47 protein-coding genes are annotated in these 57127 nt (G+C 68.4%); 25 read left to right on the top strand and 22 right to left on the bottom strand.

What is annotated here, in order from left to right:
• Window positions 1-111 precede the first annotated feature (111 nt).
• Genes lptA through rpoN form a run of 3 tightly spaced genes read left to right on the top strand, consistent with a single transcriptional unit; the run spans window position 112 to window position 3235 of the window.
• The gene (lptA, locus tag V9L20_RS09915; RefSeq protein ID WP_258503718.1) at window positions 112-831 is read left to right on the top strand and encodes a lipopolysaccharide transport periplasmic protein LptA; all 720 of its coding nucleotides are present in this window, start codon (window positions 112-114) and stop codon (window positions 829-831) included.
• Entirely contained in the window at window positions 828-1622 is a 795-nt protein-coding gene (gene lptB, locus V9L20_RS09910; protein ID WP_258503720.1) for an LPS export ABC transporter ATP-binding protein, read from the top strand. Before lptA ends, lptB begins: the two co-directional genes overlap by 4 nt.
• Before the next feature lie 17 nt (window positions 1623-1639).
• Window positions 1640-3235, top strand: a complete 1596-nt coding sequence (rpoN, locus tag V9L20_RS09905; RefSeq protein WP_337296457.1) for an RNA polymerase factor sigma-54 — start codon at window positions 1640-1642, stop codon at window positions 3233-3235.
• 27 nt (window positions 3236-3262) lie between these two features.
• On the opposite strand, the gene V9L20_RS09900 is transcribed toward rpoN, so the two are convergent.
• Window positions 3263-3904 (bottom strand): LysE family translocator, encoded by a 642-nt coding sequence (locus tag V9L20_RS09900; RefSeq protein WP_337296456.1) that lies wholly within the window; start codon window positions 3902-3904, stop codon window positions 3263-3265.
• Window positions 3905-4008: 104 nt separating this feature from the next.
• Between V9L20_RS09900 and V9L20_RS09895 the strand changes: the two genes are divergently transcribed.
• On the top strand, window positions 4009-5259 hold the full coding sequence (locus V9L20_RS09895) for a THUMP domain-containing class I SAM-dependent RNA methyltransferase (RefSeq protein ID WP_337296455.1): 1251 nt from the start codon (window positions 4009-4011) through the stop codon (window positions 5257-5259).
• Between the two features lie 23 nt (window positions 5260-5282).
• On the opposite strand, the gene V9L20_RS09890 is transcribed toward V9L20_RS09895, so the two are convergent.
• Window positions 5283-5873, bottom strand: a complete 591-nt coding sequence (locus V9L20_RS09890; RefSeq protein WP_337296454.1) for a surface-adhesin E family protein — start codon at window positions 5871-5873, stop codon at window positions 5283-5285.
• Between V9L20_RS09890 and V9L20_RS09885 the strand changes: the two genes are divergently transcribed.
• Entirely contained in the window at window positions 5866-6270 is a 405-nt protein-coding gene (locus tag V9L20_RS09885; protein WP_258503728.1) for a putative toxin-antitoxin system toxin component, PIN family, read from the top strand. The two genes, V9L20_RS09890 and V9L20_RS09885, sit on opposite strands and share 8 nt — an antisense overlap.
• Window positions 6271-6280: 10 nt before the next feature.
• Here the strand turns inward: V9L20_RS09885 and V9L20_RS09880 are convergent, their stop codons facing one another.
• Together V9L20_RS09880 and V9L20_RS09875 are read right to left on the bottom strand one after the other, a co-directional pair.
• Entirely contained in the window at window positions 6281-7198 is a 918-nt protein-coding gene (locus V9L20_RS09880; protein ID WP_258503729.1) for a hypothetical protein, read from the bottom strand.
• On the bottom strand, window positions 7195-8892 hold the full coding sequence (locus V9L20_RS09875) for an FMN-binding glutamate synthase family protein (RefSeq protein WP_258503730.1): 1698 nt from the start codon (window positions 8890-8892) through the stop codon (window positions 7195-7197). Before V9L20_RS09875 ends, V9L20_RS09880 begins: the two co-directional genes overlap by 4 nt.
• Window positions 8893-8948: 56 nt before the next feature.
• Here V9L20_RS09875 and V9L20_RS09870 point away from each other — a divergent pair, with 56 nt between their 5' ends.
• A complete protein-coding gene (locus V9L20_RS09870) occupies window positions 8949-9731 on the top strand; it encodes a UPF0149 family protein (RefSeq protein WP_337296453.1) in 783 nt (260 codons plus the stop codon).
• Between the two features lie 24 nt (window positions 9732-9755).
• Here the strand turns inward: V9L20_RS09870 and V9L20_RS09865 are convergent, their stop codons facing one another.
• The 4 genes from V9L20_RS09865 to V9L20_RS09850 form a co-directional block, all read right to left on the bottom strand.
• Window positions 9756-10067 (bottom strand): GNAT family N-acetyltransferase, encoded by a 312-nt coding sequence (locus V9L20_RS09865; RefSeq protein ID WP_337296452.1) that lies wholly within the window; start codon window positions 10065-10067, stop codon window positions 9756-9758.
• The gene (locus tag V9L20_RS09860) at window positions 10064-10558 is read right to left on the bottom strand and encodes a nuclear transport factor 2 family protein (protein ID WP_337296451.1); all 495 of its coding nucleotides are present in this window, start codon (window positions 10556-10558) and stop codon (window positions 10064-10066) included. The genes V9L20_RS09865 and V9L20_RS09860 overlap by 4 nt, the downstream gene beginning before the upstream one ends.
• 100 nt (window positions 10559-10658) lie before the next feature.
• Window positions 10659-11186 (bottom strand): CinA family protein, encoded by a 528-nt coding sequence (locus V9L20_RS09855; protein ID WP_337296450.1) that lies wholly within the window; start codon window positions 11184-11186, stop codon window positions 10659-10661.
• Window positions 11180-11764: a phosphatidylglycerophosphatase A family protein gene (locus tag V9L20_RS09850; RefSeq protein ID WP_337296449.1), complete on the bottom strand. Its 585-nt coding sequence runs from the start codon at window positions 11762-11764 to the stop codon at window positions 11180-11182. Before V9L20_RS09850 ends, V9L20_RS09855 begins: the two co-directional genes overlap by 7 nt.
• A 136-nt stretch (window positions 11765-11900) precedes the next feature.
• Between V9L20_RS09850 and V9L20_RS09845 the strand changes: the two genes are divergently transcribed.
• A complete protein-coding gene (locus tag V9L20_RS09845; protein ID WP_337296448.1) occupies window positions 11901-13379 on the top strand; it encodes an MFS transporter in 1479 nt (492 codons plus the stop codon).
• Between the two features lie 18 nt (window positions 13380-13397).
• Here the strand turns inward: V9L20_RS09845 and V9L20_RS09840 are convergent, their stop codons facing one another.
• Together V9L20_RS09840 and V9L20_RS09835 are read right to left on the bottom strand one after the other, a co-directional pair.
• Window positions 13398-15101: an FAD-dependent oxidoreductase gene (locus V9L20_RS09840; protein WP_337296447.1), complete on the bottom strand. Its 1704-nt coding sequence runs from the start codon at window positions 15099-15101 to the stop codon at window positions 13398-13400.
• Between the two features lie 16 nt (window positions 15102-15117).
• Window positions 15118-16137, bottom strand: coding sequence for a Bug family tripartite tricarboxylate transporter substrate binding protein (locus tag V9L20_RS09835; protein WP_337296446.1), 1020 nt, complete (start codon window positions 16135-16137; stop codon window positions 15118-15120).
• Between the two features lie 100 nt (window positions 16138-16237).
• Between V9L20_RS09835 and V9L20_RS09830 the strand changes: the two genes are divergently transcribed.
• Window positions 16238-17134: a LysR family transcriptional regulator gene (locus tag V9L20_RS09830; protein ID WP_258503739.1), complete on the top strand. Its 897-nt coding sequence runs from the start codon at window positions 16238-16240 to the stop codon at window positions 17132-17134.
• A 74-nt stretch (window positions 17135-17208) separates the two neighbouring features.
• The gene (locus tag V9L20_RS09825; RefSeq protein ID WP_337296445.1) at window positions 17209-17919 is read left to right on the top strand and encodes a DUF3053 domain-containing protein; all 711 of its coding nucleotides are present in this window, start codon (window positions 17209-17211) and stop codon (window positions 17917-17919) included.
• On the opposite strand, the gene thiL is transcribed toward V9L20_RS09825, so the two are convergent.
• Together thiL and V9L20_RS09815 are read right to left on the bottom strand one after the other, a co-directional pair.
• Window positions 17920-18879: a thiamine-phosphate kinase gene (thiL, locus tag V9L20_RS09820; protein WP_337296444.1), complete on the bottom strand. Its 960-nt coding sequence runs from the start codon at window positions 18877-18879 to the stop codon at window positions 17920-17922.
• Between the two features lie 45 nt (window positions 18880-18924).
• Window positions 18925-19551, bottom strand: a complete 627-nt coding sequence (locus tag V9L20_RS09815) for an isochorismatase family protein (RefSeq protein WP_337296443.1) — start codon at window positions 19549-19551, stop codon at window positions 18925-18927.
• A 104-nt stretch (window positions 19552-19655) separates the two neighbouring features.
• Between V9L20_RS09815 and V9L20_RS09810 the strand changes: the two genes are divergently transcribed.
• Window positions 19656-20633, top strand: a complete 978-nt coding sequence (locus V9L20_RS09810) for a GlxA family transcriptional regulator (RefSeq protein ID WP_337296442.1) — start codon at window positions 19656-19658, stop codon at window positions 20631-20633.
• 21 nt (window positions 20634-20654) lie between these two features.
• Here V9L20_RS09810 and V9L20_RS09805 read toward each other — a convergent pair whose 3' ends face one another.
• The 4 genes from V9L20_RS09805 to apaG form a co-directional block, all read right to left on the bottom strand.
• Window positions 20655-21890: a YbdK family carboxylate-amine ligase gene (locus V9L20_RS09805; RefSeq protein ID WP_258503748.1), complete on the bottom strand. Its 1236-nt coding sequence runs from the start codon at window positions 21888-21890 to the stop codon at window positions 20655-20657.
• Complete coding sequence (locus V9L20_RS09800; RefSeq protein WP_258503750.1) at window positions 21887-23158, bottom strand: cation:proton antiporter; 1272 nt, start codon at window positions 23156-23158, stop codon at window positions 21887-21889. Before V9L20_RS09800 ends, V9L20_RS09805 begins: the two co-directional genes overlap by 4 nt.
• Window positions 23155-25146: a site-specific recombinase gene (locus V9L20_RS09795; protein WP_337296441.1), complete on the bottom strand. Its 1992-nt coding sequence runs from the start codon at window positions 25144-25146 to the stop codon at window positions 23155-23157. Before V9L20_RS09795 ends, V9L20_RS09800 begins: the two co-directional genes overlap by 4 nt.
• 126 nt (window positions 25147-25272) lie before the next feature.
• On the bottom strand, window positions 25273-25668 hold the full coding sequence (apaG, locus tag V9L20_RS09790) for a Co2+/Mg2+ efflux protein ApaG (RefSeq protein ID WP_258503754.1): 396 nt from the start codon (window positions 25666-25668) through the stop codon (window positions 25273-25275).
• 71 nt (window positions 25669-25739) lie between these two features.
• On the opposite strand from apaG, the gene rpe reads away from it, so the two are divergent.
• On the top strand, window positions 25740-26438 hold the full coding sequence (gene rpe, locus V9L20_RS09785; RefSeq protein ID WP_337296440.1) for a ribulose-phosphate 3-epimerase: 699 nt from the start codon (window positions 25740-25742) through the stop codon (window positions 26436-26438).
• A 7-nt stretch (window positions 26439-26445) separates the two neighbouring features.
• On the opposite strand, the gene V9L20_RS09780 is transcribed toward rpe, so the two are convergent.
• Window positions 26446-26718: a hypothetical protein gene (locus V9L20_RS09780; protein ID WP_337296439.1), complete on the bottom strand. Its 273-nt coding sequence runs from the start codon at window positions 26716-26718 to the stop codon at window positions 26446-26448.
• Between the two features lie 173 nt (window positions 26719-26891).
• On the opposite strand from V9L20_RS09780, the gene V9L20_RS09775 reads away from it, so the two are divergent.
• The 3 genes from V9L20_RS09775 (at window position 26892) to ligD (ending at window position 30057) form a co-directional block, all read left to right on the top strand.
• Complete coding sequence (locus V9L20_RS09775; RefSeq protein ID WP_337296438.1) at window positions 26892-27887, top strand: succinylglutamate desuccinylase/aspartoacylase family protein; 996 nt, start codon at window positions 26892-26894, stop codon at window positions 27885-27887.
• A gap of 203 nt (window positions 27888-28090) precedes the next feature.
• Window positions 28091-29137, top strand: a complete 1047-nt coding sequence (gene ku / locus V9L20_RS09770) for a non-homologous end joining protein Ku (protein WP_337296437.1) — start codon at window positions 28091-28093, stop codon at window positions 29135-29137.
• Window positions 29134-30057 carry a non-homologous end-joining DNA ligase gene (gene ligD / locus V9L20_RS09765; RefSeq protein ID WP_443098562.1) on the top strand — a complete coding sequence of 308 codons (924 nt, stop codon included), beginning with the start codon at window positions 29134-29136 and terminating at the stop codon, window positions 30055-30057. Before ku ends, ligD begins: the two co-directional genes overlap by 4 nt.
• 28 nt (window positions 30058-30085) lie before the next feature.
• Here the strand turns inward: ligD and V9L20_RS09760 are convergent, their stop codons facing one another.
• Entirely contained in the window at window positions 30086-30904 is an 819-nt protein-coding gene (locus V9L20_RS09760) for a transglutaminase-like domain-containing protein (protein ID WP_258503758.1), read from the bottom strand.
• A gap of 331 nt (window positions 30905-31235) precedes the next feature.
• On the opposite strand from V9L20_RS09760, the gene V9L20_RS09755 reads away from it, so the two are divergent.
• The 5 genes from V9L20_RS09755 (at window position 31236) to V9L20_RS09735 (ending at window position 41560) form a co-directional block, all read left to right on the top strand.
• Window positions 31236-31403: a hypothetical protein gene (locus V9L20_RS09755; protein WP_258503759.1), complete on the top strand. Its 168-nt coding sequence runs from the start codon at window positions 31236-31238 to the stop codon at window positions 31401-31403.
• Window positions 31400-33586, top strand: coding sequence for a catalase HPII (katE, locus tag V9L20_RS09750; protein WP_258503760.1), 2187 nt, complete (start codon window positions 31400-31402; stop codon window positions 33584-33586). Before V9L20_RS09755 ends, katE begins: the two co-directional genes overlap by 4 nt.
• Window positions 33587-33844: 258 nt before the next feature.
• A complete protein-coding gene (locus tag V9L20_RS09745) occupies window positions 33845-35887 on the top strand; it encodes a CHAT domain-containing protein (RefSeq protein ID WP_337296436.1) in 2043 nt (680 codons plus the stop codon).
• A gap of 227 nt (window positions 35888-36114) precedes the next feature.
• Window positions 36115-37764, top strand: coding sequence for a ShlB/FhaC/HecB family hemolysin secretion/activation protein (locus V9L20_RS09740; protein ID WP_337296435.1), 1650 nt, complete (start codon window positions 36115-36117; stop codon window positions 37762-37764).
• A gap of 1 nt (window position 37765) precedes the next feature.
• Window positions 37766-41560 (top strand): beta strand repeat-containing protein, encoded by a 3795-nt coding sequence (locus V9L20_RS09735; RefSeq protein ID WP_337296434.1) that lies wholly within the window; start codon window positions 37766-37768, stop codon window positions 41558-41560.
• On the opposite strand, the gene V9L20_RS09730 is transcribed toward V9L20_RS09735, so the two are convergent.
• The 4 genes from V9L20_RS09730 to V9L20_RS09715 all read right to left on the bottom strand — a co-directional run bounded on the left by V9L20_RS09730 (window position 41557) and on the right by V9L20_RS09715 (window position 47497).
• A complete protein-coding gene (locus tag V9L20_RS09730) occupies window positions 41557-42345 on the bottom strand; it encodes a hypothetical protein (RefSeq protein WP_337296433.1) in 789 nt (262 codons plus the stop codon). The genes V9L20_RS09735 and V9L20_RS09730 overlap by 4 nt on opposite strands.
• 52 nt (window positions 42346-42397) lie before the next feature.
• A complete protein-coding gene (locus tag V9L20_RS09725) occupies window positions 42398-44398 on the bottom strand; it encodes an ATP-binding response regulator (protein WP_337296432.1) in 2001 nt (666 codons plus the stop codon).
• A complete protein-coding gene (locus tag V9L20_RS09720; RefSeq protein ID WP_337296431.1) occupies window positions 44395-45438 on the bottom strand; it encodes an ABC transporter substrate-binding protein in 1044 nt (347 codons plus the stop codon). Before V9L20_RS09720 ends, V9L20_RS09725 begins: the two co-directional genes overlap by 4 nt.
• Window positions 45439-45607: 169 nt before the next feature.
• A complete protein-coding gene (locus V9L20_RS09715) occupies window positions 45608-47497 on the bottom strand; it encodes an ATP-binding response regulator (protein ID WP_258503772.1) in 1890 nt (629 codons plus the stop codon).
• A gap of 257 nt (window positions 47498-47754) precedes the next feature.
• On the opposite strand from V9L20_RS09715, the gene phnD reads away from it, so the two are divergent.
• From phnD to tagF, 6 genes are all read left to right on the top strand, one after another.
• Window positions 47755-48762 (top strand): phosphate/phosphite/phosphonate ABC transporter substrate-binding protein, encoded by a 1008-nt coding sequence (gene phnD / locus V9L20_RS09710; RefSeq protein WP_258503774.1) that lies wholly within the window; start codon window positions 47755-47757, stop codon window positions 48760-48762.
• Window positions 48763-48808: 46 nt separating this feature from the next.
• Entirely contained in the window at window positions 48809-49825 is a 1017-nt protein-coding gene (locus tag V9L20_RS09705; RefSeq protein ID WP_443098561.1) for a phosphate/phosphite/phosphonate ABC transporter substrate-binding protein, read from the top strand.
• Between the two features lie 143 nt (window positions 49826-49968).
• Window positions 49969-51300 (top strand): type VI secretion system baseplate subunit TssK, encoded by a 1332-nt coding sequence (gene tssK, locus V9L20_RS09700; protein WP_337296430.1) that lies wholly within the window; start codon window positions 49969-49971, stop codon window positions 51298-51300.
• Between the two features lie 32 nt (window positions 51301-51332).
• On the top strand, window positions 51333-52664 hold the full coding sequence (locus V9L20_RS09695; RefSeq protein WP_337296429.1) for a DotU family type VI secretion system protein: 1332 nt from the start codon (window positions 51333-51335) through the stop codon (window positions 52662-52664).
• Window positions 52661-56260 carry a type VI secretion system membrane subunit TssM gene (tssM, locus tag V9L20_RS09690; RefSeq protein ID WP_337296428.1) on the top strand — a complete coding sequence of 1200 codons (3600 nt, stop codon included), beginning with the start codon at window positions 52661-52663 and terminating at the stop codon, window positions 56258-56260. Before V9L20_RS09695 ends, tssM begins: the two co-directional genes overlap by 4 nt.
• Window positions 56257-56889, top strand: coding sequence for a type VI secretion system-associated protein TagF (gene tagF, locus V9L20_RS09685; protein ID WP_337296427.1), 633 nt, complete (start codon window positions 56257-56259; stop codon window positions 56887-56889). The genes tssM and tagF overlap by 4 nt, the downstream gene beginning before the upstream one ends.
• The last annotated feature ends 238 nt before the right edge of the window (window positions 56890-57127 follow it).

The raw sequence follows: 57127 nt of genomic DNA, 5'->3' as shown, positions 1-57127 counted from the left end.
CCGCAGTGTTCCCGGATCGGATGTCAAGCCCGCTTTGGCGGGCTTTTTCATCTCTGCGCGCTGGGCTGGCGCGATCCGCCGCATACAATGCAGAGCAAGTTTCGTGCCTCTATGACATCGCACTCCTACTCCAACACCACTCCTCTTCTGGGTCGCATCGGCCGCCTGGCCCGCCTTGGCATTGGCGCGCTGTGCCTGGCCGGCGCCGCTTCGGGCGCGCTGGCCGAGACGGCCGACCGCACCAAGCCGATGAACATCGAGTCGGACGCCATGCGGTACGACGACCTCAAGCAGACCAGCGTGTTCACCGGGAACGTGCTGGTCACCAAGGGCACCATCATCATCCGCGGCGCGCGGATCGACGTGCGCCAGGACGCCGAGGGCTACCAGTACGGCGTGGTCACGGCGGCGCCCGGCAAGCGGGCCTACTACAAGCAGAAGCGCAACGCCCCCGACGAGTGGATCGAGGGCGAGTCGGAAGTCATCGAATACGACAGCCGCGCCGACAACGTCAAGTTCATCCGCAATGCCGTCATGCGCCGCCTGATCGGCGCCACGCCCAACGACGAAAGCAGCGGCGCGCTCATCGTCTACGACCAGAGCAACGACACCTATACGGTCAACGGCTCCACCGTGCCGCCGAATGCGGGCGTGAATGCGCCGTCGGGCGGACGCGTCAGGACCATCCTCACGCCCAAATCGGCCACCGCGCCCGGTGCTGCCGCGCCTGCCGCGGGTGCACAGCCGGCGCCCGCGGCAACCCAGCCGGCACCCGGAACGGGCCTGCGCTCGACCACCACCCTGGGTGGCGAAGGGGAAGGGCGCAAGTGATCGAAAACGCCGGAAACCAGAACGCCGATGGCACGCCGGGCAGCCGCCTGGTGGTGCGCGGCCTGCAAAAAAGCTACGGCAGCCGCAAGGTCGTCAAGGACGTCTCGCTCGACGTGCAAAAGGGCGAGGTCGTGGGATTGCTCGGCCCCAACGGCGCGGGCAAGACCACCTCGTTCTACATGATCGTGGGCCTGGTGCGGGCCGACGCCGGCGAGATCACCATCGACGGCGAGCCCATCGCGCACATGCCGATTCACCGCCGCGCCCGCATGGGCCTGAGCTACCTGCCGCAGGAAGCGTCGATCTTCCGCAAGCTCAGCGTCGAGGAAAACGTGCGCGCCGTGCTCGAGCTCCAGCGCGAGCCCGACGGCAACGGCAAGCCCGCGCCACTCACCAAGCAGCGCATCGAAGAACGCCTTTCCGCGCTGCTGGCCGACCTGCGGGTGGACCACCTCCGCGATTCCCCCGCACTCGCGCTTTCGGGCGGCGAACGGCGCCGGGTCGAGATTGCCCGCGCGCTGGCCACGCAGCCGCGCTTCATCCTGCTGGACGAGCCCTTTGCCGGCATCGACCCCATCGCGGTGATCGAAATCCAGCGGATCATCAGCTTTCTCAAGGAGCGCGGCATCGGCGTGCTCATTACCGACCACAACGTGCGTGAAACGCTGGGCATCTGCGATCACGCGTTCATCATCAGCGACGGGCATGTGCTGGCACAAGGCACACCCTCGGAGATCGTCGACAACGCCGAAGTACGCAGGGTGTACCTCGGCGAGCACTTCCGGATGTAAGGGAGGAGTCGGTCTCCATGAAGCAAGGGCTGTCCCTTCGCGTCTCGCAGCACCTGGCGCTCACGCCCCAGCTGCAGCAGTCGATCCGGCTGCTGCAGCTCTCCACGCTCGAACTGAGCCAGGAAGTGGAGCAGATGCTCGACGAAAACCCGTTCCTCGAACGCACCGCGGAAGAGGCGGCGCGCGAGGAATTCGGGCTCGACGCCGTCGACACCCCCGCTCCGCGCGATGAAGCGGCGGAGGCCGGCGAGGGCGACTTCGCTTCGCTGCCGGCCAGCAGCGCGACCGCCTCCACCGCCGAAACCAGCACCTCCGCCACCGACGCCGACACCCCCGCTGCCGACATTGCCGAGCGCGAGCCCGACTGGGAAGGCGACGGCACCGTCGACATGGCGCCCGACGACAGCGAGTGGGGCGGCGATGCGCCCGCGCGGCAGAACAACCTCGGCGACGACGAGCGTGCCGACGCCACCGAGCTCGCGCGCAGCCAGGAGTCGCTGCAATCCTTTCTGCACCGTCAGGCGCTCAGTCTCCGGCTCAACGAAAACGACAGCGCCGCGCTGCGCTTTCTGATCGAATCGCTCAACGACGACGGCTACCTCGAAGATTCGCTGCCCGCCCTGGCCTCGGGCCTTGCGGGCGACGACAACGACCAGTTCGACGAACTGGTCCACCACTTTCAGGTGGCGCTCGGCCTGCTGCAAAGCCTGGAGCCCGCCGGTGTTGGTGCGCGCGACCTGGGCGAATGCCTGAGCATTCAACTGCGTGCGCTGGCCGGCAAGGACGAGACCGAGGAACAGGCGCTGGTCCGCAAGACCGCCATAGCCATCTGCAAGCAGCCGATGGAGCTGCTCGCGCGGCGCGACTTCAAGCGCCTGGCCACGCTCACCCGCACCAACGAAGACCTGGTGCGCTCGGCGCTGCAGATCATTTCGCGCCTGGAGCCCAAGCCGGGCCGCCGTTTTGTCGACGTCGAGCGCAACATCGTGATTCCCGACGTCATCGTCACCAAGATCGGCCGCGGCACCAACGTCAAGTTCCGCGTCATGCTCAACCCCGAGGTGATGCCGCGCCTGCGCGTGCACGACATCTACGCCGGCGCGCTCAAGTCGCACAAGGGCGAGGGCAGCCAGGCGCTGTCGCAGCGGCTGCAGGAAGCGCGCTGGTTCATCAAGAACATCCAGCAGCGCTTCGACACCATCCTGCGCGTGAGCAATGCCATCGTCGAGCGGCAAAAGAGCTACTTCGTGCACGGCGAACTCGCCATGCGGCCGCTGGTGCTGCGCGAGATTGCCGACGAACTCGGCCTGCATGAATCGACCATCTCGCGCGTGACCACGGCCAAGTACATGGCGACGCCGTTCGGCACGGTCGAGCTCAAGTATTTCTTCGGTTCGGCGCTCGGCACCGAGACCGGCGGCAACGCGTCGAGCACCGCCGTGCGCGCGCTGATCAAGCAGTTCGTGAGCTCCGAGAGCATCAAGAAGCCGCTGTCGGACAGCCAGATTTCCGAGATGCTGAAAGAGCAAGGCATCGAGTGCGCACGCCGCACGGTAGCCAAGTACCGCGAAGCGCTGCGCATCGCGCCGGCCAACCTGCGCAAGGCCTTGTAGGCCGAAGCTTGCCGGCCGGAGGGCCGCTCAGCCGCCCCGCGCGCCGGACAGCAGCTTGACGCCCAGCAGCACCATCACACCGCCCGCCGCACGGTCGATCCAGGCCTTGTAGCGCAGGTAGGCCGAACGCGGTGCCGCCGACGAGAGCGCCAGCGCGACGATCGAATACCAGCCCGTCTCGATGCAGAAGATCACGGCCGGCACCGCGAGCGCCAGCGCCAGTGGCACTTCACGCGGCAGAAACGCCGCGAAGATGCTGGCGTAGACCACTGCGGTCTTCGGGTTGCTGATTTGCGTGCCCATGCCGAGCAGGAACGCGCGCCATCCGTTGCCCCGGGTGCCGGGCGAACCCTCTTCCTGCGAAACGGCCAGCGGCTCGCGTGCGCCGCGCCAGATGCGGATGCCCAGGTACACGAGGTACGCCCCGCCGAGCAGCTTCACCCCCAGGTAGAGCGCGGGAACCGCGAGGAACGTAGCCTGCAGGCCCACGAGCGCGGCAACGGCGAACACGATGCCCCCGGCGCCCATGCCGAGCGCGGCGGCCAAACCGTCGCCGCGCGACGCCGACACGGCGGTGCGCGCGACCATGACGAAGCTCGGGCCGGGGCTCATGGCCCCGACGATCATCGCGCCCGCAATGCCCAGGAGGGGAACCGTGATGTCGTTCATGATTTCGGTGGCTGTACGTTGATTCGGGCCACTATATAGAGAAGCGCCGCGAGGGCGGCGACAATGGCATTCCCCCTGCAGCCGATGACGATGGCGAACCCCTTGTGAACGATCTTTCCCTTTTCCTGCCTTGCGCCGCCGGCGTCGAGGAACTCCTGGCGCAGGAAGTCCATGCGCTCACCGGCCGTGTGGGGCAAGACCTGCTCACGCTGCGCGGCGGCGTGCGGGTACGCGCCGAGTGGCGCGACATGCTCAAGCTCAACCTGCACAGCCGGCTGGCCCAGCGGGTGCTGGTGGAGCTGGCCCATGCGCCCTACCGCAGCGAAAACGACCTATACGCCATCGCGAGCGGCGTGGCGTGGGAGATCTGGTTCACGCCCAAGCAGACCTTCAAGATCGAGACCACGGCGCAGCACAGCCCGCTGCAGAGCCTGAATTTCGCCACGCTGCGCATCAAGGACGCCATTGCCGACCGCTTCCGCGCCAAGGCCAACGGCGTGCGCCCGAGCATCGAAACGCAGTGGCCCGACTGCCGCGTGTTCGCCCACCTGACCACCGACCACTGCACGCTCTACATGGACACCTCGGGCGAGCCGCTCTTCAAGCGCGGCTGGCGGCAGGACAAGGGCGATGCCCCGCTGAAGGAAACCCTGGCCGCCGCCATGCTGGCCGCCAGCGGCTGGTGGAACCCCGAAACCGGCGCGGTGGCCGGCGAGCCGCTGTACGACCCCTGCTGCGGCAGCGGCACCATCGCCATCGAGGCAGCGCAGATCGCGCGCGGCATTCCGGCCGGGTGGCTGCGGCGCTTCGGCTTCGAGAAGCTGCTGCCGTTCCAGCCGCACGTGTGGGACGCAATCAAGAAAGAAGCCGAATCGGCGGCCACCCCCAAGGAAGTCGCCATCTTCGGCTCCGACGTTTCGCACCGCATGGTCGACTTTGCCGAGCGCAACGCGGAGCGCGCCGGTGTTGCCGATGCCATCGAGTTTCGCGGCGGCGACGCACTGCAGCGCATGCCGCCGGCCGAGGGCGGGGTGATCATGCTCAACCCGCCTTACGGCGAGCGGATCGAGGTGGGCGGCGTGGCGCGCTTCGGTGCCCGTGAGGCCGCGCAGACCTCCGGCCAGCGGGAGGGGGACGAGGGCGGCCAAGGTGGCGATGGCGGCGAGTTCTTTCCGCAGCTCGCCACGCACTGGAAGAAGAACTACGCCGGCTGGACCGCCTGGGTGCTCACGCCCGACCTGAAGCTGCCCAAGCAGATGCGGCTCAAGGAATCGCGCCGCGTGCCGATGTGGAACGGGCCCATCGAGTGCCGGCTGTTCCGCTTCGACATGGTGGCCGGCTCGGCCCGCAAGTAGCCTGGGGTCAGGCGGCGGGCAGGCTACTTCGTCGCGCCCACGCCGCACGCGGCGTTCACCGTCCGCACGGCCAGGTCGCCCGGCAGGCCGGCAAAGTTCATCGGACGGACGTCGGCTTCATCGAACTCGCGCACCGACAGCGGCGGCCCGACGAAGTTCGGCTGCCCGAAATAGGTGGCGCTCACATAGCGCGCCTTGCGCGCCTCGCAGTCCACGCTCGCCTTCGCCGCGACGGACCGGAACTTCAGGCCGTCGTCGCCGGTGCGCGGCTCGGCCAGGCTGATCCGCACCGCCACCAGGCGCTTGCTTCCTTCCACCACCACGCTGGTGGGGTCGACCTGCACATAGGTGTTGCCCGCTTCCCCGGCCGAACCGGTCAGGGTGAGCCATTCCGCATGGGCGAGCGGACCGGCGCAGAGGGCGAGCAGCAGGAAAAGTCGTTTCATGGTCAGGGGTTGAATGACGCGGCGCACGGGGTCGGGGAGCAGATTGTGAATGGACTGCGTCGTTTGCGTTTGCGATAGCGCATGGTGCAACATCGGGGTTATTCCAAACGCACAAATTTCCATTTCTCCGGCAGCAGCAAACGCCGCGCCCGGCGCCTTCGTGGTCATCGACACCAACATCGCGCTCGACCTGCTGGTGTTCGACAACCCCGATTGCCTGCCGCTGGCCGCCGCGCTTGCCGCAAGCGAGTTGCGCTGGCTGGCCACCGCCTCCATGCGCGACGAGCTCGAGCGGGTGCTCGGCTACCCCCTCATCGCAGCCCGCCTGGCGCGCGGCAACCTGGCACCGCAAGGCGTTCTGGCGGCGTTCGATGCCCGCGTGCAGCTGGTTGCCGAAACGCCGCCGCGCGCCCCCTGCGTCTGCAAGGACCCGGACGACCAGGTCTTCATCGACCTGGCGGTCGCCCGGCGCGCACGGCTGCTCAGCAAGGACCAGGCCGTGCTGACGATGCGCAAGCGGCTCGCCGCGCAAGGCGTGGTGGTGCAAGCGGTGCTGGCGTTCTAGCCGGCCAAGGCTAGCGGTTGGTCGAAGCCGCCCCGGCCCCGTGCCATCGCCCCAGGAGTCGTGCCACCGCGCGCACGCGCTGCGTGTCGCGGCCCCATCGGCGGCTGGCGGGCAGGCGCTGCGCCCATTTCATGCGCCGGGCCGCCTCGGCGATGCGCCCGCGGACTTCATCGCTCACCTCGGCCAGCGCGGCGTGCCAGTGCACGCCCGCGGCTTCGGGCGCCGCGGCCTCGAGCATCATGGCCGTGGAGTGCAGGTAGCTCAGCCAGTCGCGCGCCTGGCACTCGGCCAGCGTCATGACTTCGGAGGGGTCGTCCTCGAAGTCGATGTAGCCGATGACTCCGTCGGGGCACTGCACCAGGTTGCGGTCGAAAGCCTGGCTCAGGTGTTGGCCGTGCACATGCACCCTGGCAATGGCGGCCAGCCCCTCGCGCCACACGGCCAGCAGCGCCGCCGGCCCCGCCGCCGCGGCCTGGTCCAGCTTTTCCTGCAGCACCACGGTGTTGCGGCCGCTCTCACCCAGGTCGGAAATCAGCAGGCCGTCCGGTTGCTGCGCCAGCACCGCGGGCACGCGCAGGCCCGCCGCCGCCAACTGCCGCAGGCGCCGGGCCTCGGTGGCAATGGCCGCTTCGCCGCCCGGATTGGGCACCGGCTTGATGATGTCCAGCCGCGCCATGCGCGCGACCGCCGCCATCACGCGGTAGCCCCACTTGCCGTGGCGCGGGCCGGCCTTCTTGAGCCACACGCGCTCGCTGCCCAGGCGGTGGCTGGCGACGTTCTTCTGCTGTTTGGGCAAGGCGGCGCGCAGAAACTCGGCGTAGTCGCCCGGCCCCGGCACGAATGGCTGGGCATCCAGCGGCGCCGGCGCCGAGGCCGCACCCTTGGCGCTTTGCAATCGCGCCGACCCGCCGCGTCGCAACGGGTTCATGCGGCGAGCGCGAGACTCGACACCAGGCCGTGCGGCCCCTGTGTCACGGGCTGGAAGCTCTCGGCGCTGGCCAGAGGCCAGTAGGTTCGGAACACGTTGTGCTGCTTGTCGAGCGGGCCGAGCAGGGCGCCCGGCTGCACCTGCATGACCAGGTTGCTCAAGAGCCGCACCTCGGTGTCGGAGATGCGCCGCACGATGTGGTGCGCGGTGATCTGCTGTGGATGGTCCAGGCCCGCGGCCTGCACCAGCTCCTGCAGCGCATGCAGGGTGCTGCGGTGGAAGTTGCGAACCCGCTCGGCCTTGGTGGGCACCACCAGCGCCTGCTGGCGCACCGGGTCTTGCGTGGTCACGCCGGTGGGGCAGTGGCCGGTGTGGCAGCTCTGCGCCTGGATGCAGCCCAGCGCCATCATGAAGCCGCGCGCCGCATTGCACCAGTCGGCACCCAGCGCCATCATGCGCGCCACGTCGAAGGCCGTGATCACCTTGCCGGCGCAGCCCAGCTTGATGCGGTGGCGCAGGTTCACGCCGATGAGCGTGTTGTGCACCAGCAGCAGGCCTTCCTGCAGCGGCGCGCCCACGTGGTCGCTGAACTCCACCGGCGCGGCGCCCGTGCCGCCCTCGGCGCCGTCCACCACGATGAAGTCGGGCGTGATGCCGGTCGCCTGCATGGCCTTGACGATGGCGAACCACTCCCACGGATGGCCCAGGCAGAACTTGAAGCCCGTGGGCTTGCCGCCCGAAAGCTCGCGCAGCCTGGCGATGAAATGCATCATCTCGATGGGCGTGCCGAACGCGCTGTGCGACGAGGGCGAGATGCAGTCCACGCCCACCCGCACGCCGCGCGCGGCCGCGATCTCGGGCGTGACCTTGGGGGCGGGAAGCACACCGCCATGGCCGGGCTTGGCGCCCTGGCTCAGCTTGATCTCGATCATCTTCACCTGCGGATCGCGCGCATTGGCGCTGAAGCGCTCGGCGTTGAAGGTGCCGTCGTCGTTGCGGCAGCCAAAGTAGCCCGAGCCGATTTCCCAGATCAGGTCGCCGCCGTGCACGCGGTGGTGCTGCGAAATGGAGCCCTCGCCCGTGTCATGCGCAAAGCCGCCCATCTTGGCGCCCTGGTTAAGGGCGAGGATGGCATTGGCCGACAGCGCGCCGAAGCTCATCGCAGAAATATTGAACACGCTGGCGCTGTAGGGCTGTGTGCAGACCTGGGCGGGATTGGCCTCCGTCGGCTGCGGCGTGCCGCCGATCACGATGCGGAAATCGTGGTTGTCAAGCCTGGTCGGCTGCATCGAGTGGTTGATCCACTCGTAGCCCGCAATGGTCACGTTCAGCTGCGTGCCGAAGGGCCGGTTGTCGGGGTCGCCCTTGGCGCGCTGGTACACCAGCGAGCGCTGGGCGCGCGAGAACGGCGCGGCCTCGGAGTCACTCTCGATGAAGTACTGCCGCATTTCCGGCCGGATGAATTCGAGCAGAAAGCGCAAATGGCCGATGACCGGGTAGTTGCGCAGGATCGCGTGGCGCGTCTGCCGCAAGTCGTGCACGCCGGTGGCGCTGAGCGCGCCGAAAACCACCAGCGCCACCCAGGCGAACCACAGGTGCGGGGACACCAGCACGGCGGCCAGGCTGGCGACAAGGCCCGCCACGCACAGTGCAAAGGCGCTGTAACGCGTCGGAAACGGAATAATCGTGGACATGGGGTGAAATGACTGCCGGAGCCTGCTGCATCATAGAGGGGTGCCCGGAACTTGCCATGACCAACACCAACGACACTCCCCAGGCCGCAGCGCCCGCTTCCGCCCCCCTCGGCCCCGACGATTTCGACGCCCTCGACCAGGCGCTGGACGCCATGCGCGAGCACGACGAGGAAATTCCCCAGTGGGAGTTCTGCGAAGGCTTCATGGCCGCGCTGATCTGCACCCGCCGCCCCATCGAACCTTCCGAGTACTGGCCCGTGCTGCTGGGCGACGGCTTCGTGCCCGCGCAGCACATGGAATTCGTCTGGAACTGGAAGCGCCGCTGGCTCGAAATCGAGCAAGGCCTGGATGCCGACGTGGAGTCGCTCGAGGACGAGCGCAGCTGGCAGCCCGAGGTGCTCGACACCCGCGGCGCCATCGCCTCGCTGCCCGAGGAAGAGCGCGCCGAGATCGAGGGCGAGGAAATCCCCTCGTTCGCCCAGGTGTGGGCGCTGGGCTTCATGTACGCGGTAGAAAACTGGCCCGAAGACTGGGCCGCGCCGCGCGACAAGGAAGCCGCGCAGATGCTGAACGACGCGCTCGACAACATCGTTGCGCTCACCGAGGACGACAAGGCCAAGCCCACGCTCTCGATGTACAGCGACGATGCCCCGCCCAGCGTGAGCCAGCAGCGGCTGGACGACTTCGGCGCCGCCATCTGGGCCGTGTACGACCTGCGCCAGCTCTGGAAGAGCCTGGGGCCGAAGGTCGAGACCATCCGCAAGGAAGCGGAGCCCGGCCGCAACGACCCGTGCCCTTGCGGCAGCGGCAAGAAGTACAAGAAGTGCCACGGCGCCTGACCCAGGCGCCGCCGCACGCCGCCTTCAGATCTTGAAGGCGCGCTGGACGTCCGCCCGCACCAGGTCCGCGTATTCGCGGTGCTTGCGGATGTAGCCGGCAATGAACTGGCACACCGGAATCACGTGCAGGCCCTTGGCGCGCGCCTCGTCGAGCACATGCCGCGCAATGCCCGAGCCCACGCCTTTGCCCTCGTGCTCGGGCAGCACCTCGGTGTGGGTGAACATGATGGCGTCGGTCAGCAGGTTGTATTCGGCGTAGGCCGCAAGCTGGCCCTCAAGCGCGGCTTCGTAGCGGTGCTGGGCTTCGTTGTTGGTGATGGCGAGGTTGTTGCTCATGGTTGGCGTGCGAGATAGGTGGCGAGATTGGTGGCCGCGGTGGCGCGGACTTTCTTGCGCAGCATCGGCGTCCAGCCGAGAAGGAGCCCGGGTGCGCCCAGCGCCTGGCGCGACCAGGCCCAGAAATCGAAGCTGTCGCGGTGCGTGGCAATCAGCCCGTCGGGCGTGAAGCCGAAGCGCGCGTCGATGCTGTTGTCGACCAGCCGGCCGGTGGCGCTGAAGCGGTAGTGCGCGTCCCAGTGCGCCTGGCCGCTGGTGTCGTCGGCATGCACGTCGCGCCACGTCAGCTTCCACACGTCGGCGCCGCCGGCCTTGGTTGCGCTGCAAAGCATGCGCCACATGCCGCCCACCTGCTGGCGCCCGCGCAATGAAAAGGCTTCGTCGTCGAATTGCGCATCGCTTGCATAGCAGGCGGCCATGGTGGCGGCGTCCAGCCGCGAGAACGCCTCGTAGAAGCGCTCGATGGTCTGGGCATTGGCTGCTGCTGTCATTGAGTGTCTTTCTTATGGATGACGTGCGATGGCTGCGTGGCCGAAATGCGGCGCAGCGCGAAATCATAGACGGCGCGGCATTCGCGGCGCGCGTTCTGGTCTACGGGCCGAGCAGCCCGGCCAACGTCTGCAGCGCGTAGTGCACCGTGGCCGCGCGCACCGCGGCGCGGTCGCCGTCGAAGCGGCGCCGCTCGATGCGCACCTGCCCGTCGACCGACCAGCCGAACCACACGGTGCCCACCGGCTTGTCGGGGCTGCCGCCGGTCGGGCCGGCCACGCCGGTCACGGCCACCGCCACGCGTGCGGCCGAATGCGCGATGGCGCCCATGGCCATCGCGCGCGCCACGGGTTCGCTGACTGCGCCGTGGGCTTCGATCAGCGCCGCATCGACGCCCAGCAACTCGGTCTTGGCGGCGTTCGAATAGGTGACGAAGCCGCGCTCGAACCAGGCGCTCGAGCCCGCCAGTTCGGTGCAGGCGCCGGCGATGAGCCCACCGGTGCAGCTTTCGGCCGTGGCGAGCATCCAGCCTTTTTTCAGCAGCAGCCCGGCCGTGGCGGCGACGAGGGCGGGCGTGTCCAGGTCGGCAAGAAAGTTGAAGGGGGCCGAGGGTTCCATCGAGTTCACCATGCGCGCCAGAGCGCAATGACCAGCAGCGTGCAGAACGCCGCCACCAGGTCGTCGAGGATGATGCCGAAGCCCGCGCGCCACCAGCGCACCTCGGCGGCATCGCGCTGCTTGAACAGCCCGTCCGCCCAGGCCACAGGCCCTGGCTTGGCGGCATCGAAGAAGCGGAACAGCCCGAACGCCACCGCCTGCGCCAACAGGCTGGCCGGCGTGACGAGCCAAAGCACGATCCAGAACGCGACCACTTCGTCCCACACGATGCTGCCCGGGTCCGCCACGCCCATGTGGCGCGCCGTCACGCTGCAGGCCCACCAGCCGATGGGCAGCGAAGCGAGGATCACCCAGCCGATGGTGGCCGGCGTGAACCACAGCTGCATGACCACGAAGGCCGCCCAGGCCCAGAGCGTGCCGACCGTGCCCGGTGCCACGCGCGGCAGCCCGGAGCCGAAACCCAGGGCAATGAAGTGCGCAGGGTGCGAGAGCAGGAAGGCCTTGGTCGGCCGGCCCGGCGCGCCCACCGGAATGGGGCCGGACGATGAAGGAGACGAGGAAGAAGAAGGAGGCGGAGGAACGGCTTGCATCACGGCGAAGTGTCGCGCATCCGCGGGCCGGCTGAAGCCCTCTATTTATCAAAGCTTTATCTTGTTTAATTGATCGGCGCGGCCTAGTATCGGGCCCTCTTTCGACATTCGCCTCCTTTGCCGGGGCGCCGCCCCCATGCCTGCCGCACCCGCCGCACCCAGCTCCGCCGCCGATTCCGCTTCGCCGGTTTCCGATCCCTCCACTGCCGCGTGGGGCGACCTGTTCCGGGGCCGCAACGGCTGGCGCGCCGTTGCGCTGACGGGCGGCGTGGCGCTGCACGCGGTCAACGTGCACATCGTCACGACGGTGCTGCCCTCGGTGGTGAGTGAAATCGGCGGGCTCGACTGGTATGCCTGGAGCACCACGCTCTTCGTGGTCGGGTCGATCGTCGGCGCCACGCTCTCGGTGCGCCTGCTCGCCGCGTTGGGGCCGCGCGGTGCATGCCTTGCGGCGCTGGCGGCATTCACCGCCGGGTCGATCGGCTGCGCGCTGGCGCCGGCCATGCCGTGGCTGCTCGCGGGCCGCACGGTGCAGGGGGTCGGCGGCGGCTTGCTGGCCGCGCTGAGCTACGGGCTGATCCAGCTGGTGTTCGCGCCGCGGCTGTGGTCTCGCGCGGTGGCGCTGGTGTCGGGCATGTGGGGCGTGGCCACGCTCTGCGGCCCGGCGGTCGGCGGCCTGTTCGCACAGGCGGGGCACTGGCGCTGGGCGTTCTGGTCGCTGTTGCCGCTGGCGGCGCTGCAAGCGCTTTTGGTCGCGGTGCAGTTGCGGCCCGCTGCGGGCGTGCGGCATGTGCGCCCCGCCGGCATGCCGCGCATCCCCGCATTGCAGATCGGCTTGCTGGCGGCGTCGGTGCTGCTGATCGCGGCGAGCGAGTTCGCGCCCGTGCTGGCTTGGCAGGCCGTCGGCGTGGCGGCGGGGCTCGGGCTCGGCGTCGCCGCCACCCGGGTGGACGGGCGCGCCGCGGTGCGGTTGCTGCCGACCGGCGCCTATGCGGTGCGCGCGCCGATGGGCGCCATCTACGCCGGCGTGGTGCTGCTGATGATCGGCACCACCACCGAAATCTTCGTGCCGTACTTCCTGCAGTTGCTGCACGGGCATTCGCCGTTGCTGGCGGGCTACCTCACCGCGGCCATGGCAGGCGGCTGGAGCGCGGGTTCGCTGCTGTCGTCGGGGCGCAGCGGCGCTGGCGCCGACCGCATGCTGCGCGCGGGGCCGGTGGCCTGCACGCTGGGCCTGGCTGCGCTGGCCGTGCTGATGCCTGCGCATGGCCGCCTTGCCGCGGGTGCCGAAACACTGCTGGTCGCCATCGCCTTGGGCGCTGTCGGGCTGGGCGTAGGCATCGGCTGGCCGCACCTGGTCACGCGCGTGATGTCGCTCGCGCCGGCGGGGCAGGAAGGCCTGGCCTCCGCCTCCATCACGACCGTGCAGCTCTACGGCATGGCCGTGGGCGCGGCGGTTGCGGGGCTGGTGGCAAACGCGGCCGGCCTCACCGCTCCGGGCGGCGTGGCGGGTGCGCGCTCGGCTGCCTTCTGGCTGTTCGCGAGCTTCGCGCTCGCACCGGCGCTCGCGGCATGGCTCGTCGCCCGCTTCGCGACCGCCGCACGCAATCGATGAGAGCGCGCGCGGCGCGGCTCAGGCAATCACGCCTTCCCACCTCAGCAGCCGCCTGCGGCCCTGAAGATGCCGCCTCTCGCCGCGCAGCTGCGCCACCAGTTCATAGGCGTCGGGCGGCACATAGGCACCGCGCCAGGCCACGTGCTGGTCGGCGCGGCACAGCACCAGCCGGTGCATGTACGCGGCCGGCACCTCGGCCGCCTCGATGTCGACCACGGTGAGCGGCATGTCATAGGCGCGCGCCGCGCGCTCGAGCGCCGATACATCCGCGCTGCGATCGAAGCGCAGCAGCGTGTAGCCGGGCCCGAAGGCGTCGTAGAGCGAGCGCCCATCGCCAAGCCAGAAGTGCGGCGCGCGGCAGCCCGGCACGGTGGAGGGCGTGAAGCCGCCCATCGAATAGGCCGGCGCGGTGTGCTCGCCATCGGCCACGATGATCGGCGAGCCGGTGTAGAAGTAGCCGAAGTTCAGGCCCGCGCAGCAGAACTGCTGCACATTAAGTTCGTACGCCTCGCGGCCGATCTCGGCGCGCAGCGCATCGCCCTCGGGGCCCGGTGCCTCGATGTCGTGCGGCACGGCGCGGCGTGCGCGAATCATCTTCTGCGCATGTTCCATCGCAAAGTTCGACACCTGCTCGGTGATCGGCAGGCGCTCGGCTTCGTAGGCATCGAGAATGCCTTCGTCGCCCCAGCCGCGCACGCAGGCCGCGAGCAGCCACGAGAGGTTGAGCGCATCGGCAATGCCCGCGTTCATTCCGTATCCCGCATAGGGCACCCACAAATGCGCCGCGTCGCCCGCAAGGAACACGCGGCCTTCGCGAAAGCGGTTGGCCACAAGTCGGCGCCCCACCCAGTCTTCCTTGCTGATGATCTCGTACGAAAAATCAGGCCCCACACCCAGGATTTCACGCAGCGACCTGTCGCGGTCGACCGAATCGAACTCGGGCTCGTCGGCGTTCAGGTGGTTGTGCACCAGCCAGGTTTCCTGCCCGTCGATGGCAAACATCGTGCCGCAGCGGCGCGGGTTCATTGCGTAATAAGACCACGCGGGCTTGCCCGGCATGAGCGCGCGCAACTGCGGCGCGCGAATGAAGGTCGACTGCACGCGCTGGATCACGGCCGTGCCTTCCAGTTGCGCGCCGATCTGCTTGCGCACGGCGGAGCTGCCGCCGTCGCAGCCCACCATGTAGCGGCATCGAATGGTGTGCGTCGCGTGGCTGTCCAGATTGAGGGCGGTGGCGCTCACACCGCCGCTGTCTTGCGTGAGCGCCGTGAACTGCGTGCGGTTCAGCAACCGCACGCCGGGCAGCGCCGCCGTGTGCCTGAGCAGGATCGGCTCCAGGTAGATCTGGTTGATGCGGTGCGGCGGCTCGGGCGTGGGCCAGCGCGCATCCGGTCCTTCGGTTTCGGTATACCGGTCGCGCCGGCACGGAATGGGAATGCGCGCGAGCTCCACGCCCGTGGCGCTGGTGCGAAACACCACGTCGTTGGGATAGTCGGCCGGCAGCCCTGCGCCCCGCAGCTTCTGCGCCACGCCCAGGCGGCGAAACTGCTCCATGGTGCGCGAGGACACGTGGTTGCACTTCACGCTCGGCACCTCGGCGAACCGGCGGGTTTCGCAAATGATGACCGAGAGGCCGTGCGAGACCAGGTCCATGGCCAGCGTAAGGCCCACCGGGCCCGCACCGACGATCAGCACGTCGGCTTCGAGATTCTTGTCTGTCATGGTCTGTTGAACCCCTTCAGTCAAGCTTGATGCGGGCGTCCTGGATGACCTTGGCCCACTTCTTCGTTTCGGTGCGGATGTAGGCGGCAAAGGCCTCCGGCGTGCCCGGCGAGGGCTCCACGCCAAGGTTGCGCATCGCGGCCTTGTTCTGCTCGTCGGTCAGTGCGGCATTGATCTCGACATTGAGCCTTGCCACCACATGTGGAGGCGTACCGGTTGGCGCCACCACGCCGAACCAGCCGGTCGAGTCGTAGCCGGGCAGTCCGCCCTCGGCCACGGTCGGCACGTCGGGCAGCATGGGAAGCCGCTCTGGGCTTGTCACGGCGAATGCCACCAGCTTGCCGGCCTTGATCTGCTGCAGCGACGAAGGCAGGTCGACCACCGCAAGCGGTATCTGGCCCGCCAGTGCATCGAGTGCCGCCGGCCCCGAGCCGCGATAGGGCACCTCCACCAGCTTGATGCCCGCCATTTGCGAGAACAGCGCGGCCGAGAGATGCATGGCCGTGCCGTTGCCACCATGGCCGATGGAGAGCGAGCCCGGCTTTTCTTTTGCAAGTGCAATCAATTCGCGCTGCGTCTTTGCAGCCACGGAAGGGTGTCCGACGATCACGAACGGAATGGCCGCAAGCATGCCCACCGGCCTGAAGTCCTTCAGCGGATCGAAGGGCATCTGCGGATACAGGCTCGTGTTGGCCGACAGCGCGCCGGCCGCGCCCACACCCAGCGTGTAGCCGTCGGCGGGCGCCTTGGCCACCAGCGCAAGGCCCACGTTGCCTCCGGCACCGGGCCGGTTGTCCACCACCACCTGCTGGCCGAGCTTCTCGTTCATGCGCGGCACCAGCATGCGCACCACGCCGTCGGCGCTGCCGCCAGGCGGAAAGGTCACCACCATGCGAATGGGCTTGTCGGGAAAGTCGCCGGCGGCGGGCGCCTGTGCCTGCGCGTGGGCGGTAACGGTCAGCAGTGCGCAGGCCGTGCCCAGCAGCAGTAGCTGCCGGCGAAGCGCATGTGCCTGGCAGGCCATGGTTGCAGTCATCGAATCACTCCTTGAATATTGGTCTTGTTTGATGCCGATTGGACGATGCCAGCATTCATCCGTAAATCAAGGAATTCCGCATCAAATATCATCTTTTCTAATGAACGCGAACTTCAGTCCTACGCTGCGCCAGTTGCGTGCATTTCTTGCCGTGTACCAGATGCGACAGCTCAGCGCGGCGGCGCAAAAGCTCTTCGTCACGCAATCGGCGGTGAGCATGCTGATCCGCCAGCTGGAGGAAGGGCTGGGCACGCGGCTGTTCGACCGCACCACGCGTTCGCTCAAACCCACCGCCGCCGCGGAAGAAATGCTCTCCACGGTCGAGCGCGTGCTGCGCGATGTCGATTCGCTCTCGGCCGATTTCCGCGAACTCAGCACGCTCGAGCGCGGGCGCGTGACGCTGGCCATCACGCCTACCCTTGCGGCGCTGCTCCTGCCCGATGCGATGCGCGTGTTTGCCGAGCAGCATCCCAAGGTGCGCGTGCTGGTGAACGACTGCGCGCCCGACCAGTTCATTTCGCGCATCCTCGGCGAGCATGTGGATTTCGGCATCGGCACGCCCGAGCGGCCCGGCGCCGAGGTCGAGACGCAGCGGCTCATGCGCGACCATCTCGCGCTGGTGTGCCGCAGCGACCATCCGCTGGCCAATGCACGCGTGGTCCGCTGGAGCGATCTCGGGCGCCACCCCGTCATTACCGTGCGGCCGGGCTACGGCGTGCGGCCGCTCATCGACGGCACCGCGGCCGATGCCGGCGTGGCGCTCGACGTGGTGAACGAAGTCTCGTTTCTTTCAACGGCCCTGTGGATGACCGCCAGCGGCATGGGACCGTCGATCATGCCCTCGGCCTTTGCCCGCGCCGCGAACGATCCGACGCTGGTGATCAAGGTGCTCAGCGCGCCGCGCGTGGCGCGCGACATCTCGGTGGTCACCAAGCGCGGGCATTCGCTGTCGGCGGCGGCGCGCAGTTTCATCGACGTGCTGAAGCAGTCGTTGTAGTTCTTTTCCATTCCTTCCGCAGCGCGCGCGGCCCGTATGCTTGGCGCCTCATTCAAGCGCGAAAGCCACTCATCATGAAAACAACCCTGGTCCGTTTCAACGCGTTGTGCCTGTGCCTCGCATTCAGTCTGTTGCTTGCAGCCTGCGGCAACAAGGAGGCCGAGCAGCGCGCCGCATTCATCGGCTTCTTGCAGACCCGCGTGCTCGACAAGCCGGGCCTTCGCGTGCCCGCGCCCAACGCCGACGAGAAGGCCTCCTTCGGCGACTATGCGCAGCACTACGCGGTGATTGCAGACTTCAACGAAGGCATGAACAAGTCCGTCAGCCAGCCCATGACCCAGGTCATGGCCAAGGGCTCGTTGCGGTCCGTTGCCGACCTGGCATCGCGGCGCGACGACCTCAAGGCTGCGAAAGACGGCCTCGGCGGCTTGCGCACCGCGCTCGACCAGGAGCTTGCCAAGGCCGACGCCGCACGCGCCAAGCTCAAGCAGCCCGACGACCTGAAGCAGGTGTACGACAAGGCCTATGAAAAGACGGTAACGGCGCCGGCCGCCACCTTCAAGGAAGTGTTTCCCGCACTCGATGCGGTGTTCGATGGCGCGCTGGCCGTGGGCAACTACATCGAGCAGAACAAGTCGAAGATCCAGGTCTCCGGCTCGACCGTGGCCGTGACCGACCCCGTGGTGCAGGCGCAGCTCAACAAGATGCTGCAGGACCTCAATGGCCATTCGAAGGCCATCAATGCCGCCCAGGCAAAGATGCAGACAATGGTCCGCGGATCCTGATCAGACGAAGTGGTCGAACGAGCCGAATCGCTGCGCAACCGGTGAGCCGCTCGCGTCCACGATGCGCAGGCCCGCTTCGGCATCGATGCGGCCGATGCGCGTCACGCGCGTGAAGCTCTCCTTGCCGGCTTGTTCGACCGCAGCGCGCGCGGAGGGCGCGGCGGTAAAAACCAGTTCGTAGTCGTCCCCGCCCGAAAGCGCGCAGGTGCGCAGTGCTTCAATGTCCAGTCCCGGCGCCGATGCGGCGGCCACCGTGCTCGTGGCCGCATCGGCATCGAGCGTTGCGCCCACCCGGCTCGACGCGAGAATGTGGCCCAGGTCGCCGACGAGCCCATCGCTCACGTCCACCGCCGCCGAGGCGATACCGCGCAAGGCCTGCCCCAATGCGACACGCGGCATGGGCTGCTCCATGCGCATGCGTGCCTGCGCGAAGACATCGGCCGGCAATGCGAGCGTGCCGCGAAAAACTTCAAGCGCCAGCCGCGCATCGCCCAGCGTGCCGCTGACCCATATGTCGTCTCCCGCGCGCGCGCCAGAGCGCAGCAGCGCCGCACCGGCCGGCACTTCGCCGAACACGGTAATGCAGATGTTGAGCGGGCCGCGCGTGGTGTCGCCGCCCACAAGCTCGCAGCCGTGCGCATCGGCCAGCGCGAAGAGCCCGCGCGAAAAGCCTTCGAGCCAGGGCTCGTCGATGCCGGGCAGCGCGAGGGCAAGCGTGAAGGCCAAGGGCTTTGCGCCGCAGGCCGCAAGGTCGCTGAGGTTCACCGCCAGCGCCTTGTGCCCGAGCCGGGCCGCATCGACCGTCGAAAGAAAGTGCCGGCCTTCGACCAGCATGTCGGAAGACACCGCCAGCTGCATGCCCGGCGCGGGCGCGAGCAATGCGCAGTCGTCGCCCACGCCGAGCGGGGAGCGCTTGGCGGGGCGCTTGAAGTAGCGTGTGATCAGGTCGAATTCACCCATGGGGCGAGCATAAGCGCTGCGGCGTCCGCGAACGCCGGGCGGTGCTCACCCCCGCGCGCGGCGGTTCGACATCACCACGTTGTCCTTCTCGATCGGCTGGCCGGCCTGCAGGGCGGCAATCCACGCGTCGGTGCTTGCCACGGCCGCGAAATTGCTGTGGAAAACGACGCTGAAGACGCGGTGGATTTCTTCGGCGCTGACCTTGCCGGCCGCGTTCTCGTACGGTAGCGCGCCGGTAGCGTCCGAAAGAAACTCCACGTTCAGCCCCCGGTGCATGGCCTCGAACACTGTCGACGCGTCGCAGTTGTGGGTCATGTAGCCAGTCACAGCCAGCGTGTCGATCTCATGGCGCACGAGCCAGTCGGCAAAGTCGGTGCCGGTGAACACGCTGGGGAATGCCTTGGTGATCAGGTGGTCGCGCGGGCGCTTGGCAATTTCGGGATGCAGTTCGCCGTTGTGGGTATCGGCCTGGAACACCGGCGCTCCCTTGGGTGCGTGATGGCGAACCACCACCACGGGCGTGCCGGCCGCGCGGGCTGCGTCCATGGCCTTGGCGATGTTCGGCAGCGATTGTTCGACGGGCGGATATTCGATCGGCAGGCCGCCGCCTTCGAAATACTCGTTCTGCACGTCGATCACGACGAGGGCGCGACGCGGTGTGGGGTTGCTCATGGTGTGTGGCTCCTGGCTATGGTTGTGTTGCGATGGCTTGATTCTTCCCGCTTGGGCGCGCCGGAGAAAGTGGCCCGAAAGCCATTGATCGATAAAATCGGGCCATGGCTCAAAAATCTGCGGAAACCATCGCCGTCGTCGCCTTCGACGGCATCAGCCCCTTTCACCTGTCGGTGCCGTGCATGGTCTTCGGCGAAGACCGCACCGAAGCGGGCGACCCGCGCTTTCGCCTGCTGGTGTGCGGCGTCGAGCCCGGGCCGCTGCGCACCAATGCCGGCTTCACGCTGACGGTGCCGCACGGCCTGGAGGCGATCCGCAAGGCACAGATCGTGGTGGTTCCTTCATGGCGCGACGACATGCGGGCCGCGCCGCCTGCGCTGATCCGCGCACTGCAGGCGGCGCACCGGCGCGGTGCCGTCGTGGTGGGGCTGTGCCTGGGCGCGTTCGTGCTGGCCGAGGCGGGCCTGCTCGACGGCCGCCCGGCCACCACGCACTGGAATCTGGCCGAGGCCTTTGCCAGGCAATACCCCAAGGTCACGCTGCAGCCTGAAGTGCTGTATGTCGACGACGGCGATGTGCTCACTTCAGCCGGCACGGCCGCGGGCATCGACTGCTGTCTTCATCTGCTGCGGGTGCGCTACGGCGCAGAGGCGGCGAACCGCGCCGCGCGGCGCATGGTCGTTGCGCCGCACCGCGAGGGCGGGCAGGCGCAGTACATCGAGCGGCCGGTGCCCGCCGCCGCGGAAAGCGACCGCCTTGCGCCGCTGCTCGAATGGCTGGGCCGCCATTTGCACAGCCCGCATGAGCTGGACGAGCTTGCCAGTCGCGCGCTGATGAGCCGGCGCACCTTCACGCGGCGCTTTCGCGAAGCCACTGGCACCACGGTCGGCCAGTGGCTGCAGAACCAGCGCCTGGCGCTCGCGCAGCGGCTGTTGGAGACCACCGGCAAGCCGGTCGAGCGCGTGGCGACGGACGCCGGCTTCGGCTCGGCGGTGTCGCTGCGAAAGCACTTCGTCGCGGCCTTCAAGATTTCTCCCACGGCGTACCGCAGGCAGTTCTCGCAGGAGGCGGTGGCCGCCTGAACAGCGCTCCCTGCGGCGCGCTCAGGCCGCGCCGCGAAAGCGCAGCGCCGCCTGCCGCACCACCTCGGCCAGCAGGCGCTCCTTGCCTTGCTTCTCGCGCAGCCACCGTGCATCGTTGCGGTTGGCTTCCACGCTGGTGCGCAGTTCGCCGAGCGCCTGCGTGGCGTTGAGCGCCTCGCTGTGCCATTCGAGCTGCGTCATGGTCATGAGGATGTGGTCGCGCAGCGGCATGTGCTGGCCGCTGGCGGGGTCGACATACACCGCGTCGAGCCCGAAGCGGCAGGCCTGGAAGCGGTTGTAGGTGTACACCAGGTAGTCGTCTTCCGTCGGCTCGAAGGGCTGCTCCTGCAGGAACCACGCGGCCAGCGACTGCACGTAGCCCGCCAGCGCCGCGGCGCGCTCCACCGTGAGCGGCGTGTCGAACACGCGGATCTCGATGGTGCCGAACTCGGGCTTGGGCCGGATGTCCCAGTAGAAGTCTTTCATGCTGCGCACGACGCCGGTGCGGGTCATGCGCTCGAAATACGCTTCGAATTCTTTCCAGCTCAAGGTGAAGGGCGCGCGTCCCGAGAGCGGAAACGCGAACACCGAGTTGAGCCGGGCCGAGTCGAACTGCGTGTCCTGCCCCTGCACGAACGGCGACGAGGCCGACAGCGCAATGAAGTGCGGGATGTAGCGCGACATGCGGTGCAGCATCAGCAAGGCCGCGTCGGCATCGGGGCAGCCGATGTGCACGTGCTGGCCGAAGATGGTGAACTGCTTGCTCAGGTAGCCGTACAGCTCCGACAGCTCGCGAAAGCGCGGCTTGTCGTAGATGCGCCGCTCATGCCATTGCTGGAACGCATGCGTGCCGCCGCCCACCACCGCGATGTTGAGCTTGTCGGCGTTCTTGATCAGCGCCTCTCGAATGGGCGAGAGCTGCTTGATGACGTCCTGCGCCGAATGGCAGATGTCGGTCGAGATCTCGATCATGCTCGAGGTCATCTCGGGCACCACGCTGCCGGGCAGGGGCGTTTGCGCCATCAGCCGCAGCATGTCCTCGGCATACGGCGCCAGGTCGTAGTCGTGCGTGTTGACGAGTTGGAGCTCCAGCTCCACGCCGAGCGACAGCGCTTCGGAGCGGTTGAAGGGCTCCAGCTTGACCACGCGGCTCGCGGGGTCCGCGGGAAGCGCCGGCGAGCGGAAGTCGTCGCTGTCCACCGTGCCGGGAACGAGAGGGGCGTTGGAGCTGTCGGGAAAGCCAGTGGACGCGGTCATCGCTGCGTGTCCTCCGTGGTGCTGAAAGCCTGTGGCGCCCAGGGCACCGAGCTTTCGCCCACCGCGTGTATGGCCACGGTGGCGAGCACGGCGCCCATCACCTCCATGAGGAGAATCGAGGGCAGGGCCACCTGCGTGATCATGGTGCCGAGCAGTGGCGACGCGGTGGTGAAGTTGGATGCGATCAACAGCGCAATCGACGACAGCGGCGACATCGCGCAGCCAACCCAGAAGGCCTGCTTCCAGCTGGCGCCGCTGCCGGGGTTGGCAATGGCCACGCCCGCGATCTTGGCAAACAGGCGAACCACGATCACGGCCAGCACCACGCTGGCAACGGGCAACGTCCAGTCGGCCTGCGCCGCCACGATGGACACCAGCACGAACATCAGCATGGTGAGCAGCGAAGCGGCCGTGCCGAGCTGCCGCTGCCAGGCCCAGGGCTTGGGGTTGAGCGTCTTGAGCAGCACGCCGCCGATCAGCGCGGCGAGCGGTGCGGAGCCGCCGACGTGCGCCGTGAGCGCGGCGCCGGCCGCAATGAGCGCGAGCAGCAGGATCGAAGTGCTCTCGCTCGTCGGGCTCATGAACCGCAGCGCCGTGCGAAGCGCCAGCGCCAGGATGGCGCCGATCACGAAAGACAGGCCAAGCACCACCGCCACCGGATAGAGCTTTTGCAGCAGGGTTTGCGGCGCGCGCTCGATGAGGCCCGCCTGCGCATAGCCGAGCGCCAGCGCATAGAAGGTGTTGAGCGTGGCCAGCGTCATGGCGCGCTCGGTCACAGGGCCCGAGGCGCGCGTGTCCATGATCACGCGGCTCAGCACCGCCGGCGAGGCGACGATGGCCATCAGTGCGATGGGGTTGGCCACCGGGTCGGGCAGGCCCAGCAGCTGCAGCGTCCACAGCACGCCGAAGTAGGTGAGCGTGGCTTCCAGCAGGCTTTGTCCCAGCACCATCGGGTTGTGGCGGAACCAGCGCAGCGGCAGCCGGCCGCCGGCTTCGAACAGCACCACGGCGGCGCCCAGCTCCAGCAGGAACAGGCTGATGCCGCGCAGCGGCCAGATGGCGCCCTCGAAGCCGGCAAAGCCGACCACCGCGCCGACGATCGAATAGCCCACCACCTTGGGCAAGCCCAGATAGCGCTGCACCAGGTGGCCGGAAGCCGCCGCGGCGGCCAGCAAAAGCGACCAAAGCACCGTGGGCAGGCCCGCCGAGGGGCGCAGCCACTCGGACCAGAAGCCCAGCAGGTCGTTGAAGAGACTCGTCAAATTCATGCAGGTAGAAAAAAGCTTACGGGCCGGCTGCGCCAGCGTGCCCAGATGGCGCTGCGGATGCGCGCGCGGTCACCAAGGCTCACGCTGTGCGCGCGCAGGGCCAGACGGAATGCGAAATAGAAACTCACGCTCACATTGAGCGCACCGATCACCGGGATGGCCGCCACCGCCCACCACAGCGCGGGCTGCTGGAGCACCGGCATGCCCACGGAGGCCGCGGCCGCCGCTATTTGCCCGGCCGACAGTGTCACGTGGCGCACGTCCAGGCCTAGCCCGAAGAAACCCGCGAATGCGGGCAGCAGGCCAAGCATGAGTCCGAGCGAAATGTTGGAAGCGAAGCCCGAGATGTGTGTGCGCATGAAGGTGGCCCAGCGGCGGGCACGGGCGGCACCCAGAAAAGCGCCGATGCGAGGGTTGTAACGCATGGCGGAGTCCAGCCTGTGCAGGACAAAGGCGTTTTCTGTCCAGCCCGCGACGATGCTGGCGGCAAACAGCAGCACGCCCGTGAGCGCAGCGTAGAGCGCGGTGGGGCCCAAGAGCGAGAGCGATTGCAGCGTGGCCGCGGCATGCGCCGCATCGAGCAGCGGGCGGCCAAGCGCGAGCTGCACCACAAGCGCCAACCCCAGCATCGCCGGCACCACCACACCCACATTGCCCAGCACCGCCGCCACCTGCGAGCGCACCAGGTTGGCCACCTCGTCGACAAAATCGGCCACCGCGGCGTCGGTCTTGATGTCGCGCAGGCGCGCCGCCATGGCGGGCGCCGTCATCGCGGGCTGCTTGGTGGCCAGGGTCAGGTGCAGCAGCTGGATGGCGACGAAGCTGGCGGCATACATCAGGCCCGACCAGAAGCCGCTCCAGAACGCCGACAGGCCAATGGCATAGATGCTGAACTTGAGCAGCACCGTGAGCGAAGTGAGCGCTCCGCCGCCCGCGGCCTTGCGCACCATCTGCAGGTAGCTCGCGCGGTCGCGCGTGATGTAGTGCTCGCCGGTTTCGGCGCTGCGCTCGGTCACCCGGGCCGCAAGCATCGACGAGTTCGATGCAATCAGCGCGCGGATGCTGTTGCGCTCGCCGCCCGCCAGCACCAGCCGGCCCACCAGCCGCGCCACGTTGGGCGCGGGCGCGGCCGGCATCAGGCAGTCGAGCAGTTCGCGGATGCGCAGCACCCGCTCGCGCAGCTGGCGCAGCCGGAACACCAGGCCGACCGAAATGCCGTTGTCCTCGAAGTGCGCATAGACCGACGAGGCACTGGCACGGCAGGCGTCGAGCCGGTCGCGAAAGGCCAGGAAGGCGGCTTGCAGCGCCGCATCGCCCTTTTCGCCTTCTTCGCCCGCGGGCTTTTCGAACATCTGCTCGCGCAATTCGTCCAGGTCGGCCATGAGCGCGTGGAACGGCCGGGCCTCGTGATGCTCCACGCTGGTGCGCAGGCGAAGCTCGGGCGAGAAGCCGGCGGCCACCACCTGGCTGCTGCAGTAGGTGACCGCGTCCATCACCGTGTGGCGCCAGCGAGGCGTTCCGTCGGCCTCCAGGGTTGCGTCGGCGAGCAGGGCGCCGATGCGGGCAAGCTGGGTTTCGTCGAGCAGCGCGATCCAGCCCGCGTCGAACACGCCGGGCAGCACCATGCGAAAGAGGTCCGACGCGTCGGTGGTCTCGGGCGTGCCGGGCAATATTTTCCGGCGAAGGCGTTCGGTGAGCTCGCTCACAAACGCAGTGCGCGGCGCAAAACCGTAGTCCGCCAGCAGCGTGGTCAGGTCGACCGCCTGCGTGAACGCGTGCCACCACGCGCGCAGGCGCTCGCGCAGCTCGGGCCGCGCCTCCACTGCGTCGAGCAGCAGCGACACGCGCCCCACGGCGGCCTGCGGCGACGCGCGGTCGCCGCGAAGCCAGTCGAAAACGTCGATCAGCCAGACATGGCGCTGCGCCACGTCCGCCGTCGGATCAAGCCGGGCCAACAGGCCCTGCAGGTCATGCGATGCAGCAGCCATAAAAAATGTGAAAACGGAAAACCAAATACCAGAAACACCGAGGAACCGGCTTTGCCGGGCCTCTGGTGTTGCCCCCGGCGAGGGGGAGGGAGAAGCGACACGCAGTGCGCGAAGCCTGGGGGAGTACTAGTGCAATACGCGCGAGACAGGCGCCCCGCCAATGTCGGCTTCCAGCACGAACATCGGAACCGGCACGTCGAAGCGCTCGCCCTCTTCAGTCACCACGAAGAAGCTGCCGTGCATGGTGCCGCTCGGCGCCTGCAGGCGGCAGCCGCTGGTGTAGCGGAACGATTCGCCCGGCGCCAGGAGCGGCTGCTGGCCGATCACGCCAAGGCCTTTGACTTCCTGCGCATGGCCGGAAGCGTCGTTGATGAGCCAGTGGCGCGCGATCAGCTGCGCACCCACCTGGCCCACGTTCGAGATGGTGATCGTGTAGGAGAAGGTGTAGATGTTGTCCTTGGCGGAGGACTGGTCGGCCAGGTAGCGGGGCTCGACCTGGACGCTGAAGGGGCTGTGTGACATGCGCGCGATGGTAACTGGAGCCTTCTCTTGCACGGCTTTCCGGGTTTTGCGGCGGCTGCGACAATCGGCGCATGAGCACGCCGTTCCGCATCGCCCCCTCCATTCTTTCCGCCGATTTCGCGCATCTTGGCGACGAACTGACCAAGGTCATCGCCGCCGGCGCCGACTGGATCCATTTCGACGTGATGGACAACCATTACGTGCCGAACCTGACCTTCGGCCCCATGATCTGCAAGGCCCTGAAGCCCTACGCCAAGACGGCGGACGGCGAGCCGGTGCCAATCGACGTGCACCTGATGATCCAGCCCGTCGACGCGCTGGCCGCGTCTTTTGCGGAAGCGGGCGCCGACTACATCAGCTTTCACCCCGACGCATCGCCCCACGTCAACCGCAGCATCCAGGCCATCAAGGGCGCGGGCTGCAAGGCCGGGCTGGTGTTCAACCCGGGCCTGGGGCTGGAAGCGCTGGACTGGGCCATCGACGATATCGACCTGATCCTGATCATGTCTGTGAACCCGGGTTTCGGCGGGCAGAGCTTCATCGACTCGGCGCTGCGCAAGATCGAACTCGCGCGCAAGCGCATCGAGCAGAGCGGCCGCGACATCCGCCTGGAGGTGGACGGCGGCATCAAGGCCGACAACATTGCGCGCGTGGCCTCCGCGGGCGCCGACACCTTCGTGGCCGGCAGCGCGATCTTCAACGCCAAGGACTACGGCGCGGTGATCTCGTCGATGCGCGACCAGCTCGCCGGCGTCGGCAAGAAGAAGTAAACCAAGCTCAGCGCTTGACCTTGTCGTTGTAGACGCGGTCCGTCACCGGGCCGCGGTCGGTATCGACGGCGCCGCGCTCGATGTCGTCATGGCCCTTGCGGCCCACCTCGCTCGGCTGCCCGTCCTGCGCCTCCTGGCTGTCGGAAGACTGGTCGCGCTCATGCGGCAGGCGCGGCGCCGAATCGCCTCCTTGCTCGACCTTGGTGTTGCCGCCGCCGGCGTCCCGCACCGGGTCGTCCGGTGTGCCGGGGGCCTTCGAACGGGGCTTGCTGCTGCTCATGGCGTGTTCCTCTCGGTGTCTATCTGATGATGTCTATCTGATGAGTCGAGCCTGCACCGCTCGGCCGGCAGCGGCGGTAGGACAGCCGAGGCGGGCCCTGTAGGCGTGCCGCGCCGCTATGAAACCAGTAGCGTCTTTGCGCACAGGGCGACCCCTCCGCAATAATCGGCCGGATGTCTTCCGATGATCCTCTTGCCGGCGCCACCGCCGACAGCCTGCGCATCCACACCTTCGCCTCGCTGAACCCCGGCCCGCGGCTGCTGGTGCTGGGCGGGGTGCACGGCGACGAAACCTGCGGCACCGTGGGCATCGAGCGCGTGCTGGCCGAGCTCGACGGCGGCGCGCTCCAGTTGCTGCGCGGCCAGCTCACCTTGCTGCCCGTGGCCAATCCGCTCGCGCGGAGACGCCTGCAGCGGGAGGGCGAGCGCAACCTCAATCGCCTGTTCAAGCCCAGCGAGGCGCCGGCCGACTATGAAGGCCGGGTGACCAATGTGCTGTGCCCGCTCATCGAGCGGCACGACGTGCTGCTCGACCTGCATTCCTTCCAGAGCGAGGGCGAGGCCTTCGCGATGATCGGCCCGCGCGACAACACCGGCCCGCTGGAGCCCTTCGCCCGCGCCGCCGAGGAGGGGCTGCTCGCGCTCCACCTGGGCACGCCCATCGTGGTGGAAGGCTGGCTCGACATCTATGCGGCCGGGCTCGCGCAGCGCTCCGCGGGCGTTGCGGTCGACGAAGACGCGATCGACTTCGGCCGCGGCACCAACGAATACATCCGCAATTGCGGCGGCTACGGCGTCACGCTCGAATGCGGCCAGCACCGGGACCCGAAGGCCCCCGAGGTGGCGTGGCGCGCCATTCGCCGCGCGCTGGCGCTGCTCGGCATGGCGGAGCTGCCGCAAGGCATGCCAGCCGCGCCGCCCAGCCCGCCCCAACTGCTGCGGCTGGCGAGCGTGACAGACCGGCTGCACGAAGAAGACAGTTTCGTGCGCGACTGGGCCACCTTCGATGCGGTGCAGCGCGGCGAGCCCATCGGCATGCGCCACGACGGCACGCTGGTCAGCGCGCCGGACGACGGGTTCATCGTCTTCCCCAACGCACTGGCACTGCCCGGCGCCGAGTGGTTCTACTTCGCGCGGCCGAGCGAGCGCGTGCTCGACCCTGTGGCCTGAAGCATCTGCTCCTTCCCCTTCTGGGGGAAGGCTGGGATGGGGGCGGGCAGAGCGCCCAGTAGACACGCCGCTTGCCCCCACCCCGGCCCTCCCCCGGAAGGGGAGGGAGAAAAGCCGGGCCGCGCCTTACGGCAGGCGCCGCAGCGCTCCTACACGGGCCGGAGGCCCTTGGCGCAAAGTCTCGAGCCTGAAGGAGTGTGTCCATGGCAGTCTCGAAAAAAGCACCCGCGCCGCGCGTCCTGTGGAAAGGCGCGATCAGCTTCGGCCTCGTCCACATCCCGGTGGCGCTGTACTCGGCCACCACCAGCCAGAGCATCGACTTCGACTGGCTCGACAAGCGCACCATGGACCCCGTGGGCTACAAGCGCATCAACAAGAAGACCGGCAAGGAGATCGCGCGCGAGAACATCGTCAAGGGCGTCGAATACGAAGACGGCGAATACGTGGTGCTGAGCGACAAGGAAATTGCCGACGCATACCCCAAGACCACCCAGACCATCGAGATCGAGACCTTCGTGCCCGCCAACGGCATTCCGTTTCTCTACCTCGAGCGCCCCTACTACGTGGCGCCCATCAACCGCGGCGCCAAGGTGTATGCGCTGCTGCGCGAAACGCTGCAGCGCAGCGGCCGCATCGGCGTGGCGCGCGTGGTGATCCAGACCAAGCAGCACCTTGCCGCGCTGGTGCCCGTGGGCCCGGGGCTGGTGCTGAACCTGCTGCGCTGGGGCACCGACATCCGGCCCTGGACCGAGCTGCCGCTCCCCTCCGAAGACGCGAAGAAGGCCGGCCTGAACGAACGGGAGATCAAGATGGCCGAACAGTTGGTGGAGGACATGAGCGCCGACTGGGACCCTGACGAATACAAGGACGAGTTCAAGGACGAGATCCTGCGGCTCGTCGATCGCAAGGTGGCCGCGGGCCAGACCGAGACGGTGACGCAGATCGAGCCCGAGGAAGGCCAGGCCGTCGAAGGCCGCGGCGCAAAGATCATCGACCTGACCGAGCTGCTGCAGCGCAGCCTGCGCAAGGGCGGCGGCGCCAAGGCCTCCACCAGGACCGCCGACGCGGACGAAGAAGACGACGACGAAGAAGAAGAGCCTGCCAAGCCGTCCGCCAAGAGCAAGAGCACCACCAAGGCCAAGCCGAAGACCAAGGCCCACGCCAAGACCACCGCCAAAAGCACCAGCGGCAGTGCCGCGGGCAAGCGCAGTGCTGCCAAGACCGCTCCCGCCCGGCGCCGCGCAGCATGAACGGACGGGAGAGCGACCGGATGGAGACCAAGGAGACCAAGGCACCGCGCATCACCCATGCGGAACGCGTGATCGACACCGTGAGCGGCGTCACCAAGGGAGACCTCGCAGAGTACTACGCCACCGTGGCGCCGCTGATCCTGCCGCACCTCAAGGGGCGCCCCGTGGCGCTGGTGCGCGCGCCCGAGGGCGTGAGCGGCGAGCTGTTCTTCCAGAAGCATGCGCAGCACAGCGACATTGCCGGCATCAAGCTGCTCGACCCGGCGCTGGACCCGGGGCATGACCCGCTGCTGCAGATCGACACGGCCCAGGCGCTCATCGGCGCGGCGCAGTACAACACCATCGAGCTGCACACCTGGAACGCCACCTCGCGCGCCATCGGCAAGCCCGACCGCATGACCTTCGACCTCGACCCCGGCGAGGGCGTCGACTGGCAGCAGATCCAGGAGGCCGCGCTGCTGGTGCATGTGCTGCTCGACGAACTCGGCCTGCCTTCGTTCCTGAAGACCAGCGGCGGCAAGGGGCTGCACGTGGTGGTGCCGCTCAAGCGCGAGCTTGGCTGGGACGAGGTGCGGGGCTTTTCGCGGGCTATCGTGCAGCACCTGGCGCGCATCGTTCCAGACCGCTTCGTGGCCAAGAGCGGGCCGCGCAACCGCGTGGGCAAGATCTTTGCGGACTACCTGCGCAACGGCTTCGGCGCCACCACGGCCTGTGCCTGGTCGGCGCGCGCGCGTCCGGGCATGGGCGTGTCGGTGCCGCTGGCGTGGGAAGAACTGCCCGACCTGGGCAGCGCCGCCCACTGGACGGTGGCCACCATTGCCGACCGCATCGGCGTGGGCAACACGCCATGGGACGCCATGGAGAGCAGCCGAACGGGTCTGCGGGCCGCCATGGAGATGCTGGGCTACATGCCCTCGTGAAGCCGGCCGACCTTGCCGGCCCGCTTTGCTACTGGAGCACTTCGTTCGTCGTCACTTCGAAGCGCTGCAACGAGTTGGCGCCGAACACCATGGTGATCGGCACGTCGGCCGCATCGCGCCCGCGTGCAATCACGATGCGGCCGATGCGAGGCACGTTGTGCCGCGCATCGAAGGTGTACCAGCGGTCGCCCAGGTACACCTCGAACCAGGCGCTGAAGTCCATCGGGTACGGCACGGGCGGAATGCCGATGTCGCCCAGATAGCCCGTGGCATAGCGCGCCGGAATGTTCATGCACCGGCACAGCGTGATGGCCAGGTGCGCAAAGTCCCGGCACACGCCGGTGCGCTCGCGAAATCCCTCGAGCGCCGTGCGCGTGGCGCGCGCGCTCTGGTAGTCGAAGCGCAAATGCTCGTGCACGAAGTCGCAGATGGCCTGCACCCGGTGCCAGCCGGGCGCCACGCGCGAAAAGTTGTTCCACGCGAACTGCAGCAGCTCGCTGTCGACTTCGCAGTAGCGGCTCGGCAGCAAAAAGGGCAGCGTCGACACCGGCAGGTCGGCCGCCGCGTGCTCCACGGCGCTGTAGTCCACCGGGTCGGACCAGCCCGGGTCGAACACCACGGCATGGTTGCGCAGCCGCACGCTTTCCACGCCCGCGGGTATCCGCACCCGCGCGCAGTGGTTGTCGAATGCATCCATGTAGTAGTCGGTATGCAACGGCGGGCTGATCGTGATGTGCTCGCCGTTTTGCAGGTCCGCCGCGCGCGACGGGTGGACTTGCAGCATGTAGATCAGTGCCGTGGGTGCCGTGACGGCGAGTTCAATGTCGAAACCGATCTCTATCTGCATGTCGTTTTTCCCTGTGGGCCAAGTATGTGTTCTGTCCGGATGTGCAAGCAGGCTTCGTGCCTCCTTTGTTGATGCTATCGGTGCCCCGATGCCGGGGCACGCGGGCAGATGCGCAAAGCCGCGTAGGTGCGAGCCCGGTTCTGTCGGCGCGCTCCTACCTTGCACGCCTCACCTCTCCCACAAGCGGGGGCGAGGCGTCACTACGGGTAACAGTCTGCGGCAAACATAACCTTTCGATTCGCTCGCAACGCCTTCAAATCGGCTCTTATCGCCCTTACCGGCTGCAGCGCAAGCATCACGACTTGTCCAATCTGATCTGCTGGAGCGAATCATGAATATCTCTGCCCTGTTCGATTCACTCACCGGTACTTGGGGGGATGAAATCCTGTTCTGGGTGGTGGCCGCAGTGGCAGGGTTCATCTGCCTGATTGCGTTGGTGAACGTGCTGGACCTTTTTCTCGACAACGAAGCTGACCCCCCAATGAAAGATCCTCGATGACGCCACAGAACAAGGCCGCCGCCGGACGCCGATCGAAGGCCACGGACGGCACCAATGCCAAGCAGCAGCAACTCGAAGGCTTCGCGACCGATCATGCGCCCAATCTGACGACCAACCAGGGTCTTCAGATTCCGGACAACCACAACTCGCTCAAGGCAGGTCTGCGCGGGCCCACGCTGCTCGAAGACTTCATCCTGCGCGAGAAGATCACGCACTTCGACCACGAGCGCATTCCGGAACGCGCGGTGCATGCCCGCGGCTCGGCGGCGCATGGTTTCTTCCAGGTCTACAAGTCGATGTCGCAGTTCACCTCGGCCGACTTCCTGCAGGACCCCGATGCGAAGACGCCCGTTTTCGTGCGCTTCTCGACGGTGGCCGGCGAACGCGGATCGGCCGATACGGTGCGCGACGTGCGCGGCTTCGCGGTCAAGTTCTACACCCGCGAAGGCAACTACGACCTCGTGGGCAACAACATCCCGGTGTTCTTCATCCAGGACGCGATGAAGTTTCCCGACCTCGTCCACGCCGTCAAGCCCGAGCCGCACCACGCGATGCCGCAGGCCGCGAGCGCGCACGACACCTTCTGGGACTTTGCCTCCCTCATGCCCGAGAGCACCCACATGCTGATGTGGGCCATGTCGGACCGCGCCATTCCGCGCAGCTATCGAATGATGGAAGGCTTCGGCGTTCATACCTTCCGCTTCGTCAACCATCGCGGCGAGAGCCATTTCGTCAAGTTCCACTGGAAGCCCAAGCTCGGCATCCACGGCCTCGCATGGGACGAAGCCCAGAAGATCGCCGGCAAGGACCCGGACTTTCACCGGCGCGACCTGTGGGAAGCCATCGAGAACGGCGACTTCCCCGAATGGGAACTCGGCGTGCAGCTCATCGCACAAGACAAGGCGCAATCGCTCGGCTTCGACCTGCTCGATGCGACCAAGCTCATTCCCGAAGAGATGGTGCCGGTGCAGCGCATCGGTCGGCTGGTGCTCAACCGCAACCCCGACAACTTCTTTGCCGAAACCGAGCAGGTGGCGTTCCACCCAGGACACGTGGTGCCCGGCATCGACTTCAGCAACGACCCGCTGCTGCAGGGGCGCCTGTTCTCGTATACCGACACGCAGATTTCGCGCTTGGGCGGGGCCAACTTTCACGAGTTGCCCATCAACAAGAGCGTCTGCCCGTTCCACAACTTCCAGCGCGACGGCATGCACCGCCAGACCATTGCGCGCGGCCAGGTGGCCTATGAACCCAACTCGCTGGGCGACGGCAAGGAGTTCCGGGTGGACGGCGGCAGCGTCGGCTTCCAGTCGTACCCCGACGAGATGGAGTCGCCCAAGGTGCGCCGGCGCAGCCCGACCTTCGACGACCACTTCACGCAGGCGCGCCTGTTCTTCAACAGCCAGAGCGCGGCCGAGAAAGAGCACATCGTCGCGGGCTTCCGCTTCGAGCTCTCGAAGGTCGATGTGCCGGCCATCCGCCAGCGCATGGTCGACAACCTGGCGCATGTGGACGAAAAGCTCGCGCGCCGCGTGGCGGAGCCGCTCGGTATTGGTGCGCCCGATGCCAAGGCCGCCGCGGGCCGCGCAGGCTATCGCGAACACCGCATGACGCTGCCGGTCTCGGAATCGCCCGCGCTCAGCATGGCCGATACCGGCGACGGCACGATCCGCACGCGCAAGATCGCCATCCTGGTGGCGGACGGCATCGACTCCGCCTCGCTCAAGCCGATTCGCGATGCGCTCGAGCAGGCCGGCGCGCGCTGCAAGGTGGTCGGCCCGCGCCTGGGCACCGTTGCCAGCGCGTCGAAGCGGCAGATCGACATCGACATGACCTTTGCCAACGCGCCTTCGGTGATGTTCGACGCCGTGCTGGTGCCCGGCGGCAGCCTGGGCGCCGCCGCCCTTGCGGCCGCGGGCGATGCCGTGCACTTCGTGCTCGAGGCGTACAAGCACTGCAAGGCCATCTGCACCGTGGGCGAGGGCGTGCAGCTGTTGTCCAGGCTCGGCATTGCCGCCGACCCGCAACCCGGCGATCTGCCTCCCGGCGTCGTCGTGGCGGCCACGCCGGTCACCAACCTGGGCGACAACACCGCAGCCACGCAGATCGCGCAGGACTTCATCGCGGCCATTGCCAAGCACCGCCACTGGGAGCGGGCCGACATCGAATCGGTCCCCGCCTGACGCACTCCCTGAAGTAGTCCGTTTGCGCTAGGCCTTCTTGCGAATAGCCGCCGCGGGAGGGCGCTCCTAGACTTTCCCCACGAGGCCTGAACGGCGCGCACTTCCGCGACGTCGACCCCCGCAACCGCGGGCACACGGGCCGCACGCGGGGGTCCAATGACGTGGTTTTCGAGAACGGGATGGGAGCGCTCGGCACGTCGTGCAGGAGTCGCGGGTGCTCTCGGGCTGGCTGGCATTCTCTTGCTGGGGCACGGGCCATTGGCCCTTGCGCAGCAGCAGGCGCCCAACGCCGAGGCCGCGGCCAGCAAGGCCGAGCAGGCCCGGCTTGCCGACACCGACACCTTGCTGGCATTGACCAGCGAGGGCGCGGTGCTCTACGGGCAAGACGCGGTCAAGCTCTCCGGCTACCAATATTGCAGCCAAGCGGTGGCGCTGGCCGAAGCCGGTGAGTTCAGGCAGAGCGTGCGGGCCGCCAGCAAGGCGCTGCATCTGGCCAATGCCACCCGCGACCCGAACCTGATGGCCATGGCCAACCGGGACTTGGCCATCGTCTACAGCTATTCGGGCCAGCTCGAGAAGGCCGAAGAATTTGCACGCGAGGCGCTCAAGCACCAGGCGCGCGACCCCAAGCTGGTGGTCGGCCCGGTGCAAAAGGTCATCGGCGACGTGCGCACCCGCCGCGGCGACTATGCCGGCGCGGTGATCAGCTACGACGAAGCGCTGGCCAACAGCTCCGCGCGCTATGCGCCGCTGGTGCAGGCCTCTCTCGTCAACGCGCTCATCGAATCGGGCGATGCGGCCAGGGCGCGCGAAGTGCTCGGCGGCATGGCGGCGCCCAAGGACGCACCGCTCACGGCGCAGCTCGACCGCACGCGCGCACGGCTGCTGCTGGCCGAGAACAAGCCGGCCGAGGCGCGCGACCTGTACCGCGCGCTCACGGCCCGCCAAGTGGGCACCGACACCGAGTACTACCGCCTCTGGGCCTGGGACGGCGTGGCGCGCAGCGAGCTTGCGCTGGGCCAGAAGCAGGCCGCGGCCGACGCCGTGGCCCGCGCGCTCGGCAGCGTCGACCAGGTGCGCGCCAAGTTCCGCAGCGAAGAATTCAAGATGGGCCTGTTCTCGGACCTGCAGTCGGTGTTCGAGCGCGGCGTGTCCATCTACAGCGACGCGGGCGATGCGCGCCAGGCCTTCGAAGTGAGCGAGCGCAGCCGCTCGCGCGCGCTGCTCGATGCGGTGCGCGGCCGCGCAAAAATCAACGAACGCGCCTCGCACACCGTCGACCTGGCCACGCTGCAAGGCACGCTGGCGCCCGACGAGCGCGTGGTGCAGTTCCACGCGCTGCCCGACCGCCTGCTGGTGTGGGTCGTGAGCCCCGCCGGCATCGAGGCCAAGACGGTGCCGGTGCGCCGCGAAGAGCTCACCGAACTGGTGGAAGTGTTCCGCAATTCCATCGTGCGCGGCCGCCGCGCGGCCATCACCAATGCCGACAAGCTCGGCACAGCGCTGCTCGGCCCGCTGGGCCTGGCACCCGGGCAGCGCGTGATCGTCGTGCCCCACGGGCCGCTGCATTACCTGCCGTTCCAGGCGCTGCGCCTGGGCGGGCGCTACCTGATCGAGACGAATCCGGTGGCGGTCGCGCCTTCCATCAGCATTGCGGTGCAGCTGGCGCAACGCACGCCGCGCGTGAGCGCATCGCTCACGGCCTTTGGCAATCCACGCATCGAAGACAAGTACGACCTGCCCGGCGCAGAGGTCGAGGTCAAGCAGCTCGCGCAGCTGTTCCCGCGCAACACCGTGTACATGGGCGCGGCAGCCACCAAGACGCAGTTCCGCGAGGTGGCCGCGCGCTCGCCGCTGATGCACGTGGCGGCCCACGCAGAGGCCGACGCGGTCGACCCGCTGTATTCGCGCATCCTGCTGGCCAACGAAGGCGGCAAGCAGAATTTTCTGGAAGCGCACGAGATCCTCGGGCTGCCGATGGACGGCACGGCGCTCGTCACGCTTTCGGCCTGCGAGTCGGGCCTCGGCCGAATTGCGCAGGGCGACGAGGTGCTGGGCTTCACGCGGTCGTTTCTCTCGGCCGGAAGCTCGAGCCTCATCGCATCGCTGTGGCCTGTGTCCGACGACGCAACCGCCGTGCTCATGGGCACGCTCTACGGCGAGCTCGCCAAGGGACGCGATCTGCAGAAGGCGATGCAGGCGGGGCAACTGGCCGTGCTGAAGGACCCGAAGATGTCGCATCCCTTTTTCTGGGCGCCGTTCAACCTGATCGGCAACTGGCGTCTCACGGTGGGGATCTGACATGAAAAGACGAACCACTGCCATGTCTGGTCGTTGTGTTGCGCGCGGTTGTTCAGGGCGCTGGTCGATCAGCCGCACACCAGCAGCGTGCCCCGGTAGCCTTTGCACACGCCCTGAACAGCAGCAGCGCCAAGAACACAACCAACCCACGGTGGAGCACTGAGATGCGCGCTAGCCAACGCTCTACGCCAATTGCCTTTGCTGTCTCCGCTTTGATGGGCGCCACGTTGCTGGTAGCAGCCCAGCGCACCCACGCAGCAGAAACAGACACCAACACGCTGCTCCCCACCAAAGACCCCTGCGGCACCTGCGACCGCCCGCTCGCCCAGGCCACCGGCACCGTTGCACCGCAAAGCTTGCCTGCACCGCCGCAACCGCCTGCCGCTTCGTTCAAGCTCAACGACCTGCGCCTGAACGGCGTCAAGGCGCTGACCAACGAAGAACTGCAAAGCATTACCGCACCCTACATCGGCCGCAACGTCACGCTCGGCGATCTCGAAAGCCTGGCGCAGGCCATTACCGCGCGCTACAAGGAGCGCGGCTACTTTCTCGCGCAGGCCGTGGTGCCGGTTCAAACCGTGCGCGACGGCATCGTGGAAATCAGCGTCATCGAAGGCAGGCTCGGCAAGGTCGATGTCACCGTCGCACCCGATGCCCCCATCAGCGAAGCCCGCGTGCGCGGCTTTCTCGCGCCCCTGCAGCCCGGAGAAGCCGTGAGCGCGCCCGCCTACGAGCGCGCGATGCTGCTGCTGTCGGACCAGCCCGGCATTCGTGTCACGTCGGGGCTGCAGGAAGGCACGCAAAGCGGCACCACCGATCTTTCGGTCGAGGTCGTCGCGGGCCCGCGCTGGGCCTTCACGGCCGAGGGCGACAACCACGGCACCAAGGAATCGGGGCGCTTTCGCGTCGGCGGCACCGTGCGCTATCTCAGTCCCTTCGGCATCGGCGACAACCTCGACATGCGGTTGATGGTTTCGAACAGCAATGCGCTGCAGTTCGGCCGCGTGGCCTACGAGGCGCCCATCGGCACCAGCGGCCTGCGCGCCGGCATTGGCCTTGCGCGCGTCAACTACGAGCTTGGCGGCGAGTTTGCCGAACTCGGGGCGCAGGGCAGGGCCGACGTGCTCGACGTTTCTCTCAACTACCCGTTGATCCGCCAGCGCCAGCAGAACCTCTTCCTGCGCCTGGGCGCCGACGTGAAGAACCTGACCGACGAGATGAACGCGGTCGACTTCGCGTCGAAGAAGCGTGTGCTCGGCCTGGGCCTTGGCTGGGCCTGGGAGCGCCGCGACGAGGTGCTCGGCGGCGGCTACTGGGCCAGCTCGGGCACGCTTTACCGTGGTGACCTTTCCATTCGCGACGAGCAGAGCCGCGCGTTCGACCAGAGCGTGGCGGGCCACCGCACCGAGGGCGGCTACACCAAGCTGAGCTTCCAGATTTCGCGGCTGCAGGCCATCGTGCCGAACCATTCGCTGTATGTGGCGCTCGGCGGCCAATGGGCCAGCAAGAACCTCGACGCTTCCGAGAAGCTCTCGCTCGGCGGTGCGCGCGCAGTGCGTGCGTACCCGTCCGGCGAACTGCTGGTGGACGAGGGCGTCATCGGCACCGTCGAATGGCGCTGGTCGCTCAACTCGGAGCTCACGCCTTTCGTGTTCTACGACGCCGCGCGCGGAAAGATCGTGCGCAACCCTTCGCCGTTCGACACCGGCCCCAACCGCCACAGCCTGCGGGGTTTCGGCATCGGTATTTCGTGGGCGCGGCCCGGCAACTTTGCGATCAACGCGACGCTCGCCTGGCGCGACGGCACACGGCCGGCGCAGACCGATGGCGGCGGCCGCAACCCGCGTTTGTACGTGCAGGCGCAAAAGGTGTTCTGACATGGCAATGCACAACCGTTCCCCACGATTCCAGCCGCGCCCGCAACTGCGCCCCGTCGCGCTCGCACTGGTGTGCCTGGGCCTGGCGCCCGCGCTGGCCCAGACCCTGCCCACCGGGTTCTCGCCCATTGCCGGAGGCGTGTCCGTCGCAACGCCGAACGCCGCGACGATGAACATCACGCAGACCACGGCGCGGGCGATTGCGCAGTGGAACACCTTCTCCATCGGAGCGGACGCAACGCTCAATGTCGCGCAGCCGAGCACGAGCAGCGTGCTGCTGAACCGCCTCGTGGGCGGTGCTCCGGCCTCGGTCATCGCGGGCAAGATGAATGCAAACGGCCATGTCTACCTGATCAATCCGGCCGGCGTGACGTTCTCCAAGGGCTCGTCGGTCAGCGTCGGCGGGCTGGTCGCTTCGACGCTGAACATGTCCACGAGCGACGAGGCATTCATGGGCGGTGCGAACCGGCTCGAGTTCGCACGGCCCAGCGGCGCCTTCGAATCGGTGGAGAACGACGGCAGCATTACGGTCGGCAACGGCGGCACCGCCGCATTGATCGGCTCGCTGGTGGCCAACCGCGGCACCATCGTTGCGAACGGCGGCACGGCCGCCATGGCTTCGGGTGAAACCGTCACGATCGACTTCGCGGGCGACGGCCTGACCACGTTGCGCGTGACGCCCGGGCTCTACAGCGGCGTCGCGAACAGCGGCACCATGCAGGCCAACGGCGGACGCGTGGCGCTGATCGCGACGACCGGTTTCGAGGTCTCGAACGGCGTGGTCAATTCACGCGGCGTGCTGCGCGCCGATTCAATGGCGTCCCGCAACGGCGAGATCATTCTCGATAGCGGTCTTTCGCCCGAGGGCGTGCGCATGACCGGCGGACTGGTCTCGGCGGTCGGCGACGGTGCCGGCCTCACGGGCGGCACGATCGACATCAGTGGCCGCGTGATCGGGCTGGAGCCCTTCGTACCCCCGCTTTCGTCCGTTCCGCCACCGCCGCCGCCTGGGTCCGACGACCGGGGCGTCATCGACGCGAGCGGCAGCGCCGGCGGCGGGCGCATCCGCCTTTATGCGAACGCGGCGGCCGAACTCGGCAACACCGGCGCCATCGCGATCGGCGCCGGCTCGATCCTGCGCGCGAACGCCGCCGCATCGGGCAACGGCGGCGATGTTCGCCTGCTGGCCGAACGCACCCTGCGCGCCCACGGCAGCATCTCGGCGCGCGGCGGCTCGGGCGGCGGCAACGGCGGCTTCATCGAAACTTCCGGCGGTTTTGCCGCGCCCGACGACGGACAGGGCGGCGGCTTCAGCATCAACGGACTGCGCGTGGACGCCTCTGCGCCCGCGGGTACCGCGGGCACGTGGATCATCGACCCGTTCAATGTCGACATCGTTCCCGGCGCAGCGGCCGGCACGCTGCCGACCAATCCCTTCGAGCCGCTCGCGGCCAGCACCATCCAGGACGGCGACATCAACGCCGCCCTCAACGGCGGCACCAGCGTGCGCATCACCACCGGCGATCCCGGCGCGGGGTCGCCGACCGATGGCGACATCCGCATGTTCAACGGCGTTCGCATCAACTACAGCACGGCCAACGGGCCGTTGACCTTCCAGCTCGACGCCCACCGCAGCGTGCGCGGCGACAACAACGTGGTGATCGAGTCCTCGGGCGCCGGCGGGCCGCTCAACGTGGTGTTCAACACCGACGTCAACGGCGGCGGTGCCGCGACCGGCGGGGGGCAGGTGAGCTACAGCGGCGACATCTACACCAACGGCGGCAATGTGGTGATGAACGGCGCCTGGTCGGCCTCGGGGTCGGGGCCGAGCGTGAGCCTGAACGGCAACGTCATCGACACGCGCGTCGGCCGCACCGATGCCGGCGCGGGCGGCTCGGTAACGATCAACGGCAACACCAGCGGGCCCTCGGGCGGCGGCTTCACGGACGCGGCGGTCTACATCAGCGGCGTGCAGATCGCCACGTCGACCGGCAACGTCGACATCACGGGCATCGGCGCCGAAACCAGTGGCGTGCGGCTCAACTCGCGCTTCACGGGCACCGGCCTGCCGAACCGGCGCACGGACATCTCGACCACCAGCGGCAACATCACTGTGCGCGGCGTCGGCAACTTCACTGGCAACAGCAGCGAGATTCCGGGCCATGGGGTGGTGATCAACGATTCGGCGCTTCGCTCGGTCAGCGGGAACATCGCAGTGCGCGGCCTGCGCCAGGCCGACACGGATCCGGGCACGGGGGGCGACGGCGTGCTGCTGCGCACCGGCACGCAGATTGCCACCACCGGCAGCGGCAGCATCGAGATCACCGGCCAGGCCGAGGGCGACGGCGCCGGCGTGCGGATCGGGCCGCCAGCACCCGTGCCGGGCGTGTTCCCTCCGGTGCTTGCGGGCGTTTCCGTGTCGTCGGCCGGCGGCAACGTCGTGCTGCGCGCCAGCAACGACGGCAGCACGGACGCGCTGGTGATCGATGGCACCGTGAGCGCGGGCAACGTCGTCAACCTTCGCCCCGGCGGCGTGGCGGCGGACGGCACGGCCTTCGACCAGGTCGCAACGCCGATCACGCTCGGCGGCACGGCCAGCACAGGCTTCGCGGTGTCGGCGGCCGAGTTCTCCCGCATCTCGGCCGGCAACGCGATCGTGGCCGGCAGCAATGCGCATGCGGCCGACATCAACGTGGTGGGGCCGCTCGCGCTGGCCTCGGGCCTCACGCTGCAGAACGAAGGCGGCGGCAACATCTCGCTGCAGGCGCCCATCACGGCGCCGCGCGTCGGCCTGGTGTCGGCAGGCAACATCACTCAGACCGCAGCCGCACCGATCACGGCGGGCACGCTCTTGGCCCGTTCCAACGGGGGCAGCGTGCTGCTCGACCAGGCGGCCAACAACTTGAGCGCGAACACGATGGGCGGCGGCGCCGCCGGCGCGTTCCGCTACCAGGACGTGGATGAACTGCGCATCGGGCCCGTCTCGGTCGTCGGCTACGACGCGGCCGGCAATGCGCCGCAGGTGGTGTCGGCCGGCTCCATGGCCGCGGACACGGTGTTCGTGCGCACGCTGAGCGGCGACCTGCAGCTCGGCACGGCGGTGACCAGCACGTCGGGCGCCGACCTGGTGGCCGCGGCGCGCTTCCAGAACGTGGGCGGTGCCAGCCTGGGCGGCGCGCCCTGGCGCGTGTGGGCCGACACCTGGATCGGCGAAACGCGCGGCGGCGTTGCCGGCTCGGGCCTGCTGCCCAACCTCTACAACTGCGCCTACCTGGGCCTGTGCGGCGTGAGCGTGTCGCCGGGCGATAACCACTTCATCTATGCGCAGCGGCCGACCGCGACGGTCGTGATCGGCAATGCGTTCCGGCCGGCCGGCCTGAACAATCCGCTCTTCACCTGGAGCATCACGGGCCTGATCCTCGGCGACACCGGCGCCGGCTTCAGCGGTGCGGTGGGCACCGCCGCCAACCAGTCGAGCCCGCCCGGCGCCTATGCGATCAACGGCAGCTTCACCTCGGCCGAGGGCTATCTGGTCAACGTGGTGCCCGGAACGCTCACGGTCGGTGGCTTTCCGCAGATTCCGAAGCCCGATGTGGTCCGCGACCTGCCGACCACCTGGCTGTACGACCGCAACATCGGCCCGCCGCCGATCTGCTTTGCGACCGGCCCGCTCGAAGGCGACCGCGCCTCGCAGGGCAACGACGTGCTGGCGCGCGAATGGTCGCGCGTGCGCTCGCGGCCCAATCTCACGAGCTGCGTCGACACCGAGAAGCGCAACGGCTGCGCCGACTTCTAGGGCTTGCCGTTCGTGGGCTGGGCCGCGGCCCCGAAGCGGCCCGTATACGTGCGCAGGCCCTGGTGCGCCAGGTCGGACTGCGCGTCGATGTGGACCTTGCCGCCCAGCGCCTGCCAGCGCCGGCAGAACGCGTAGTCCTCGCTCAGGTAGCGGCCGTTGTCCGGCTCGGCCAGTACGTCGAAGAAGCGGTAGTGCGGCCACGCCTGCGCGGCAGTGTCGCGCGACGGCTCGGGCGTGTAGCGCAGGTCGGGCCGCCCCTCGGCCAGGCGCTCGAACACCGAACGGGCGATCAGCATGAAACCCGTGGGCGCGTCGAGCACCTCGATGAAGCCATCGGCATCGACCTTGCCCTCGCCGGTCCATGTGTTGGCCGGAAAGCGTGCGTGCCGCGCCTCGAAGTCGGCGCGCGTGCTGCCCGCGGGCAACGCTTCGCGCAGGCCGTCGCCGGGCCAGCCGTCCTCCTTGAGCGGATAGACGCCGGCCACCACGTCGCGGCCGGCCAGCAGCAGCCGCAGCGCCGCGGAAGGCTCAAAGCCGATGTCCGCGTCGATCCAGAACAGATGCGTCCAGCGCGTGTCGGCCATGAACTCGGCCACCAGCCGGTTGCGTGCGCGCGGAATCAGGCTGTCGCCATCGAGAAAGCGCGTCTGCATCGAAAAGCCGTGGCTCCACGCGAGATTCACCAGGCCCAGCAGGCTGCGCACGTAGATCGAGGCCAGCGCGCCGCCGTAGCTCGGCGTCGCGATGAAGGGTCGGATGTCTTTCAGTGCGGCAATGTCGAGCATCGGAAGGGCTCCTGTCGGCAGGCGTCGAGGTCGGTAGCGTGTGTGGCGGCGCTCAGGCCGGCGAGGCGGCATGCCGCCGCGTGGAAAGCAGCGCGCGCAGTTTGGCGGGCGCGACCGGCTTGGTGAGCAGCATCACTCCGCCATGGCGCAGACGCTGCAGCACTTCGGGCCCGGTGGCGCCGGACACGAGCACGGCGAGCGCGTCGGGCTGCAGGCGCTTGGCGGCGGTGATCACGTCCATGCCGTCGTCGGCGCCGGCCAGTTGCAAGTCGCACAGCACCGCGTCGAAGCGCTGGTCACCGGTGCCCAGCCGCGCAATGGCCTCGGCGCCGGTGGCGATGCATTCGACCTCGCACCCCCATTGCTCCAGCAGCGCGCGGCTGCCGTCGAGGATCACGGGGTCGTCGTCGACCACCATGCAGTGCAGGCCGGCGAGCGGTGTGAGTGCGCGCGGCGCGGCTGCCGGCGCGGTGGCTTCAGCCGCCTGGGCGGCGGGCAGGGTGAGCGCAAAGGTGCTGCCCGCCTGCAGCGCCGAGCGCACCGTGATGCGGGTGCCGAGCAGCGCGGCGATGCGCGCGCAGATGGCAAGGCCCAGCCCGAAGCCGCGACGCCGGTCGCGCTCGGTATTGGCCACCTGGTAGAACTCTTCGAAGATCCGGCCCTGGTGAATGGGCGCAATGCCCACGCCGTTGTCGCGCACTTCGATGCGCACGTTGTCGCTGTCGGCCCGGCTGCGCCGCGCGGCCACCAGCACCGTGCCGCCGGCGGGCGCATGGCGCAGCGCGTTGGCCACCAGGTTGCCCACGATGCGCTGCAGCAGCGCCGCATCGCTGCGCACCGCAAGCCCGCGGTCGCTCCAGCGCAGGCGCACGCGGGTCTCGGCCGCGGTGGGGGCGTGCTGCGCATCGAGCTGGTCGAACAGCGCGGCCAGGGGCACCTTGGTGATCGCCGGCGTCAGCACCTGGGCGTCGAGCCGCGAGATTTCGAGCAGGTCGTCGAGCAGCACGCCCATGAACTCGGTGCTCTCCTGCAGGCGCAGCACGGCCGGGCGCTGCGCCTCGGTGGCGCTTGGCAGCAGGCCATCGATGAAAAGCCCCATGGCATGCAGCGGCTGCCGCAGGTCGTGGCTGGCCGCGGCCAGGAACCGTGCGCGCGACAGCGCCGCCTGCTCGGCTTCGGCCATGCGCTGCAGCGCCACCGCCGTGGCTTCGCGCACGCGCTCCTCGCTGACCTGTCGGTTGCGCTGCAGCCGCTCGGCCAGGCGATCGATGTCGTGCGCGAGCACGGCCAGCTCGTGCGTGTGGCCCTTGCCGGACGATGCCGCGGAAACACTCCGCGGCTCGCCTTCGACCACGTCGCAGCGCGCTTCGAAGTGCCCGGCCTCCAATGCCGCCACCGTGCGCGACACGCGCCGCAGCGGCCGAGCCACCGTGCGCGCCATGTGGCGCACCGAGGCCCATGCCGCGAGCAGCGCCACCATCGCAATGCCGATGCCCGCCATGAGCGAGCGGCTGCGCTCGCGCGCGTAGGCCGTGGTGTCCCTGAAGGTCTGCACCAGGCCGATAGGCGTTTCGCCCGCCGCGGTGGAGCCCGCGGGCGCGAAGGCACTGGCGCGCGAAGCCTCGCGCAGCGTGACGGGCGAGGTGAACATGCGCAGCTGCGCAAGCGCCGATGCCTTGGGGCCGGCGGTGACGAACACGCCCGCGCTGTTGCTGATCTCGACTCGCATGACCTGTCCGCCGCGCAGCGCCGCGTTGGCCACGTTCTGCAGCGCGGGCAGGTCGCCGGCATAGAGGCTCAGGTCCGACATGGCGGCCACCTGGCGCGCCACGGCCTGGCCTTCGGCATCGAAAGCCGCTTCGAGCGTTTGCAGGCGGTTGTGCGTGAACCAGCCGGTGAGCGCCAGCGCCACCGCGGCGCACGGCACCACGCCAAGGCGGAACAGGTCGCGCTGCAGGTTGCCCCGCACCACCAGCGTGGGCGTGGACAGGGGCTGCGGCTGCGCCGGCGAATCGGCGTGCGAGCCTTCGGGCGTCGTCCCCTTGTCGCTCATCGCGTGACGGTGAGCCGCTCGGTCAGTTCCCGCTCCTCCGGCAAGCGCAGTCCGAGTCCGCGCGCCACGGTCACGTTGACGCGCACGGTGGCGGGCGTGGCCGATTCCACCAGCGGGCCGGCGCCGGCACTTGCCAGCTTCTGGCCGAGCAGCCGCGCCTGCCGCGCGAGCTGCGCCGGCGTGGAGACCGCCGCCGCAAGCCCGCCGGAACGCACCAGCCCTTCACTGGCGCCGAACACCGGCAAGCCCGCTCCGGCGCCCGCGCGCAACACCGAGAGCGTGGCGGCCTGGCTGTCGCCGATCAGGTCGGGCAGCACCATCAGCGCGTCGCTGCGGGGCACCACCGAATGCAGCGCCGCGGCCAGCGACTTGGCGTCGGGCGCGTATTCCACCTGCACGTCCCACGGCGGGTTCGCGCCCTGCGCCGCGCGCTGCAGCTCACGCACCAGCGGTTCCGATTCAGGCGTGGCGACCACGCCGATGCGGTACTTGTTCGGCAGCACCGCACCCACCAGCGCAAGCTGGTCGCCCATGGCGGGGTCGCGCAGCAGCACGCCCACGCGCCTGTCGCCGCGGCGCAAGGCCGGGCTGCTGGCGCGCAGGGTCTCGTAGTCGAGCCGGCTCAGCATCGCGAGCACCAGCGGCTGCTGGCCGGGCTGCTCGAGCGCCGCGCGCGCGGCCGGCACGCCGACCGCCAGGGTCATGCCGGCGTCCGCCGGCGCCGTGCGGAGCCCGCGCGTTCGCACGCCGGCATTGGCGGCCCGGTCAGGCTCGGCGGCGGCTGCTTCCAGGGCTTGCGAGGTGTCCGCGCCGCCCTGCGGAAGCCGCACCAGGTCGAAGCGGCCGCCGGGCTCCTGGCCCGCGCGAAGATGCTGCACGAACTCCGAGTGCGCCGCGAGGTCGTCGCCCATCAGCACCGTGAGACCGGTGGCCGATGCGGCGGCGGCCAGCTGCACCATGCCGCAGGCCAGCGCGGCGCGAGCGCCGCAGCGCAGCCGTTTCCGGAAGAGCAAGATGAAAGGGTTCACGACAACAAACATGGACTGCTTCCGCAGCAAGACAGAGCAGTACCCAATGTAAGGAAGCCCCCTGCTTGGCGCGATAAGGCGGAGGGCTTATGTCGGCACCCGCCAGCGCTTGCAGGCGTGATGAAGTGCACAGCGCGGCGGCTGCTTGGCCTATGTCCGATGGACTAGGGCCTGCGGGACCCTAGGCTTCGGCGTTGAGCAGCGCCGCCGCGCGCTGGGCCTGGATGGCCTGGCGCAGCACCCGTGGAGAAACCGGCTTGTAGAGCACCGCGATGCCGGCGCTGGCCACTTCGCGCAGGCGGTCGGGCTTGGTTTCTCCCGTGACCAGCAGGCGTGCCGTGCCGGGCCCGATGCCGCGCGGATGGCGTTCGAGCGCCGCGATCACGTCCAGCCCGTTGTCGCCGCCCTGCAGGAGCAGATCGCTCACCACCACGTCCGGCGGCCGCTCCCACGCGTCGGCCAGCGCGAGTGCTTCGGCGCGGGTCTGCGCCGCCTGCACCTCGGCGCCCCAGTTGGTGAGCACCACCGACAGGCCTTCGAGAATGGTGCGCTCGTCGTCGATCACCAGGATGCGCAACTGTTCGAAGCTGGGTTCCTCCTCGACGGCGCTGGGAGCCGGCGCCACGTCCAGCGCGGGCAATGCGGCCGGCGCCGATCGCACCAGCACCCGCACACAGGTGCCCTTGTTCGGCCGCGAAGTCAGCTCGACGCGGGTGTTGAGCAGCTCCGTCAGGCGCTGCACCGTGGCAAGCCCCAGGCCCATGCCGCGCTGGCCGCGCGGCGCCTGGCGGCCGGTGGCCTCGACCTGGTAGAACTCCTCGAACACGCGCGCCTGGTGCTGCACGGCAATGCCCACGCCGGTGTCGACCACGTCGATGCGAACGCCCTTGCCGCGCCGCCGGGCGCCGATCAGCACGCCGCCTTCGATGGTGTGGCGCAGCGAGTTCGACACCAGGTTGTTGAGAATGCGCGAGAGCATCACGTAGTCGCAGCGCACCCAGAGGTCGGTCTTGCGCGCCACCAGCCGGAGGCCCTGCTGCTCGGCCACGGGACGGAAGTTGCGGCTGATTTCATCGAACAGCTGGTCGAGCGGAAAGTCAGCCCACTGCGGCTGCAGCACGCCGGCATCGAGCTGCGAGAGATTGAGCAGCTCCGAGAACAGCCGGTCGAGCGAATCGACGCACTCGCGAATGTGGCCGATGCGCTGCAGGCGCACGGGGTCGGTCTCGCCGTTGGCCAGGCCGTCGGAGAACAGCGTGAGCGCGTGCAGCGGCTGGCGCAGGTCGTGGCTGGCGGCGGCCAGCAGGCGCGTCTTGGCCTGGCTCGCGACTTCGAGCTGCTGGTTCTTGCGCGCGAGTTCGGCCGTGGCCTCGCTGATGCGGCTTTGCAGCAAGCGGTGGCTTTCGGCCAGTGCGCGCGCCGCCTGGTTGAAGCCGTGCTGCAGGTGCCGCACTTCGGAGGTGCCTTCGATGGTCACGCTCGCGGCCTCGCCGGCGCCCAGGCGGTCGACCGCCTTGCCCAGCGCGCGGATCGGCTCGCTGATGCGCCGCGCGGCCCACCAGCCCGCCAGCCCCACGCCCACCAGGCTGGTTGCGAGCACCAGCACCACGTTGAGCCACACCGAGCGCCGCGCGTCCTGCACGGCGTCCAGGCTCATCTCGACCATGACCTTGCCGCTGTGCTTGCCGTCCTCGCTCACGATCGGCACCACCACCTGCAGGCCCTCGCCCCGGGCGCGGTCGACGGTTTCGGAGTTGGCGACGATCTCGCCGTCGTCCGACCAGATCTGCACCTGCTGCACGTGCGGCTGGTAGGTGCCCGACTGGGCCGTGCGCTGGAGAATGCGGCGGTCCATGCGCACCAGCGGAGCTTGCGCCGCGGTGGCAACCTGCAGCGCCACCGTTTGCGCATTGGCGCGCATCAGCTCGGTGAGGTTGTCCAGGTGCTGGCGCGTCAGAACGGCAATGGCCGCCAGCGTGGCGGCGGTTGCCGGCACCAGCGCCAGCAGGATCAGCTGCTGGGCGAAGGTGAGGCGCGCAAGCCCCCGGACGACGCGGAAGTTCCAGTTCATGGGGGCATTGGGCGCATGAAGATCGAGCTTACGGGCGCTGGTTACGGTGCGAAAGATGGGAAAAACATCACAAAAACGACTTGTATTTGATATCTAATCGTGTCCGCGTTTGTCCATGTTAGACCCGCTGACCCGCAGCGGCTCATGTTCCGTGCCCAAAAATGCAGGCCTCCCCCAGCTGCGTCCGGAAGGCTTCCGGCGCCATTGACGCCTTTCGTGCCCCGCACCGCAGCCCGCGGTTCAGGCGTGCTGCCGCCGTGGCGGTGCGCCGCGGCGCACTTGCCTTGGCGCTGCTCGCCGGCCTGCCCTTGGTGGCCGCCTCGCAGCCCGCGCTGCAGCCCGATGCACCGGTGCGCTTCGGCATCCTGCCGCTCGGCGGTGCTTTCGAATCGCGCAGCGACTGGGACCCCCTGCTGGCCGAACTGAGCCGGGCCATCTCCCGGCCGGTGAGCGTGCTCTCGGTCAATTCGTATGAAGCGCTGGAGCAGGCCATCCGCCGCGACGAGGTCGACATGGCGTTCCTGTCCGGAAAGATGGCGCTCGACGCCGTGACGCAGCGCCGCATGAAAGTGGTGGCGCAGGTGGTGCGGCACGATGGCCTGGCGGGTTACCGCGCCCTGCTGCTCACCCGCAAGACGCCGCCGTTCAACACGAAGAAGAGCCTGCTCGGCGAGCCGGAGCGCTGGCGCCTTGCGCGCGGCGAGCGGCAGTCGGTCTCCGGCTTCATCGTGCCGCAGCTGCAGTTCTTCTTGCCCAACCACATCGCGATGGAAACCCGTTTCCTGAGCGAGATCGTCGGCACCCACCAGGCGACCGCTCTGGCCGTGGCCAACAACGAAGCCGATGTGGCCACCAACAACACGGCCGATTTCGAACGCTTCAAGCAGCGCTTTCCGGCCGAGGCGCAGCGGCTGCAGGTGCTGTGGGAATCGGAGCTCATTCCGCATGCGCAGATCGTTGTGCGGCGTGAATACCCGCCGGAGCTGCGCAGCAGCGTGCAGGCCTTCCTGGTCGGCTACGGCCGCGCCAAGGGGCCCAAGGGCGATGCGGAGCGGGCCGTGCTCAAGTCGCTGCACGACCTGGCCGGCTTCGTGGCGGCGGACAACAGCTCGCTGCAGCCGGCCGCCAAGCTCGCCTATCAGCTGGCCAGGCAGAACGCCATGACCGCGCAATGGGTCAACGACGAGGCGCGGCAGGCGCGGCTGAAGCGCATCGAAAGCGGCTATGCGGAGCAGGTCACCGTCCTTCGGGACCTGTCGCCCTGACATGCGTGTTCGCGCGCTGCCTCGCGCTGTCGGGTGGCTTGCCGCCATGGCAATGCCGCTCATGCTGGTTGTTGCCGCGCTCTTGCTGGCGCCGGGCGGCGCCGGTGCCACCGAAAAAGCGGCCGCTCCCACCAAGCCCGTGCGCTTTGGCGTGCTGCCGCTGGGGGGCGCGGTCGAGTCGCGTGCGTTGTGGATGCCGCTGCTGGCCGACATGAGCCAGGCCATCGGCGTGCCGGTGACTGCTTACTCCGTGGCGTCGTACGAAGAGCTCGACCGCGCCATCAAGCGCGATGAAGTCGACATGGCGTTTCTTTCGGCCAAGATCGCGCTCGAAGCCGTGATGCAGCGGCGCATGAAGGTGGTGGCGCAAATCGCCCGCCGGCCCGGCATGCCCACCCACCGCGCGGTGCTGCTCACGCGAAAGACCGGCGTGCCCAACACGCTGGAAGCGGTGCTCACCGAACCCGAACGCTGGCGGCTCGCGCGCGGCGACAGCCGCTCGGTGACCGGCTTCCTCATACCGCAGAGCCAGCTTTTCCTGCCGCGCAACATCCAGATGGAAACCCAGTTCCGCGGCGAGTTCGTCGGCAACCACCAAGCCACCGCGCTCGCAGTGGCCAACGGCGATGCCGACGTGGCCACCAACAACACCACCGACTTCGAGCGCTTCAGGGAGCAGTTTCCCGTCGAGGCCGCGCGGCTGCATGTGGTGTGGGAGTCCGACCCGCCGCCCGGCGCGCAGATGGTGGTGCGGCGCGACTACCCACCCGCGTTCCAGGCCAAGCTGCAGGCTTTCCTGATCGGCTACGGCCAAGGCAAGGGCCCGCGCGCCGATGCCGAGCGCGAGGTGCTCAAGACGCTGCGCGCTGCCTACGGCTATGCCCCGGCTGACGACAGCGCACTGCTGCCCGAGGCGGCGCTTGAATACCAGTTGGGCAAGCAGAACGCGATGGCGGCTGCATGGGTGAACGATGCGGCGCGCGAGCAAAGGCTGCGGCGCATCGAGCAGGCGTACAAGGAACAGGTCGAGACGTTGCGTGCGGCGTCTGCGGCCGCACGTTGAACGAGGCGTGCTGGCGCCCGCCTAGTCCCTTCGCCGTAGCTCCAAATCCCTCCGCCTAGGCCGTTAGGCGGATTTGCCGCCGGCCTTGCGCGCCGGAAACTCCGTGCTTCTTTCGGGCAGCCCTTGCCTTTGACGGAGTGCGGATGAGTTGGCGAACAAAAGTGGTCTGGAGCGAGGGGATGCTGCTGCAGCCCCAGCACCTGCAGCAGAGCGAGCGTCATGGCGACCATGCGCGGCATGTGCTTTTGCGTTCGACCACGCCCTATGCCTGGGGTTTCGCGGAGATCGAGATCGACCAGGCCGCGCTCACACTGGGCAAGCTCGCACTGGTGCGCGCGGTGGGCATCTTCGGCGACGGCACGGTGTTCGACATGCCGGCGGTCGATCCACTGCCCGAGCCCATCGACATTCCGCCAACCATGCGCGACGAGGCCGTGATGCTGGCGCTGCCCGTGCGCCGTGCCGGTGCCCGCGAGGCCGACGCTGAAGAATACGAAGAGCTGGTGCGCCACCGCGTGCTCGAGTCTGAAGTGCCCGACTCCAACACCGCCGGCGAGCGCACCGCCATGCTGCAACTAGGCCAGCTTCATACACGCCTGATGCGCGCCAGCGAGGCGACCGATGCATGGACCACGCTGGGCGTGGCCCGCGTGGTCGAGCGCCGCGTCGACAACCAGGTGCAGCTCGACCGCGCCATGCTGCCGCCGCTGCTCGACGTGGCGGGCCATGCGGTGATCCGCTCGTGGCTCGACGAATTGCTGGGTCTTTTGCGCCAACGCGGCGAGGCGCTGGCCGGCCGCATGACGCAGGGCGGCACGGGCGGGGTGGCCGAGATTGCCGATTTCATGCTGCTGCAGACAGTCAATCGCAACGAAGCCGTCTTCGCGCATCTGGCCAAGAGCGCCATGCTGCACCCGCAGCATTTCTTCGAGCATGCGCTCGGGCTGGCCGGCGACCTGGCGAGTTTTCGCGATTCGCGTCGCGTCACACGCTTCGGGCCCTATATCCACGACGACCTGGCGCTGAGCTTCCGACCGGTAATGGACGACCTGCGGCGCAGCCTCTCGATGGTGCTGGAGCAGTCGGCCATCCGCATCGAGCTGCACGACCGCAAGCACGGCGTGCGCGTGGCGGTGGTCACCGATGTGGAGCTGCAGCGCAAGGCGACCTTCGTGCTCGCGGTGAATGCCAACATGCCGAGCGAGGCGCTGCGCGCGCGCTTTCCCACGCAGGTCAAGATCGGCCCGGTCGAGCGCATCCGCGACCTGGTCAACCTGGCGCTGCCGGGCGTCACGCTCACGCCCATGCCGGTCGCGCCGCGCCAGATTCCCTTTCATACCGGCGCCAATTACTTCGAGCTCGAAACGCGCAACAGCGACCTGTGGCGCCAGCTGGAGCAATCGGGCGGCATCGCGATGCACATCGCGGGCGACTTTCCCGGCCTCGACCTCGCCTTCTGGGCCATTCGTTCCTAGCCGCATCGGGCTGACGGAAACGGAACACCATCATGACCACACCAGACCCCTTCGCCGCTTTCGAGTCGGAGCGCACGGTCATCAAGCCCAAGCCGCGCACGCCGGCCGGCACGCCGCCGCCACCCGCGGCTGCGCCCGCGCCGTTCTTCGGCGGTGCCGATCCGACACCCGCCGCGGATGTAGGCGAGATCGGGCTGCTCAACCCGCTGGTCTCCGCGGCGGGCAAGCTGCTGGTGCTGATCGGCAAGCTGCGCAACCTGGTGCAGCCGCCCAACGTGCCGGCCCTGCGAGCCTCCACCGCGGACGCGGTGAACCAGTTCGACGCCGCCGCACGCCGCGCCGGTGTGAGCAACGAATCGGTTCTGGCCGCGCGTTATGTGCTGTGCACGGCGCTCGACGAAGCCGTGGCCAACACCCCCTGGGGCGTGCAGGCGGGCTGGAACAAGCAGAGCCTGCTGGTGCAGTTCCATAACGAGACCTGGGGCGGCGAAAAAGTGTTCCAGCTGCTCGCCAAGCTCGCGCAGGACGTGCCCACGCACCGCCAGCTGCTGGAGCTGATCTACAGCGTGCTCGCGCTGGGCTTCGAAGGCCGTTACCGCGTGGTCGACAACGGCCGCGCGCAACTCGATTCGGTGCGGCAGCGGCTGGCCGATCTCATCGCCAAGGACCGCCCGCCGCTCGAGGCCGAGCTTTCTCCGCATTGGCGCGGGCAGGGCGCAGGCACGGTGCGGCTGCGTGAATCGCTGCCGCTGTGGGTGTTTGCGGCGGGCTTTGCGCTGCTGCTCGCGCTGGCCTGGTTCGGCCTGCGGCTCACGCTCAACTACCGCTCCGACACCACCTATGCCGCCGTGTCGGGCCTGCGCGTGCCCAACATACAGATTGCGCCGCCCGCCGTGCCGGCCAAGTCGCCGCGGCTTGCGCGCTTTCTGGAGCCCGAGATCAAGCAAGGACTGGTGACAGTGACCGACGAGGCCGACCGCAGCGTGGTGCGCCTGCGCGGCGACTCCTTCTTCGGCTCCGGCAGCGCCGAGCCCATGGCCGCATCGCTGCCGGTGCTGCGCCGCATCGGCCAGGCACTGGCCGAGGTGAAGGGCGAGGTGCTGATTACCGGCCACTCCGACAACCAGCCGATCCGCTCGCTGCGCTATCCGTCCAACTGGCACCTGTCGGCCGCGCGCGCCGATGCGGTGAAGGGCGCGCTCACCACGCTGGTGGAGCCGGCGCGCATGCGCTCCGACGGCAAGGCCGACGCCGAGCCCGTGGCCGCCAACGACACGCCCGCCAACCGCGCGCGCAACCGGCGTGTCGACATCGTGCTGTTGTCCGAGCCCGACCGGGTGGCTTCGGCGGGAGTGACGAAATGATCAAGAAAATCTTCGGCTTCCTGTTCAGCCCGCTGCTGCTGACCCTACTGGCGCTGGTCATCGTCGCGCTGCTGATCTGGTGGATCGGCCCCATGGTGAAGATCGGCGCGCTGGCGCCGCTCGAAAGCGAACTCGTCCGTGCACTGCTGATCGGCGCCATCGTGCTCATCGTGGTGCTGCGCGCACTCTACCGCCGCTGGCGCGCGCGCCGTGCGAGCCAACACCTGACCGACGGCCTCATGAAGGCGCCGTCCGCGAAGACGGACGCGCCGGTCAACGGCGAACAGAAGATCCTCGATACGCGCTTCAGCGAAGCCGTGGCCACGCTCAAGCAGATGCGCCTGCATGCGGCCGGCAAGAAGCCCGGCTGGCGAGATTGGCTCTCCATCTCCGGCGGCAGCTATCTGTACGACCTGCCGTGGTACGTGTTCATCGGCGCGCCCGGCGCGGGCAAGACCACGGCGCTGGTCAACTCCGGCCTTTCGTTCCCGCTGGCCGAGAAGTTCGGCCCCGGCGCCATCCGCGGCGTGGGCGGCACGCGCAACTGCGACTGGTGGTTCACCGACGAAGCCGTGCTCATCGACACCGCCGGCCGCTACACCACGCAAGACAGCCACCAGTCGGAAGACAAGAGCGCATGGGAAGGCTTTTTGGGCCTGCTCAAGAAGGCGCGCCCGCGCCGGCCGCTCAACGGCGTGTTCCTCACGGTGAGCGTGGCCGACCTGCTGAGCCAGGGCCCCGAGCAGCGCACGCAGCTGGCCGCTTCCATTCGCGCGCGGCTGCTCGAGCTGGATGCGAAGCTCACCACGCGGCTGCCGGTGTACGTGCTCGTCACCAAGAGCGACTTGCTCTACGGCTTTACCGACTACTTCGACGACCTTGGCAAGGAGCAGCGCGCGCAGGTGTTCGGCTTTACGCTGCCGGCCGACGAGAATGTGCAAGCCGACGAGAAGGGCCTTTCCACCGCCTTCAACCGCGAGTTCGCGCTGCTGCACAACCGCGTGAACGATGGGCTCATTGCGCGCATGCAGCGCGAGACCGATGGCACGCGGCGCGCGGCGATCTTCGGCTTTCCGGCGCAGTTCGGCTCCATCGGCTCGATGCTTTCCGACTTGCTCGACCAGGTGTTCACCGGCTCGCGCTTTGCGCAGCCGCCGTGGGTGCGCGGCGTCTATTTCACCAGCGGCACGCAAGAGGGCAGCCCAATCGACCGCGTGATGGGCAGCCTTGCCCGCAGCTTCGGCCTGGAGCGCGCCATGCTCGCGCCGCAGAAGTCGAGCGGCCGCAGCTACTTTCTCACCGCGCTGCTGCGCGAAGTGGTGTTTCCGGAGCAGCGCCTGGCCGGCGCCAACGTGAAGCTGGAACGCCGGCGCCACACGCTGCGCATGGCCGGCGTTGCGGCCATGACGCTGGTGACGCTCGCGCTGCTGGCTAGCTGGGGCTACAGCACGCTGCAGAACGTCAACTACCTGAAGTCGGTCGAGGCGCGTGTCGAGCCCGCGCGCCAGACCCTTGCGGCGCTGCCTTCGCGGGTGCAGAACCTGGTCGAGGTAGCGCCCGTGCTGCAGGGCCTGCGCGACATCTGGAAGACGCCCGATAACCGCCAGGGCGACGAGCCGCTGTCGATGACGCTGGGCCTCTACCAGGGCGACAAGCTCGATGCGGCCGCCATGCTCACGCACCAGCGCGCGCTCAACGATGCCTTCCTGCCGCAGATCGCCAAGCGCATCGAGGACCAGCTGCGCACCGCGCAGAAGGACAACCTGGAGTACACGTACGAGGCGCTCAAGAGCTACCTCATGCTCTACCAGCCCGAGCATTTCGATGCCGAGGCGCTCAAGGCGTGGATCACGCTCGACTGGGCGCGCAGCCTGGACCGCGGCATTCCCGAAGACCAGCGCCAGGCGCTCGAAGACCAGCTCGACGTGCTCATTGCCCAGGGCCCGCCGCGCTCGCCGCTCAAGATGGACGAGAACCTGGTGCGCAGCGTGCGCGCGGTGCTTGCGAGCTACCCGCTGGAGCAGCGCGTGTTCAGCCGCCTCAAGCGCCAGCGCGCCACCAAGGACATTCCGGGCTTCAGCATCGCCACCGCCGCCGGCCCCTCGGCGCCGCTGGTGTTCGAGCGCATCAGCGGCAAGCCGCTGACCGAAGGCGTGCCGGGCATGTTCACCTACGACGGCTATCACAAGCGCTTCCAGAACGAGGTGACGGTGCTCACCGGCTTGCTCGCGCAGGAAGACCCGTGGGTGCTGGGGCAAGACCGCAGCGCCACCGACCGCATGCGAGACGTGGCCGCGCTCGGCGCGCTGACCGACCGCGTGCGCCGGCTGTACTTGGCGGAATACGTCAAGGTGTGGGAGACGCTCCTGGCCGACGTGCGGCTGATTCGCGCCACCGGGCTCGAGAAGAACATCGAGGCCGCGCGCATTCTTTCGGGCGTAGGTTCGCCGCTTGCCAACTTCTTGCGCGCGGTGGTGAAGGAAACCACGCTCATTCCCGCCGACCAGCCCAAGGACGTGGTGAGCAAGGCAACCGCCACGGTTGCCAACACGCGCAAGGGCCTCGAAGACCTCTTCGGCGGCGACCCGAACAAGCCGGTGGCCAGCGGCAAGCGCATCGAAAGCATTGTGGACGACCGCTTCGAGCCGCTGCGCCGGCTTGTCACGCCCGTTGCGCCCAACCAGCCCGCACCCATCGACGAGGCGCTCAAGCTCTTCAACGAGGTGTACGTGTACCTCAACGCCGTCGACACGGCCGTGAAAGGCCGCACCTCGCCGCCGCCCGGCGACGTGGCCGGCAAGCTCAAGTCGGACGCCGGGCGCCTGCCCGAGCCGGTGCGCACCATGGTCGAGAACCTGAGCCAGTCGGGCGCCGCGCAGGCGCAGGTGGCCGAGCGCGGCAACCTGAGCCAGGACCTGCGCCCCGTGACCGAGTTCTGCAACCGCGCCATTGCGGGCCGCTACCCCTTCGTGGGCAGCAGCAAGCGCGACGTGCTGCCCGAAGACTTCGGCCAGATGTTCGGTGCCGGCGGCCTGATGGACGACTTCTTCCAGAAGCGGCTGGCCGCCTTGGTCGACACCAGCACCAAGCCGTGGCGCTACAAGCCGGTGGCCGAGCGCGGCGCTGTCACCACGCAGGCGCTGGCGCAGTTCGAGCGCGCCGCACGCATCAAGGACATCTTCTTCCGCGGCGGCGGCCGCGGCCCTTCGATGCGGCTGGACTTCAAGCCGGTGGAGATGGACGCGGGCATCACGCAATTCATTCTCGACGTGGACGGCCAGCTCGTGAAATACGCGCACGGCCCCGTGGTGCCCATGGCCGTGCAATGGCCGGGCCCCAAGGGCAGCAACCAGGTGCGCATTCAGGTGAGCCCGCCTTCGACCACCGGCAGTTCAGGCTCCGCGGTCGATGGGCCGTGGGCGCTGTTCCGCGCGCTCGACGACGGCCAGCTCGAAGCCGGCGATGCGCCCGAGAAGTTCTTCATCACCTTCCAGGTCGGCCCGCGCAAGACGCGCTTCGAGGTAACGACGAACAGCGTGCAGCACCCGATCCGCTTGAAGGAACTGCGTGAGTTTTCTTGTCCGGAGGGGTTGTGAGCGACGCTGTTGCCTTTCCTTCTGCTTCGGCTGCATTGCCCGGATGGTTCGGCAAGTTGCCGGGCATGGGGGACTTTGCGCACCGGCGACTGCCCGAGTCGTTTCGCTCTGAATGGGACCACTGGCTGCAGCGAGGGCTGGCGCGGTTGAAGGACCGGCATACGGACTGGATGGCGCATTACCTGCAGGCGCCCGTGTGGTGTTTTGCGCTGGGGCCGGGCGTGGCGGGCGAGGGCGCCTGGATCGGCGTGATGATGCCTTCGGTCGATGGGGTGGGGCGGTACTTTCCGATCACGCTGGCGGTCGAGATCGATGCTTCTGTTGGCGATGCGCTGCAGGGGGATGCGCTGCGGGGTGTGCTGCTGTGGTGGGAGCGGGGGACGCAGGCGGCGCTGGAGGGGCTTGAGGGGGATATGGACGCGCTGGGGTTCGATGCTTTGCTTGAGCGGTTGTTTGTTGCTGAAGGTGGGGAGGTGAGGGAGGGGGCGGTGGAGTCGCTGGCTTTGCCTGGGGCGGGGAGGTCCTTGTGGCTGGACGATCCTGCTGCTTCCGCTGACGCCGGGGTGATGGTTGCTGGCTTGCCTTTGGATGGGGAGTTCGAGGCTTTGTTTGTGGGGGAGGGGGAATGAACTCCTTGCTTCGTTTTGTTGTCCGAGGCCGGGTCTCGCCCCGGCGGGCGACTCACTTTCTTTGCTTCGCCAAAGAACGTAAGCAAAGAAAGGCGACCCCTACTGTCTGCGTCCCCTGCGCTGCGCTGCGGGGAAACCTGCGGTGCTCGACTCCGGCGGGGGTCCGCAGAACTCGCTTCGCTCAAACAGCTGCGGCCCTGATCCCGCCTCCATCTGCGCTCCTCGGCGCATACAGAAG

The sequence above is a fragment of the Variovorax sp. CCNWLW225 genome (genome assembly GCF_037204045.1).
Lineage (GTDB): Bacteria > Pseudomonadota > Gammaproteobacteria > Burkholderiales > Burkholderiaceae_C > Variovorax.
This window is presented reverse-complemented; position numbering and strand designations above follow the sequence as displayed.

Bases quoted from the DNA above. Each gene is read 5' to 3' on its own strand.
- lptA (WP_258503718.1), top strand. From the start codon at position 112: ATGACATCGCACTCCTACTCCAACACCACTCCTCTTCTGGGTCGCATC.
- rpoN (WP_337296457.1), top strand. From the start codon at position 1,640: ATGAAGCAAGGGCTGTCCCTTCGCGTCTCGCAGCACCTGGCGCTCACG.
- V9L20_RS09900 (WP_337296456.1), bottom strand. From the start codon at position 3,904: ATGAACGACATCACGGTTCCCCTCCTGGGCATTGCGGGCGCGATGATC.
- V9L20_RS09890 (WP_337296454.1), bottom strand. From the start codon at position 5,873: ATGACCACGAAGGCGCCGGGCGCGGCGTTTGCTGCTGCCGGAGAAATG.
- V9L20_RS09880 (WP_258503729.1), bottom strand. From the start codon at position 7,198: ATGAACCCGTTGCGACGCGGCGGGTCGGCGCGATTGCAAAGCGCCAAG.
- V9L20_RS09875 (WP_258503730.1), bottom strand. From the start codon at position 8,892: ATGTCCACGATTATTCCGTTTCCGACGCGTTACAGCGCCTTTGCACTG.
- V9L20_RS09870 (WP_337296453.1), top strand. From the start codon at position 8,949: ATGACCAACACCAACGACACTCCCCAGGCCGCAGCGCCCGCTTCCGCC.
- V9L20_RS09865 (WP_337296452.1), bottom strand. From the start codon at position 10,067: ATGAGCAACAACCTCGCCATCACCAACAACGAAGCCCAGCACCGCTAC.
- V9L20_RS09860 (WP_337296451.1), bottom strand. From the start codon at position 10,558: ATGACAGCAGCAGCCAATGCCCAGACCATCGAGCGCTTCTACGAGGCG.
- V9L20_RS09855 (WP_337296450.1), bottom strand. From the start codon at position 11,186: ATGGTGAACTCGATGGAACCCTCGGCCCCCTTCAACTTTCTTGCCGAC.
- V9L20_RS09850 (WP_337296449.1), bottom strand. From the start codon at position 11,764: ATGCAAGCCGTTCCTCCGCCTCCTTCTTCTTCCTCGTCTCCTTCATCG.
- V9L20_RS09845 (WP_337296448.1), top strand. From the start codon at position 11,901: ATGCCTGCCGCACCCGCCGCACCCAGCTCCGCCGCCGATTCCGCTTCG.
- V9L20_RS09840 (WP_337296447.1), bottom strand. From the start codon at position 15,101: ATGACAGACAAGAATCTCGAAGCCGACGTGCTGATCGTCGGTGCGGGC.
- V9L20_RS09835 (WP_337296446.1), bottom strand. From the start codon at position 16,137: ATGACTGCAACCATGGCCTGCCAGGCACATGCGCTTCGCCGGCAGCTA.
- V9L20_RS09830 (WP_258503739.1), top strand. From the start codon at position 16,238: ATGAACGCGAACTTCAGTCCTACGCTGCGCCAGTTGCGTGCATTTCTT.
- V9L20_RS09825 (WP_337296445.1), top strand. From the start codon at position 17,209: ATGAAAACAACCCTGGTCCGTTTCAACGCGTTGTGCCTGTGCCTCGCA.
- thiL (WP_337296444.1), bottom strand. From the start codon at position 18,879: ATGGGTGAATTCGACCTGATCACACGCTACTTCAAGCGCCCCGCCAAG.
- V9L20_RS09815 (WP_337296443.1), bottom strand. From the start codon at position 19,551: ATGAGCAACCCCACACCGCGTCGCGCCCTCGTCGTGATCGACGTGCAG.
- V9L20_RS09810 (WP_337296442.1), top strand. From the start codon at position 19,656: ATGGCTCAAAAATCTGCGGAAACCATCGCCGTCGTCGCCTTCGACGGC.
- V9L20_RS09805 (WP_258503748.1), bottom strand. From the start codon at position 21,890: ATGACCGCGTCCACTGGCTTTCCCGACAGCTCCAACGCCCCTCTCGTT.
- V9L20_RS09800 (WP_258503750.1), bottom strand. From the start codon at position 23,158: ATGAATTTGACGAGTCTCTTCAACGACCTGCTGGGCTTCTGGTCCGAG.
- V9L20_RS09795 (WP_337296441.1), bottom strand. From the start codon at position 25,146: ATGGCTGCTGCATCGCATGACCTGCAGGGCCTGTTGGCCCGGCTTGAT.
- apaG (WP_258503754.1), bottom strand. From the start codon at position 25,668: ATGTCACACAGCCCCTTCAGCGTCCAGGTCGAGCCCCGCTACCTGGCC.
- rpe (WP_337296440.1), top strand. From the start codon at position 25,740: ATGAGCACGCCGTTCCGCATCGCCCCCTCCATTCTTTCCGCCGATTTC.
- V9L20_RS09780 (WP_337296439.1), bottom strand. From the start codon at position 26,718: ATGAGCAGCAGCAAGCCCCGTTCGAAGGCCCCCGGCACACCGGACGAC.
- V9L20_RS09775 (WP_337296438.1), top strand. From the start codon at position 26,892: ATGTCTTCCGATGATCCTCTTGCCGGCGCCACCGCCGACAGCCTGCGC.
- ku (WP_337296437.1), top strand. From the start codon at position 28,091: ATGGCAGTCTCGAAAAAAGCACCCGCGCCGCGCGTCCTGTGGAAAGGC.
- ligD (WP_443098562.1), top strand. From the start codon at position 29,134: ATGAACGGACGGGAGAGCGACCGGATGGAGACCAAGGAGACCAAGGCA.
- V9L20_RS09760 (WP_258503758.1), bottom strand. From the start codon at position 30,904: ATGCAGATAGAGATCGGTTTCGACATTGAACTCGCCGTCACGGCACCC.
- V9L20_RS09755 (WP_258503759.1), top strand. From the start codon at position 31,236: ATGAATATCTCTGCCCTGTTCGATTCACTCACCGGTACTTGGGGGGAT.
- katE (WP_258503760.1), top strand. From the start codon at position 31,400: ATGACGCCACAGAACAAGGCCGCCGCCGGACGCCGATCGAAGGCCACG.
- V9L20_RS09735 (WP_337296434.1), top strand. From the start codon at position 37,766: ATGGCAATGCACAACCGTTCCCCACGATTCCAGCCGCGCCCGCAACTG.
- V9L20_RS09730 (WP_337296433.1), bottom strand. From the start codon at position 42,345: ATGCTCGACATTGCCGCACTGAAAGACATCCGACCCTTCATCGCGACG.
- V9L20_RS09725 (WP_337296432.1), bottom strand. From the start codon at position 44,398: ATGAGCGACAAGGGGACGACGCCCGAAGGCTCGCACGCCGATTCGCCG.
- V9L20_RS09720 (WP_337296431.1), bottom strand. From the start codon at position 45,438: ATGTTTGTTGTCGTGAACCCTTTCATCTTGCTCTTCCGGAAACGGCTG.
- V9L20_RS09715 (WP_258503772.1), bottom strand. From the start codon at position 47,497: ATGAACTGGAACTTCCGCGTCGTCCGGGGGCTTGCGCGCCTCACCTTC.
- V9L20_RS09705 (WP_443098561.1), top strand. From the start codon at position 48,809: ATGGCAATGCCGCTCATGCTGGTTGTTGCCGCGCTCTTGCTGGCGCCG.
- tssK (WP_337296430.1), top strand. From the start codon at position 49,969: ATGAGTTGGCGAACAAAAGTGGTCTGGAGCGAGGGGATGCTGCTGCAG.
- V9L20_RS09695 (WP_337296429.1), top strand. From the start codon at position 51,333: ATGACCACACCAGACCCCTTCGCCGCTTTCGAGTCGGAGCGCACGGTC.
- tssM (WP_337296428.1), top strand. From the start codon at position 52,661: ATGATCAAGAAAATCTTCGGCTTCCTGTTCAGCCCGCTGCTGCTGACC.